Source organism: Roseobacter sp. HKCCD6576-2, from assembly GCF_013179285.1.
Lineage (GTDB): Bacteria > Pseudomonadota > Alphaproteobacteria > Rhodobacterales > Rhodobacteraceae > Rhodophyticola > Rhodophyticola oceani.
In genome coordinates, this window is sequence record NZ_WVNW01000003.1 from 279,998 (window position 1) to 335,372 (window position 55,375).

At 60.9% G+C, this 55,375-nt stretch carries 55 protein-coding genes and 1 tRNA gene (2 of these 56 cut by a window edge); 30 read left to right on the forward strand and 26 right to left on the reverse strand.

Annotated features, from left to right (window positions below; genetic code table 11):
- From GTF44_RS13925 to GTF44_RS13940, 4 genes are all read left to right on the forward strand, one after another.
- Window positions 1–817, forward strand: partial view of a phosphopentomutase gene (locus GTF44_RS13925; RefSeq protein ID WP_171562134.1) — the 3' portion only. Its footprint begins 392 nt before the window's first position; only the last 817 of its 1,209 coding nucleotides appear in the window; the start codon falls outside the window, past its left edge; it ends in the stop codon at window positions 815–817.
- A complete protein-coding gene (locus GTF44_RS13930) occupies window positions 814–1,797 on the forward strand; it encodes an adenosine deaminase (protein WP_171562132.1) in 984 nt (327 codons plus the stop codon). Before GTF44_RS13925 ends, GTF44_RS13930 begins: the two co-directional genes overlap by 4 nt.
- A complete protein-coding gene (upp, locus tag GTF44_RS13935) occupies window positions 1,798–2,430 on the forward strand; it encodes a uracil phosphoribosyltransferase (protein ID WP_145216696.1) in 633 nt (210 codons plus the stop codon).
- A 67-nt stretch (window positions 2,431–2,497) separates the two neighbouring features.
- Window positions 2,498–3,802, forward strand: a complete 1,305-nt coding sequence (locus tag GTF44_RS13940) for an SPOR domain-containing protein (protein ID WP_171562130.1) — start codon at window positions 2,498–2,500, stop codon at window positions 3,800–3,802.
- Between the two features lie 8 nt (window positions 3,803–3,810).
- On the opposite strand, the gene GTF44_RS13945 is transcribed toward GTF44_RS13940, so the two are convergent.
- The 3 genes from GTF44_RS13945 to GTF44_RS13955 all read right to left on the reverse strand — a co-directional run bounded on the left by GTF44_RS13945 (window position 3,811) and on the right by GTF44_RS13955 (window position 8,218).
- Window positions 3,811–4,827, reverse strand: coding sequence for a hypothetical protein (locus tag GTF44_RS13945; protein ID WP_171562128.1), 1,017 nt, complete (start codon window positions 4,825–4,827; stop codon window positions 3,811–3,813).
- 60 nt (window positions 4,828–4,887) lie between these two features.
- Window positions 4,888–6,465, reverse strand: coding sequence for an ABC-F family ATP-binding cassette domain-containing protein (locus tag GTF44_RS13950; protein WP_171562126.1), 1,578 nt, complete (start codon window positions 6,463–6,465; stop codon window positions 4,888–4,890).
- A gap of 121 nt (window positions 6,466–6,586) precedes the next feature.
- Window positions 6,587–8,218 carry an AMP-binding protein gene (locus tag GTF44_RS13955; RefSeq protein WP_171562124.1) on the reverse strand — a complete coding sequence of 544 codons (1,632 nt, stop codon included), beginning with the start codon at window positions 8,216–8,218 and terminating at the stop codon, window positions 6,587–6,589.
- Window positions 8,219–8,319: 101 nt separating this feature from the next.
- Here GTF44_RS13955 and GTF44_RS13960 point away from each other — a divergent pair, with 101 nt between their 5' ends.
- Window positions 8,320–8,967, forward strand: a complete 648-nt coding sequence (locus GTF44_RS13960) for a sulfotransferase family 2 domain-containing protein (RefSeq protein ID WP_171562122.1) — start codon at window positions 8,320–8,322, stop codon at window positions 8,965–8,967.
- Between the two features lie 56 nt (window positions 8,968–9,023).
- Here the strand turns inward: GTF44_RS13960 and GTF44_RS13965 are convergent, their stop codons facing one another.
- Window positions 9,024–9,929 (reverse strand): LysR substrate-binding domain-containing protein, encoded by a 906-nt coding sequence (locus GTF44_RS13965; RefSeq protein WP_171562121.1) that lies wholly within the window; start codon window positions 9,927–9,929, stop codon window positions 9,024–9,026.
- Window positions 9,930–10,028: 99 nt separating this feature from the next.
- Between GTF44_RS13965 and GTF44_RS13970 the strand changes: the two genes are divergently transcribed.
- Entirely contained in the window at window positions 10,029–10,952 is a 924-nt protein-coding gene (locus tag GTF44_RS13970; protein ID WP_171562119.1) for a DMT family transporter, read from the forward strand.
- Window positions 10,942–11,565 carry a LysE family translocator gene (locus GTF44_RS13975; protein WP_171562116.1) on the forward strand — a complete coding sequence of 208 codons (624 nt, stop codon included), beginning with the start codon at window positions 10,942–10,944 and terminating at the stop codon, window positions 11,563–11,565. Before GTF44_RS13970 ends, GTF44_RS13975 begins: the two co-directional genes overlap by 11 nt.
- A gap of 86 nt (window positions 11,566–11,651) precedes the next feature.
- Here GTF44_RS13975 and GTF44_RS13980 read toward each other — a convergent pair whose 3' ends face one another.
- The 11 genes from GTF44_RS13980 to GTF44_RS14030 form a co-directional block, all read right to left on the reverse strand.
- Entirely contained in the window at window positions 11,652–13,853 is a 2,202-nt protein-coding gene (locus GTF44_RS13980; RefSeq protein ID WP_171562114.1) for a 3-hydroxyacyl-CoA dehydrogenase NAD-binding domain-containing protein, read from the reverse strand.
- On the reverse strand, window positions 13,850–14,827 hold the full coding sequence (locus GTF44_RS13985) for a hypothetical protein (RefSeq protein ID WP_171562112.1): 978 nt from the start codon (window positions 14,825–14,827) through the stop codon (window positions 13,850–13,852). Before GTF44_RS13985 ends, GTF44_RS13980 begins: the two co-directional genes overlap by 4 nt.
- A complete protein-coding gene (locus tag GTF44_RS13990; protein WP_171562110.1) occupies window positions 14,824–15,255 on the reverse strand; it encodes a hypothetical protein in 432 nt (143 codons plus the stop codon). Before GTF44_RS13990 ends, GTF44_RS13985 begins: the two co-directional genes overlap by 4 nt.
- A 27-nt stretch (window positions 15,256–15,282) precedes the next feature.
- Window positions 15,283–16,494, reverse strand: coding sequence for an acetyl-CoA C-acetyltransferase (locus GTF44_RS13995; RefSeq protein WP_171562108.1), 1,212 nt, complete (start codon window positions 16,492–16,494; stop codon window positions 15,283–15,285).
- A gap of 111 nt (window positions 16,495–16,605) precedes the next feature.
- On the reverse strand, window positions 16,606–17,163 hold the full coding sequence (yidD, locus tag GTF44_RS22550; RefSeq protein WP_171562106.1) for a membrane protein insertion efficiency factor YidD: 558 nt from the start codon (window positions 17,161–17,163) through the stop codon (window positions 16,606–16,608).
- 79 nt (window positions 17,164–17,242) lie between these two features.
- On the reverse strand, window positions 17,243–17,872 hold the full coding sequence (locus GTF44_RS14005) for a glutathione S-transferase family protein (RefSeq protein WP_171562104.1): 630 nt from the start codon (window positions 17,870–17,872) through the stop codon (window positions 17,243–17,245).
- 61 nt (window positions 17,873–17,933) lie between these two features.
- Window positions 17,934–18,146 carry a hypothetical protein gene (locus tag GTF44_RS14010; protein ID WP_171562102.1) on the reverse strand — a complete coding sequence of 71 codons (213 nt, stop codon included), beginning with the start codon at window positions 18,144–18,146 and terminating at the stop codon, window positions 17,934–17,936.
- A 23-nt stretch (window positions 18,147–18,169) separates the two neighbouring features.
- Window positions 18,170–19,948: an acyl-CoA dehydrogenase C-terminal domain-containing protein gene (locus GTF44_RS14015; RefSeq protein ID WP_171562101.1), complete on the reverse strand. Its 1,779-nt coding sequence runs from the start codon at window positions 19,946–19,948 to the stop codon at window positions 18,170–18,172.
- Between the two features lie 37 nt (window positions 19,949–19,985).
- Complete coding sequence (locus GTF44_RS14020) at window positions 19,986–20,387, reverse strand: MerR family DNA-binding transcriptional regulator (RefSeq protein ID WP_145217629.1); 402 nt, start codon at window positions 20,385–20,387, stop codon at window positions 19,986–19,988.
- 203 nt (window positions 20,388–20,590) lie between these two features.
- Complete coding sequence (locus GTF44_RS14025) at window positions 20,591–21,097, reverse strand: hypothetical protein (RefSeq protein WP_171562099.1); 507 nt, start codon at window positions 21,095–21,097, stop codon at window positions 20,591–20,593.
- Window positions 21,094–21,465 (reverse strand): MerR family DNA-binding transcriptional regulator, encoded by a 372-nt coding sequence (locus GTF44_RS14030; RefSeq protein WP_145216737.1) that lies wholly within the window; start codon window positions 21,463–21,465, stop codon window positions 21,094–21,096. The genes GTF44_RS14025 and GTF44_RS14030 overlap by 4 nt, the downstream gene beginning before the upstream one ends.
- 149 nt (window positions 21,466–21,614) lie before the next feature.
- On the opposite strand from GTF44_RS14030, the gene GTF44_RS14035 reads away from it, so the two are divergent.
- From GTF44_RS14035 to GTF44_RS14045, 3 genes are read left to right on the forward strand one after another with little or no spacing between them, the layout of a single operon-like run.
- Window positions 21,615–22,061, forward strand: coding sequence for a PaaI family thioesterase (locus GTF44_RS14035; RefSeq protein WP_171562097.1), 447 nt, complete (start codon window positions 21,615–21,617; stop codon window positions 22,059–22,061).
- A complete protein-coding gene (locus GTF44_RS14040) occupies window positions 22,058–22,567 on the forward strand; it encodes a PaaI family thioesterase (RefSeq protein ID WP_171562095.1) in 510 nt (169 codons plus the stop codon). The genes GTF44_RS14035 and GTF44_RS14040 overlap by 4 nt, the downstream gene beginning before the upstream one ends.
- Window position 22,568: 1 nt before the next feature.
- The gene (locus GTF44_RS14045) at window positions 22,569–23,894 is read left to right on the forward strand and encodes an MATE family efflux transporter (protein ID WP_171562093.1); all 1,326 of its coding nucleotides are present in this window, start codon (window positions 22,569–22,571) and stop codon (window positions 23,892–23,894) included.
- A 59-nt stretch (window positions 23,895–23,953) separates the two neighbouring features.
- On the opposite strand, the gene GTF44_RS14050 is transcribed toward GTF44_RS14045, so the two are convergent.
- Both GTF44_RS14050 and GTF44_RS14055 read right to left on the reverse strand, forming a co-directional pair.
- A complete protein-coding gene (locus GTF44_RS14050; protein ID WP_171562091.1) occupies window positions 23,954–25,006 on the reverse strand; it encodes a quinone-dependent dihydroorotate dehydrogenase in 1,053 nt (350 codons plus the stop codon).
- Window positions 25,006–25,344 carry a DUF952 domain-containing protein gene (locus tag GTF44_RS14055; protein ID WP_171562194.1) on the reverse strand — a complete coding sequence of 113 codons (339 nt, stop codon included), beginning with the start codon at window positions 25,342–25,344 and terminating at the stop codon, window positions 25,006–25,008. The genes GTF44_RS14050 and GTF44_RS14055 overlap by 1 nt, the downstream gene beginning before the upstream one ends.
- Window positions 25,345–25,468: 124 nt before the next feature.
- On the opposite strand from GTF44_RS14055, the gene GTF44_RS14060 reads away from it, so the two are divergent.
- The 5 genes from GTF44_RS14060 to GTF44_RS14080 all read left to right on the forward strand — a co-directional run bounded on the left by GTF44_RS14060 (window position 25,469) and on the right by GTF44_RS14080 (window position 30,476).
- Window positions 25,469–27,079, forward strand: a complete 1,611-nt coding sequence (locus tag GTF44_RS14060) for a bifunctional UDP-sugar hydrolase/5'-nucleotidase (protein WP_171562089.1) — start codon at window positions 25,469–25,471, stop codon at window positions 27,077–27,079.
- Between the two features lie 180 nt (window positions 27,080–27,259).
- Window positions 27,260–27,424, forward strand: coding sequence for a hypothetical protein (locus GTF44_RS14065; RefSeq protein WP_171562088.1), 165 nt, complete (start codon window positions 27,260–27,262; stop codon window positions 27,422–27,424).
- Between the two features lie 41 nt (window positions 27,425–27,465).
- A complete protein-coding gene (locus tag GTF44_RS14070) occupies window positions 27,466–28,131 on the forward strand; it encodes an SOS response-associated peptidase (RefSeq protein ID WP_171562084.1) in 666 nt (221 codons plus the stop codon).
- Between the two features lie 266 nt (window positions 28,132–28,397).
- Window positions 28,398–28,471 (forward strand) — tRNA-Gly (locus GTF44_RS14075).
- 79 nt (window positions 28,472–28,550) lie between these two features.
- Window positions 28,551–30,476 (forward strand): cation:proton antiporter, encoded by a 1,926-nt coding sequence (locus GTF44_RS14080; protein ID WP_171562082.1) that lies wholly within the window; start codon window positions 28,551–28,553, stop codon window positions 30,474–30,476.
- Here GTF44_RS14080 and GTF44_RS14085 read toward each other — a convergent pair.
- The 3 genes from GTF44_RS14085 to GTF44_RS14095 are packed head-to-tail and all read right to left on the reverse strand — an operon-like array spanning window position 30,473 to window position 32,381.
- Window positions 30,473–31,210, reverse strand: coding sequence for a type 1 glutamine amidotransferase domain-containing protein (locus GTF44_RS14085; protein ID WP_171562080.1), 738 nt, complete (start codon window positions 31,208–31,210; stop codon window positions 30,473–30,475). The genes GTF44_RS14080 and GTF44_RS14085 overlap by 4 nt on opposite strands.
- A gap of 23 nt (window positions 31,211–31,233) precedes the next feature.
- Window positions 31,234–31,776, reverse strand: coding sequence for an antibiotic biosynthesis monooxygenase (locus GTF44_RS14090; protein ID WP_171562078.1), 543 nt, complete (start codon window positions 31,774–31,776; stop codon window positions 31,234–31,236).
- Window positions 31,773–32,381 (reverse strand): NADPH-dependent F420 reductase, encoded by a 609-nt coding sequence (locus GTF44_RS14095; RefSeq protein WP_171562076.1) that lies wholly within the window; start codon window positions 32,379–32,381, stop codon window positions 31,773–31,775. Before GTF44_RS14095 ends, GTF44_RS14090 begins: the two co-directional genes overlap by 4 nt.
- 73 nt (window positions 32,382–32,454) lie before the next feature.
- On the opposite strand from GTF44_RS14095, the gene GTF44_RS14100 reads away from it, so the two are divergent.
- The 11 genes from GTF44_RS14100 to GTF44_RS14145 all read left to right on the forward strand — a co-directional run bounded on the left by GTF44_RS14100 (window position 32,455) and on the right by GTF44_RS14145 (window position 44,763).
- Window positions 32,455–33,366: a LysR family transcriptional regulator gene (locus tag GTF44_RS14100; RefSeq protein WP_171562074.1), complete on the forward strand. Its 912-nt coding sequence runs from the start codon at window positions 32,455–32,457 to the stop codon at window positions 33,364–33,366.
- 219 nt (window positions 33,367–33,585) lie between these two features.
- Window positions 33,586–35,388 carry an ABC transporter transmembrane domain-containing protein gene (locus GTF44_RS14105; protein ID WP_171562072.1) on the forward strand — a complete coding sequence of 601 codons (1,803 nt, stop codon included), beginning with the start codon at window positions 33,586–33,588 and terminating at the stop codon, window positions 35,386–35,388.
- 118 nt (window positions 35,389–35,506) lie between these two features.
- The gene (locus tag GTF44_RS14110; protein WP_171562070.1) at window positions 35,507–37,414 is read left to right on the forward strand and encodes an acyl-CoA synthetase; all 1,908 of its coding nucleotides are present in this window, start codon (window positions 35,507–35,509) and stop codon (window positions 37,412–37,414) included.
- Window positions 37,415–37,580: 166 nt separating this feature from the next.
- Complete coding sequence (locus GTF44_RS14115) at window positions 37,581–38,351, forward strand: OB-fold-containig protein (RefSeq protein WP_171562068.1); 771 nt, start codon at window positions 37,581–37,583, stop codon at window positions 38,349–38,351.
- Between the two features lie 51 nt (window positions 38,352–38,402).
- Window positions 38,403–40,100 carry a flotillin family protein gene (locus GTF44_RS14120; RefSeq protein ID WP_171562066.1) on the forward strand — a complete coding sequence of 566 codons (1,698 nt, stop codon included), beginning with the start codon at window positions 38,403–38,405 and terminating at the stop codon, window positions 40,098–40,100.
- 79 nt (window positions 40,101–40,179) lie between these two features.
- Window positions 40,180–40,620 carry a thiol-disulfide oxidoreductase DCC family protein gene (locus tag GTF44_RS14125; protein WP_171562064.1) on the forward strand — a complete coding sequence of 147 codons (441 nt, stop codon included), beginning with the start codon at window positions 40,180–40,182 and terminating at the stop codon, window positions 40,618–40,620.
- Entirely contained in the window at window positions 40,617–40,820 is a 204-nt protein-coding gene (locus GTF44_RS22140) for an NAD(P)-binding domain-containing protein (RefSeq protein ID WP_253261334.1), read from the forward strand. The genes GTF44_RS14125 and GTF44_RS22140 overlap by 4 nt, the downstream gene beginning before the upstream one ends.
- Entirely contained in the window at window positions 40,817–42,214 is a 1,398-nt protein-coding gene (locus GTF44_RS22555; protein ID WP_367383411.1) for a DUF4166 domain-containing protein, read from the forward strand. Before GTF44_RS22140 ends, GTF44_RS22555 begins: the two co-directional genes overlap by 4 nt.
- 37 nt (window positions 42,215–42,251) lie before the next feature.
- Entirely contained in the window at window positions 42,252–42,542 is a 291-nt protein-coding gene (locus GTF44_RS14135) for a UBP-type zinc finger domain-containing protein (protein WP_171562062.1), read from the forward strand.
- Window positions 42,543–42,544: 2 nt separating this feature from the next.
- Complete coding sequence (locus tag GTF44_RS14140; RefSeq protein WP_171562060.1) at window positions 42,545–43,750, forward strand: winged helix-turn-helix domain-containing protein; 1,206 nt, start codon at window positions 42,545–42,547, stop codon at window positions 43,748–43,750.
- Window positions 43,751–43,815: 65 nt separating this feature from the next.
- Window positions 43,816–44,763 carry a 1-phosphofructokinase family hexose kinase gene (locus tag GTF44_RS14145; protein ID WP_171562058.1) on the forward strand — a complete coding sequence of 316 codons (948 nt, stop codon included), beginning with the start codon at window positions 43,816–43,818 and terminating at the stop codon, window positions 44,761–44,763.
- A 6-nt stretch (window positions 44,764–44,769) separates the two neighbouring features.
- Here the strand turns inward: GTF44_RS14145 and GTF44_RS14150 are convergent, their stop codons facing one another.
- The 3 genes from GTF44_RS14150 to GTF44_RS14160 all read right to left on the reverse strand — a co-directional run bounded on the left by GTF44_RS14150 (window position 44,770) and on the right by GTF44_RS14160 (window position 47,712).
- Window positions 44,770–45,558: an ATP-binding cassette domain-containing protein gene (locus GTF44_RS14150; RefSeq protein ID WP_145216789.1), complete on the reverse strand. Its 789-nt coding sequence runs from the start codon at window positions 45,556–45,558 to the stop codon at window positions 44,770–44,772.
- Between the two features lies 1 nt (window position 45,559).
- Window positions 45,560–46,672 carry an ABC transporter permease gene (locus GTF44_RS14155; RefSeq protein ID WP_145216792.1) on the reverse strand — a complete coding sequence of 371 codons (1,113 nt, stop codon included), beginning with the start codon at window positions 46,670–46,672 and terminating at the stop codon, window positions 45,560–45,562.
- 89 nt (window positions 46,673–46,761) lie between these two features.
- Window positions 46,762–47,712, reverse strand: a complete 951-nt coding sequence (locus GTF44_RS14160) for a sugar ABC transporter substrate-binding protein (RefSeq protein WP_145216795.1) — start codon at window positions 47,710–47,712, stop codon at window positions 46,762–46,764.
- 190 nt (window positions 47,713–47,902) lie between these two features.
- Between GTF44_RS14160 and GTF44_RS14165 the strand changes: the two genes are divergently transcribed.
- Window positions 47,903–48,901 (forward strand): LacI family DNA-binding transcriptional regulator, encoded by a 999-nt coding sequence (locus GTF44_RS14165; protein WP_171562056.1) that lies wholly within the window; start codon window positions 47,903–47,905, stop codon window positions 48,899–48,901.
- An 8-nt stretch (window positions 48,902–48,909) separates the two neighbouring features.
- Here GTF44_RS14165 and GTF44_RS14170 read toward each other — a convergent pair whose 3' ends face one another.
- The 3 genes from GTF44_RS14170 to GTF44_RS14180 are packed head-to-tail and all read right to left on the reverse strand — an operon-like array spanning window position 48,910 to window position 52,102.
- Window positions 48,910–50,067 (reverse strand): Gfo/Idh/MocA family protein, encoded by a 1,158-nt coding sequence (locus GTF44_RS14170; RefSeq protein ID WP_171562054.1) that lies wholly within the window; start codon window positions 50,065–50,067, stop codon window positions 48,910–48,912.
- A 16-nt stretch (window positions 50,068–50,083) separates the two neighbouring features.
- Complete coding sequence (locus tag GTF44_RS14175; protein WP_171562052.1) at window positions 50,084–50,974, reverse strand: sugar phosphate isomerase/epimerase; 891 nt, start codon at window positions 50,972–50,974, stop codon at window positions 50,084–50,086.
- Between the two features lie 12 nt (window positions 50,975–50,986).
- Window positions 50,987–52,102, reverse strand: coding sequence for a Gfo/Idh/MocA family protein (locus GTF44_RS14180; RefSeq protein WP_171562051.1), 1,116 nt, complete (start codon window positions 52,100–52,102; stop codon window positions 50,987–50,989).
- A 128-nt stretch (window positions 52,103–52,230) separates the two neighbouring features.
- On the opposite strand from GTF44_RS14180, the gene iolD reads away from it, so the two are divergent.
- The 3 genes in view from iolD to iolC are tightly spaced (at most 4 nt apart) and all read left to right on the forward strand, a layout consistent with a single transcriptional unit that may run on beyond the window.
- Complete coding sequence (gene iolD, locus GTF44_RS14185) at window positions 52,231–54,102, forward strand: 3D-(3,5/4)-trihydroxycyclohexane-1,2-dione acylhydrolase (decyclizing) (RefSeq protein WP_171562050.1); 1,872 nt, start codon at window positions 52,231–52,233, stop codon at window positions 54,100–54,102.
- A 4-nt stretch (window positions 54,103–54,106) separates the two neighbouring features.
- Complete coding sequence (locus GTF44_RS14190; protein ID WP_171562049.1) at window positions 54,107–54,946, forward strand: phytanoyl-CoA dioxygenase family protein; 840 nt, start codon at window positions 54,107–54,109, stop codon at window positions 54,944–54,946.
- Window positions 54,946–55,375 carry the beginning of a 5-dehydro-2-deoxygluconokinase gene (iolC, locus tag GTF44_RS14195; RefSeq protein WP_171562048.1) on the forward strand. Its footprint extends 539 nt past the window's final position, so the window shows 430 of its 969 coding nt (coding positions 1–430); its start codon is at window positions 54,946–54,948; its stop codon lies beyond the right edge, outside the window. The genes GTF44_RS14190 and iolC overlap by 1 nt, the downstream gene beginning before the upstream one ends.

Here is a 55,375-nt window from a genome sequence, read left to right on the forward strand (position 1 = left end):
GATTGAGGAAGTGAAGCAGATTGCCGGGGTTGAGGCCGCACTCGGCAACCGCCATGCCTCAGGCACGGTGATCATCGCCGAAGAGGGGCCGCGGCATCAGGAGACCGGCTGGCCGATCTGCTATACCTCCGCCGACAGCGTGTTTCAGATCGCAGCGCATGAAGAGAGTTTCGGCCTGGACCGGCTGTTAGACCTCTGCGAGCGATTGGCGCCATCCTTGCACAAAATGAAGGTCGGTCGGGTGATTGCGCGGCCTTTCATCGGTGAGCCGGGGGCCTATACCCGGACCACAAACCGGCGCGACTATGCGATCACACCGCCTGGCCCGACACTCTGCGATTGGGTGCAAGAGGCGGGCGGCAAGGTCCATGCTATTGGAAAGATTAAAGACATTTTCGCGCGGCGTGGAATCGACGATGTGGTGAAGGGTGAGGATCGGGCCTTGATGGGGCATCTGGCCGAGGCCGTGAACACCGCAGAAGACGGCAGCCTGACCTTCGCCAACTTCGTCGAATTCGACAGCCTCTATGGCCACCGCCGCGACATTTCGGGCTATGCGCGGCATCTGGAATGGTTTGACGCCAGCTTGCCGCCGATCCTGGCAGCCCTCCGGCCCGATGATCTGATGCTGTTCACGGCTGATCATGGCAATGACCCGTCCTGGCCCGGCACCGATCACACGCGTGAACGTGTGCCGGTGGTTGCAGCCGGGCCATATTCGGGGCAGATCGGGCAGGTGGCCTTCGCCGATGTGGGGGCATCGGTCGCAGCCCATTTGGGGGTTGCGGCCCAAGGACCGGGAAAGTCGTTTTTATGAACCTCGCGAAACTGCCGAAGATCGAGTTGCACCTGCATTTGGAGGGCGCCGCGCCGCCAGCGTTTATCCGTGGCTTGGCTGCGGAAAAAGGCACCGATCTTAGCCAGATTTTCACGGAGGATGGCAGCTATGCCTATCGGGATTTCACCCATTTCCTGAGCGTCTATGAGGCTGCGACCAGTGTTCTAACCGGCCCGAAAGAATTCGCACGGCTCACGACAGCCGTGCTGGAAGAAAGCGCGGCGCATGGTGTGGTCTATACCGAGGCCTTCCTTAGCCCCGATTTCTGCGGCGGCGGCGATTTGGGGGCGTGGCGGGAGTATCTGGCGGCGATCCAAGAGGCGTCGGCCCAGGCTGAGGCGCAAAACGGTATCACGATGCGCGGGATCGTCACGCCGATCCGCCATTTCGGACCGGAGCGCGCCAAGCCGGTCGCGCATTGCGCCGCTGAGACGGTCGGCGATTTCATCACGGGCTTCGGGATTGGCGGCGATGAGATGGCCGGCAAATTGAAAGACTTCGCTTGGAGCTTCGATATGGCGCGGGAGGCTGGTTTACAGATCACCGCCCATGCCGGTGAGTGGGGTGGCGCGGCCTCAGTTTGGGATGCGGTGAATGACCTGAAGGTTGAGCGGGTCGGACATGGCGTGCAAGCCATCGAAGACCCGGCGCTGGTTGATCATCTGGCAGAGACGGGCGTGGTCCTCGAATGCTGCCCAGGCTCGAATGTGGTGCTGGGGGTTTTCCCGACATGGGAGAGCCATCCGATTGAAAAGCTGCGCGAAAAGGGCGTGAAGGTCACGATCTCAACCGATGATCCGCCGTTCTTCCACACCACGATGTCCCATGAATACGAGCGCCTGGCCGATACCTTCGGTTGGGACGAAGAGATTTTTGCGCACGTGACGCAGATTGCGCTGGAGGCGGCGTTTTGCGATGCGGAGACGCGCGCGACCGTGGCCAAGAGATTGGAGAGATAGATGCTTGATCACCTGACCGTCGTTGATCACCCTTTGGTGCAGCACAAACTGTCGCTGATGCGGGAAAAGGGGACCTCAACCGCCGTGTTTCGACAGCTCTTGCGCGAGATCAGCCAGCTTTTGGCCTATGAGGTGACGCGCGAATTGCCGATGACAACGAAGCCGATTGAGACGCCGCTACAGGAGATGGACGCGCCGGTTCTGGCGGGCAAGAAAATGGCTCTGGTCTCAATCTTGCGCGCGGGGAACGGGCTGTTGGACGGCATCCTGGAACTGATCCCGCTGGCACGGGTTGGATTCGTCGGGCTCTATCGGGACGAAGAGACGCTGAAGCCGGTGCAGTACTATTTCAAAGTGCCGACCGAGTTGGACGATCGCTTGGTGATCGCCGTCGACCCGATGCTGGCCACCGGCAACTCCTCGGCTGCCGCGATCGACCTTTTGAAGGAGGCGGGGGCCACAAATATCCGGTTCTTGTGCCTGCTTGCGGCGCCCGAAGGGGTTGCCCGGATGAAGGAGGCGCACCCGGATGTGCCCATCGTCACGGCCTCCCTCGACAGCCATCTGAATGAGCTCGGATACATCGTTCCGGGGCTAGGGGATGCGGGTGATCGCATGTTTGGCACAAAATAAGCTACTTCTGTCCTTTACTTGAAAACAATCCTCCTGCACAGTTTCCACAAAACTGTTGGGGGGTCCGATGCGGTTTTCGGTGTTTTTTGTGCAAGCCTGTGTTGCGGCGGCACTTGGATTTGGAGCGGCACCGTCGGCAACGGCGCAAACTGTGAGCGATATTGGCGGACCGGCAGAGGTGCCGCCCGCGAGTTATTCGGCAAACCAATATGTCGACAGCCGCGGCTGCGTCTTTATCCGCGCGGGATTTGGTGGCCAGACCAACTGGGTGCCGCGTGTCAGCCGCTCCCGTGAGGTGCTGTGCGGTTATCAGCCCTCGCTTCCGGTCCAAACGGCAGCACCGCCCGCGCCGCAGACGCGCCCTGCCGCACAGGCCCCCGCGCGGACGGCAACGGTCGCCCCGCGCCCGAGCACGGTCGCGCCCAGACCCCAGACTGCGGCGGCAGCGCCTCAGCCTAGCGCAACCAGCGGGCAGGTCTTTCGCCCCGCCGGTGCCGCCAACACCGCCGGGTCGTCCCGGCCCCAACCATCTCGCAGTGTAACGACGATCCGGCAGGAACCAGCTGCGCCGACGCGTGTGGCGACAGGCCGCGTCGCGTCGAACGCGGCCACGTCATGCCCAAATGCGCCCGCGTCCGCTCAACCCTATCTGCGGGGCGACGGCCTGCGATGTGGCCCGCAACCGCAACACCCGGGGGATCTCGCGCGGAACATCTCCGGTCAGGCGATTGGCGGCGGCGCGCGGTCGTCGCGGCCCGGTCCGAGGATTTCTGCGGCGGACGCGGTTATTCCGGTCCAACCTCACATCCCCGATGGGTATCGCATGGCCTGGGACGATGGCCGCTTGAACCCCAATCGCGGGCCGCGCACGGCATATGGGGATCAGCAAATGGCGATGATTTGGACCGACGGTCTACCGCGTCAGCAGGTGCAGTGGGTCCGGGCGGCAGATGCCAATGGGCAGCCGGTTTACGTTAGCCGAATGAGTCAGAACACCGCCGGCGTGAGCGGCAGCATCGCGCCCGCGCCCGTTGTGTCGACGCGGAACCCCGCCGCAGCGTCGGTTCCCGGTACGCGGACCCGGACCGTGATCGGCCCTCGCCTCGACGCCCCGAGCAGTCGCGCGACGCCAGAGAGCGCCGAAGGACATCGGTTCGTCTTGGTCGGTCGGTATGGCAGCCAGGCCGATGCACGGATCGCGCGGGATCGGCTGGCCGCGGGTGGCTTGGGCGCGAGTATTGGCCAATCCGAGCGCGGCGGTCGCACGAATTTCGTGGTCTTGGCCGGGCCGTATGGCGATGCGGCCTCCTTGAGCAATGCGTTGCAGACGGCGCGTGGTGCTGGATTTAGCGGCGCGATGACGCGTCGCTAAGACCTCGGTCAGCTGCCGCAGATTTGCTGCAACGCGACCCAGCTTTCATCGGGGAGGAGCGGCGCGCGCAGGCGCGCCCGCATCGGATCGCCTTCGATCAGCGGCAGGGTGGTTTCGCCGGAGAGATCCAAGGCAAAGGCATAGGGGGCCGAGGATATCTCAACTGCGGCAAAACGGGCCAAAAGCGGTTCGGCATCCAGCGGCAGCGGCGTGCGCGTCAACAGGGTAACGGCGTGATCATGGAGATAGCTCTGGTCGATCTGGCCTGTTGTGAGCATCCGGAACGCGGCGATTAGACCCGCCTCTTCAAAGAGGCGCTCAGCGGGGTCCTGCATCGCGCGGCGCTCATCTTCGGCAACAAGGAACCCGGCGAGGACTTCGGGCGTCTCATAGTCTTCGACCAGCGAGCGGTTCAGGACCATGATATTGCCCGGCAAATGCGCGGACCCCGGCACCGAAGACGGCAGCACGACCAAGCGGGGTGGATCGGTGCCAAGGGTGCTGCGCGCCAGCCGCGCCAGGGCCGTGACCCCAGCTGGATCGCCGCAGGGTCGCCCCGCGAGTTCGGCCATTTCGGCGAGAATTTGGCGACCGAGCTCTGCCCGTTTGGCCTCAGGAAGGACACTCGCTGTCTGCCGGAGCACGGCACCTGGGAGCCAGAAAACCACCACGGCGAGGACCAGAATGCTGAGCCCGGCGCCCAGAATGAGCCGCAAGCGGCCCGGATGCGGCCGTGACCGTTCGATGACACCGCGGACCTTTTCGATTGCAGCGATCATCTCTGGTTCACTGATTTCGAGGAGTTCGTCGGCCTCCACATCTGGCGCATAGAGCGCTGGCATTTTACCTGGATTGAGGCGGTGCACGGCAGGCAGAGACCAATGCGATAGCGCGGTTTCGCTGAGCGTCGAGATCATCAGCGTGGCATCACCAAGAGACACCAAGACCTCGCGGCGCTGGCTGTCTTCGGTCTCGCGCCAGAGGCCGGTGGCCTCAAGCCGCTGATATTCACTGAGCGCGGTCATGCCTGTGTGTGCTGCCCTTGTTTTGCCGACAGGATAGCCGAAGGCGAAAACCCGCTCAACTTAAAGCTCGAGACGGCGGGTGATGCCGATATTGCGCAGGAAGGTCTCATCATGGCTGACCACCAGAAGCGCCCCGTCATAGGCGTTGAGCCCCGCCTCAATCGCCGCAATCGCGTCGAGATCGAGATGGTTGGTCGGTTCGTCCAAGATCAGGAGCCTGGGCGGACGTTTGCCGCCAAGCGTACAGGCGAGGCCCGCGCGCAGCATTTGGCCACCGCTCAGCGTGCCCGCCATTTGCAGCGCGGCATCGGCGCGGAACAGAAACCGCGCAAGCGCGGCGCGGCAGGTATTTTCATCGGCCTCGGGATTTAGGGCGCGGAAATTGTCGCGCAGGGTTAGGCTAGGGTCGAGCAGGCGGACATGTTGGTCCAGCATCGCGTGATCCGGCAGGATCGTGACGGTGCCGGACGCAGAGGAGAGATTGCCGGTGAGCAGGTTAAGCAGGGTCGATTTGCCGATCCCGTTCGGGCCGGTGATCGCGACGCGTTCGGCGCCGGTCATCTGGATCGAAACGTCGCGGATGATGGGGCGCTCCGCATTGCCGCCGCCGGTCAACTCTTGCGCCTTCAGCACGGTTTGACCACTGGCGAGCCCCGTCGGTGCGAGATCAAGTTTCAGGGGCGTCAGACGTTCGACCCGCGCGGCAGCCTCCGTCACCGCGCTTTGCGTCTCATCCACCTGTTTCTCAGCGAGGCGTGACATGGCCCCACCGGTCGCTTCGCTTCGGGCTTTGGCCTTATCGGCGGCGATTTTGGGCATGTCGCCCCGAGCGCGTTTCGCCCGGCCGGTGCGGTCTTTGCGCGCCTTGCGTTCCAGAGCTGTCTGCCGCTTGCGGGCGATCTCGGTCGCATGGCGTTCTGCGGTATTGAGATCATGGGCGGCGGCGGCAAGTTCCAAAGATTTCTGCGCCTGATAGAAGCTGTAATTGCCGCCATAATGGGTCGCACCCAGGGAGGTCAGTTCGGTGATTGAGTCCATGATTTCAAGGAGATCACGGTCATGGCTCACGATGATCGCGCCGCCTTTCCAGCTTTGTAACAGGTCAAACACCGCATCCCGACCTGCGCGATCGAGATTGTTGGTCGGCTCATCGAGCAGGAGAAAGTCGGGCTCGGCAAAGATCAAGGCGGCGAGGCGGGCACGAGTTTGTTGGCCGCCAGAGAGATGATCGAGCGGCACCTCAGGGGCGGTATCGAGACCGACGCGGGAGAGAGCCGCCTGGATGCGAGCCTCAAGCGTCCAGTCGGCCGCTGCAAGATCCTCGGCGCTGGCCGCGCCCGCTTCGGCGCGAGACAGGATTGCGAGAGCCTCGCGTGCCCCAAACAGATCGGCGATGGTCTGGCCCGCGGGCGGCTGCGCCTGCTGCTGGAGCAGGGCGGTGGTGCCGTCGCAAGTGATCTGTCCTGCTTGCGGGATTAGACTGCGATGAATCAGATGCAAGAGCGTCGTCTTGCCGACGCCATTTCGCCCGACCAGACCGATCAGGCCGGGGCCGAATTGTAGGGTGAGATCAGTGAAAAGCGGGTTCTGGTCAGGTGTGGACCAGGAGAGGTTCGAAAGCTGGATCGTGCAAGGCATGAGCGGTAATTTCCACAAGGACAGGGGCGCGCGAGGCGGGTGTCGGGTGGAAATTGCTCATGTCAGGGAACTCCAATTGCTCTGCTGTTGAGATAGGCACGCGCCAGGTGGCGATCAAGGTTCAGAGGCTCTTGGCCTGCTGCCTCAGCTCGAATTTCTGAATCTTGCCGGTAGAGGTTTTCGGCAGTTCGGTGAAGATCACATGTTTCGGCGTTTTGAACCCGGCGAGGCGTTGGCGGGTGAAGGCAATCAGCTCCGCCTCGGTCGCCGTCGCGCCCTCTTTCAACTCAACAAAGGCGCAGGGCACCTCGCCCCATTTCTCATCCGGCTTGGCGACGATGGCGCAGAGCGAGACCGACGGGTGATGCATCAGCGCGCCCTCGACCTCCACCGAGCTGACGTTTTCGCCGCCGGAGATGATGATATCCTTCGCGCGGTCGGCAATTTGCACATAAGAATCAGGGTGTTGGAGAGCGATGTCCCCGGTGTGGAAATAGCCCCCTTGGAAGGCCTCCGCCGTTGCGCGCGGGTTCTTGTAATAGCCTTTCATGACCGCATTGCCGCGCATCATGATCTCCCCCAGGGCCGCGCCATCCATCGGAATCTGCGCCATGGTCTCAGGCGCCATCACCGTCACATGGTCCATATTTGGGAAGGCCACGCCTTGGCGCGCCTTGATCCCGGCGCGCTCTTCAGGTGGCAGATCATCCCAGAGCCCATCTTGCCAGGTGCATTCTGTGGCTGGGCCATAGACCTCGGTCAGGCCATAGACTTGGGTCACGTGGAAGCCCATGGTTTCAATGGCGGCGAGCGTCGCGGCGGCGGGCGGTGCACCGGCGGTAAAGACCTCGACGGTATGGTCAAAGGCCCGGCGCTCTTCGTCTTTGGCGTTGACGATCATGTTCAGGACAATCGGTGCGCCGCCAAAATGGGTCACGCCCTCATCGGCAATGGCGTTATAGATGTTTTCCGCAGTGATCTCGCGGCAGCAGACGGTTGTACCGCCAAGCGCGGGCATGCCCCAGACATGGCACCAATTGTTGCAATGGAAGAGCGGGACAATGGTCAAATAACGTGGGTAGAGCGTCATCCGCCAAGAGATCGGCGTGCCCATGGTGATCAGATAAGCGCCGCGGTGGTGATAGACCACGCCTTTGGGCCGGCCCGTGGTGCCCGAGGTATAGTTGAGCGCAATCGACTCCCATTCATCCTCCGGCATGATCCAAGGCGCATCCGGGTCGCCCTCGGCCAAGAGCGCGTCATAGGTCAGATGGCGGCCGGAGGCGTGATACCCCGCTTGCTCATCCGGCACTTCGACGATCAGCGGCGGTTCACCCTCCATCGCGCCGATGGCGGCCTCCAGCACGGTGAGGAACTGGGTGTCGGCCAGCACGATTTTCGCCTCGCCATGGTCGAGGATATAGCTGATCGTGCCGGGGTCGAGACGGATGTTGATGCTGTTGAGCACGGCACCCGCCGCGGGCACGCCAAAATGCGCCTCCACATGGGCCGGGAGGTTGGGCAAGAGGGCCGCCACCACATCGCCCGGCGCGACGCCGCGTTTTGTCAGCGCCGAGGCAAGGCGCGAGACGCGGGCGTGGTATTCAACATAATTGGTACGGAAACGGCCATAGATCAGCGCCTCGCGCGTTGGAAAGACGGTCGCCGCGCGTGCGAGATGGGAGAGGGGCGTCAGCGGCACGTAATTCGCCGGACGCTTCTCAAGGCCCGTTTCGTCTTTCATCCAGCCCATGCCAGTCCCCCGTTTCGACGCTCGTTCACGCGAGTATGGGGCGGGGCGGGAGGCTTGAAAAGGGGCTGATCCGCGATCGGGAAGTGGATAGGCTGCGGCTTATGATCATCTCACCTGGGCGGCGCTATATCTTCGTGCATATCCCGAAAACCGGCGGGACCTCGATGGCCTTGGCGCTGGAGGCGCGGGCCAAAGCCGATGACATCCTAATCGGCGATACACCAAAGGCGCAGCGTCGGAAGCGGCGGCTCAAAGATGTGCGTACAGTGGGGCGGCTTTGGAAACACTCAACCTTGGCCGATGTGGAGGGGCTGATCACCGAAAAGGAGATGGCCGAGTTCTTTGTTTTCACCTTGGTTCGGAACCCGTGGGATCGGATCGTTAGCCTCTATCATTGGCTGCAGACTCAAAACTTCGATCACCCGATGGTGCCCTTGGCGCACGGTTTGGACTTTGAACGCTTCGTAACCCATGCCGACGTGGCGCAGAGGGTCCGCGCGCAGCCATACCGGATGTTTACACGCGGCCCGTCCGGGGTGGATCATGCGGATGCTTATCTGCGTCTGGAACATCTGGAAGAGGATTTGACACCGCTGGAGGCGCATCTGGATTTCCGGCTCCAAATACCAGTTGAGAATGCCTCTGATCGTCGGGCGGATTATCGGAGCTATTATAGCGACAGGGCGCAAGAGGCCGTGGCACAGGCTTGCGCCGAGGATATCGCACGGTTCGGATATGCGTTTGGGTGAATGTGTGGCCGTTTTGAGCCCAAACTGAAGGACGCTGCTTGCTGCAACAATGTCTGCTATCCGGCCAACTCCTTGGCTAACCATGCAAGAAGCTGTTCCGCCTTAGGGTGTAGATTTCGGCCCGCACCGCGAAACACTGATATCTCTGTCGGTCGCTCCAGGACTTGCTCACATGGCCTGATCAGTTTGCCCTCAGCGATCAAGCCTTCGGTTGTGCGCTTCCATCCAAGCGCAACACCCTGGCCTGCGACGGCGGCCTGCAATGCTAGGGGATAGCTGTCGAACGGCACAAGGCGAGAACGTCTTGGAAGCCGCTCACCGATACCTTCGAACCAGTGTTGCCATTCCATCCAGTCCTGCGGAACGACAGAGTGTGACAGGAGAGGGAACGCCGGCAGATCATCTGGCTTAAGCGGAAGAACCTGATCGGATACGAGCGTTGGCGCGCAAACCGGGAAAATGTCGTCCGCTGCCGTAAAAGCCAGCCGTGCCGAACCGGACGCACGGCCTGAAGTTTGTATGGCCAGATCGAAGCCCTCTGGTGTTTCCGTCAACGGCTTGAGGGAACTCACCACGCGCAGTTCAACTCCGGGGTTCTGTTCGTGGAAGCGAGCCAGGCGCGGCATGAGCCAATAGAACGCCTCGCAAAGCTGGCAGTGAAGCACTAACTCGCTCGATCGCTTTTCGCCTTGAAGCAGCGCAATCTCAGCCGCCACGTCCGAGAGCGCGTCCGCAACGGCTCGTCCCAGTCGTCTGCCCGCGTCCGTCAGGAACACCGCTCTGTTCCGGCGTTCAAACAGGAGTATTCCCATTTCCTTTTCCAGAAGCTGGATCTGCTTGCTTATCGCCGTCTGTGTCAGACCAAGCTCGATGGCGGCCAGAGAAAAGCTCTCATGACGCGCCGCAGCTTCAAATGGCTTCAAACGAGACAGCGGTGGCAACTTGCGGTTTGTATCATCCATGAAAAAAACTCATGCAAATTCTCGGGAAACTCCTTTTTTATTTTGGATGATACATGATTTTCATGGGGTATCGAAGCATGTCGCATAGGTGTGACGAAAATGGCGAGCCCGGCTCAAAAGCACCAGACGCAACGCGCGATATTGGCGATTGTTGCCTCCGTCGCCGCTTTGTCGCTCGGGGATGCTGTCATAAAGGCAACGGGCCTCTCATTGCCGCTCTGGCAGATGTACATTTTGCGCTCCGCCCTGGTCTTGCCTGCCTTGTGGTGGCTGGCACGCCGGCAGGGATTGATCGCCCTGCATGCGCCGTTTTGGATCATGATCCGCGGCGTGCTTCTGGTCGTCATGTGGCTGAGTTACTATGCTTCTTTGCCGCTTATGCCGCTGTCTTTAGCGGCGGCGGCCTACTACACCGGGCCGCTGTTTATCGTCGCGCTATCTGCCGTGACCGCGCGCCGCTGGCCAACAGGTCGCGCGATCTTTGCCATTTTCTGTGGTTTTCTCGGGGTGTTGATGATTATCAGGCCCGACACATCAGGCTTCGAGATCGCGACCTTGCTGCCTGTCATCGCCGCCTTTCTTTACGCCTGCGCGATGGTGCTGACGTCTGCAAAGTGCCAAGTAGAAAGTCCTTTCGTATTGGCCCTGGCTCTGAATATGACCTTCATTGTCGCTGGCGCAGCCCTCGGTGTTTTTTCTGGACGTGAAGGATCGGTCGTCCTTGGTCCGTGGCAACCCGTTGATCTGACACTGTTCGCAACCGTCGCTGCACTTGCCGCCCTGATCCTGATCGGAAGTGTGGGTGCAGCCTATGCCTATCAGAACGGGCCACCAACCACGGTCGCCGCGTTCGATTACAGCTATCTGGTGTTCAGCCTGCTCTGGGGGGCGCTATTCTTCAGCGAGTTACCGGGCACCATCGCTTTGATTGGGATATTCGTTATTCTCGGGGCGGGTATTTTCGCCATGCCATCTGGTATGGGCGGGCGACGACGGCGGAGTGGAGCTAAGAATGAGCATTGAAACCTGGCTGGCTTACATCGCTGCCTATACGATTATCTCACTTATCCCTGGCCCGAGCGTTTTCATGGTACTGGGTCAGTCCCTTTCGCGTGGTTTGGGTGCGGCAACATTCTGTATACTGGGAGATGTGTTTGGTGGCATAGTCGTCATGACGGTCTCCTATGTCGGTCTCGGCGTCCTTCTGGCAGCATCGAGCGAAGCTTTCTTTCTGCTCAAATGGGCGGGCGTGGCCTATATGGCATGGCTGGGATACGGGCAGATCAAAGTTGCACGTCGACTTCGTGAAGAGGATTTGGCCCTGCAATCGTTCACCGGATTTCGCTCCGCCAGCATGAGGGCAGGCTTTCTAACCGGGGTCCTCAACCCGAAGGCCATCATGTTTTACATTGCGTTCCTGGCTCAGTTCATGAACCCGGCCCTGCCCATGACGCCTCAATTCCTAATCCTGATGCTGACGTCTAGCGTCGTCGTGTTTGTCGTTCTGATAGGGTACGCTCTCTTGGCGATGCAGGCCCGACGCAAGCTGACAAGTCTACGCGCCCGAAAGTCGATGGGATACGCCGGAGGTTCCTTCCTTTTGGGCGGCAGCGTCTGGATGGCGGCGACGCGATAAACCAGCGATTCACCGACCGCCTCCGAAGGGGAGCAGAGTCCGCAAAGCGGACTAGCGGGCGCTCTGGTGGAGCGCCCGCCGATAGCTCACGCCGCTGACTTTGCTTCCGGGCCGAACCGCCCATAGAAGCTCTGGCCTTTATCGGCCATCTCGCGGAGTAGGCCAGGCGTCGTGAACCGGTCGCCATAGGCCTCCGTCAACTGGTCGCAACGGTCGGCGGCATAGGGGGTGCCGAGGATGTCGAGCCAGGAGAACGGGCCGCCCGACCATGGCGCGAAACCCCACCCCAGGATCGCGCCTACATCGCCTTCACGGATGTCTTCGAGGACGCCTTCCTCCAAGGCACGCACGGCTTCCAGAACCTGGGCAAAGAGCAAGCGATGCTGGACTTCGACCAGTTCAGGCTGCGTCTCGGCGACCGGGAATTTCTCGCCGAGACCTTCCCAAAGGCCGAGACGTTTGCCTTTGTCATCATAGGCGTAGAAGCCGGAATTGGACTTGCGGCCCAAGCGCCCTTCGTCGGCCATCCAGAAGATCACCTCGTCAGACGCATCGTCATAGGCGTCACCCATCGCGGCCTTGGTCGCCTTGGCGATTTTCACGCCAAGATCGATCGAGGTCTCATCGGTGAGTTGCAGCGGCCCAAGCGGCATACCGACCAGTTTCGCGGCATTCTCGATCAAAGCTGGCGCGACACCCTCTTTGACCATGCGGATGCCCTCGTTGATGTAAGGGATGATGCAGCGATTGGCGTAGAAGAACCGCGCGTCATTGACCACGATTGGCGTCTTGCGGATCTGGCGCACGAAATCGAGCGCCTTGGCCACGGCCACATCACCAGTCTCCTTACCCTTGATGATCTCCACCAGCATCATCTTGTCGACAGGCGAGAAGAAGTGGATACCGATGAACTGCTCCGGTCGCTCCGAGGCTTTGGCCAGTTCGGTGATCGGCAAGGTGGAGGTGTTGGTGGCGAAGATCGCGGTTTCGGGGATCACGGCCTCGGTTTTCTTTGTTACCTCGGCTTTGACGCCCATATCCTCGAACACCGCCTCCACGATCAGGTCGCAACCGTCGAGCAGCGCGTAATCGGTGGTGGGTGTGATGCGGCCCAACACCTGATCTTTCTTCTCTTGAGTGACCTTCTTACGGGCCATGCCTTTGTCGAGGATACTTTCCGAGTACGATTTGCCCTTCTCGGCGGCCTCTTGCGCATTGTCGATCAGCACGACCTCGATCCCCGCATTGGCCGAGACATAGGCAATGCCCGCGCCCATCATACCGGCGCCGAGGATGCCGACTTTCTTCACACGTTGGTCCTCAACCGCCGGGCGGTTCGCGCCTTTCTCCAACGCTTCTTTGTTGATGAAGAGGCTGCGGATCATGGCGGAGGAAGAGGGGTTCATCAAGACAGAGGTGAACCAGCGTGCCTCGATCTGGAGCGCGGTATCGAAGGGCACCAGGGCGCCCTCATAAACTGCGGAAAGGAGCGCCTTCGCCGCCGGATAAACGCCTTTGGTCTTGCCGTTGATCATGGCCGAGGCGCCAACAAAGGTCATGAAGCCCGCCGGGTGGTAGGGCGCGCCGCCGGGCATTTTCCAGCCCTTCTGATCCCAGGGTTTGACGATATCCGCATCGCCTGCCGAAAGTACCCATTCCTTTGCTTTTTCAAGCAGTTGATCGGCAGGCACGACCTCATCGATCAGTTGCGCCGATTTCGCTTTGGCCGGGTCGAGGGTCCGGCCTTCCAAGAGGACCGGTGCGGCCGCCATGGCCCCGACCATCCGCGAATAGCGGGTGGTGCCGCCGCCGCCGGGGAAGATGCCGACCAGGATTTCCGGCAGGCCGATTTTGGCCTTCGGATTGTCGGCCATGAAACGACGATGACAGGCCAGCGCGATTTCTGTCCCGATCCCCATGCAGGTGCCGGTGATGGCGCAGGCGACGGGTTTGCCGCCCTTGTTGGTCTTCGGGTCCATCCCGGCGCGCTCGAGACGGCGCAGGATGCGATGGCCGTTCATCGTAAAGTCGAACAGCCCTTTGGCGGGGGCGTCGCCGGATTCCTCTCGGATCTTGGCGAGCGTGTTCAGATCCATGCCGCCCGCAAAGGTTTCCTTGCCGGAGGTGATAACCACGCCTTTCACCGCGTCATCTGCCAGCGCTTGATCAATCAGGCCCTCGACAGCTTCAAATGCCTCACGGGTGAGGACGTTCATGGATTTCTCCTTCACGTCCCAGGTGATGACGGCGACGCCGTCGGGGCCGGTCTCCATCGTGAAATCGGTCATTTCTTCATCCTTTCCTGAATTTCGCGCATTGTCGGAAGGGCGCCAGAGGGCTGAAACTCAGGCCCCGGAAAACCCTTATTCGACAAGGAATTGGTGACTTCACTGCATTTCCAGCGGCCGTCGGCCAGACAGAGGATCATGCGGCTCTTAACGGGGCCAAAGACGGGATCACCGTCTTTGGTCATCGTGGTTTGGTGGTAGCCATAGATGCGATCGCCCGAGATGAACTCGGCATAATCGGCGCGTCGTGTCAGGCGGTCGGCGCCGTAGCAGAGCATTTTTTTGCAGAGCAGATCGAAGAACGGTCGAACATCCTCGGGTGTGTTCACCAGATGATCGACCGAGTCGTAGTGCACATTATGCGGTATCGTGAAATAGCTGCACCAGCGGTCGAAATCCTGATCGTGGACCGTCTCACTGAGAGCATCTAGGAACGCTTGGTAGACTGGTTCGGCCCGGGCCTGCGTAGCACGTATGTCAGACATCGGCTCCGCCCATTTGTCCTGAAACGCGCCAGGCGCCGAGCGGACAACATCCACCGGGAATCTCCGGTTGCTCAATTCATGTTCCGCCTCAGCGAGATACCAGGCATTATCTTCCAGACGCAGGATCATCCGGCTGCCATAGGGCGGCACGACCGCAATTGCGTCCCGCAGCATATATGTTGTATGCCACCCCTCAATCACCAAGTGATTGATATAGCGTGCTTTATTTACCAGGCGGATGTAATGGGTGACCTGTTGGTTCTTTAGGTTTTGGGTCACGGTGATCATGTCGCCGATCAAGTCTTCGCGGGTTTCGAACACGGTTTCATCCGCGGTTGTACGCATCACGAATGGCAGCGCGACCTGATCGACGAAACGCTCGGTTTCGCCGTCTAGGAGCAGCGCCGAGGTTTCGTCGAGCCACACTTGGTAGATTTTCGACGGGTCCTGCATCTGCCCGCTGCGGGGAGGTGTCGTCGGCGTGGTCATGAGACATCACCCCGCGGTAGGATATCTGGCCAGGAGACATAAGCCGTGAAATGCCGGGTTTTGGTGGAGCCCCAGATGCCACCGCGCCGTTCAAGTGCGGTCTCATTGGAGAATCTGGGCACGACCAGTTTGCCACGGGACGTCAAGAAGCTGTCATGCGTCCCGTGCAGATGGGTGGCATCGTCAAACTGAGCCTCCCGCCCGATGCGGACATACGCATCGACATCCTGACTGGCTAGCGCGTTGGCAAAGCCGAAGAAATGATGGCGGATCGTTTCATCATCTTCCATGTGGAAGGTCTGCGTCTCTGTGATCAACAGATGCGGCAGGAAGATACGGGCGAGGAAGGTGTCCGCATCGCGCGCCAGGAGTGCCTCGCCCGTGAGGTCGAGATACTCCTGATAGATATCGAGCGCGGATGCGGGCATCGGTTGGGGTTTCCCTCGCCAGCCGGTTTATACGCGTTCGATGATCGTGGCGGCCCCCATGCCGGACGCGACGCAAAGCGTTGCCAGACCGGTGCCTTTGCCGCTGCGCTCCAGCTCATCAAGCAGCGTGCCGATGATCATCGCGCCCGTGGCACCAAGCGGGTGACCCATGGCGATCGCACCGCCATTCACGTTCACCTTCTCATGATCGACGTCAAACGCCTGCATGAAACGCAGCACAACCGAGGAGAACGCCTCGTTCACCTCGAAGAGGTCGATATCCGAGATCGACATGCCGCTATCTTCGAGAATCTTCTGCGTCGCGGGCACGGGGCCCGTCAGCATGATCGTCGGGTCGGTGCCGATTTTGCAGGTGGCGCGGATGCGCGCGCGGGGTTTCAGGCCATTGGCCTCGCCAAAGGCTTTGTTGCCGATCAAAAGCGCGGCGGAGCCATCGACAATGCCCGAGGAGTTGCCCGCGTGGTGGATGTGGTTGATCGCCTCCAGATGAGGGTATTTCATCAGCGCGACTGCATCGAAGCCGGGCATGGTTTCGCCCATTTCCTTGAAGGCCGGTTTCAACCCGCCGAGGGTTTGCATATCGGTGCCAGGGCGCATGTATTCATCGTTGTCGAGGATGGTCAGCCCATTGCGATCCGTCACCGGCACGATGGATTTGGCAAAACGATTGTCGTCCCAGGCGGCTTTGGCACGGGCCTGAGAATGCATCGCCAGCTCATCCGCGTCGTCGCGGGAGAACCCGTATTCGGTGGCGATGATATCGGCAGATATGCCTTGCGGCACGAAATAGGTGTCCATGGCGATAGAGGGGTCGACGGCGATGGCGGCCCCATCAGACCCCATAGCGACACGGCCCATCATCTCGACGCCACCGGCGATATAGGCGTCCCCGCCGCCGCCACGCACCTGATTGGCGGCCAGGTTGACCGCTTCCAGACCCGAGGCGCAGAACCGGTTGATCGCAAGGCCGGGGATACGTTCATCCAGGTCCGATGCCAGAACTGCCGTGCGGGCCAAGCATCCGCCTTGTTCGCCGACTTGGGTGACATTGCCCCAGATCACATCTTCGACCGCATGCCCATCAAGCCCGTTGCGCTCTTTCAAGGCGTTCAGCGTATGGGCCGAAAGCCGCGCGGCAGTCACTTCGTGCAGGGCTCCATCCTTGCGGCCTTTGCCACGGGGGGTGCGGATCGCGTCGTAGATATAGGCATCGGTCATGAGATTACTCCAGTGAACTTGGCCCGCCGAGTGCGGTAGGCGGAAGGCGAGAAAAAGAAAACGGGCGCGCAAGATGCGCGGCCCGTCAGCAAAACCGGATTGTGCCGGGAATCAGTCGAAGCAGGGCAGGCAGCCGCATCCGAAATCGCAGCCCTCGACATTGATCCTGCTGCATGAGCAGGCACCGCAGGCCTCGTCTGCGGTAGCACACGCGCTATCGGCGTCGTTCGGATTGTCGTTTGTGCCAGACGTTGCCTCTGTGTCGGAGCTGGCCGCTGTCTGTCCGTTTGCAAATCCGGGGGCGCAAAAGCTCGGCAAGGCGCAGCAACCGACGCCGCATCTATCGGTACAGGCCCCTTCGGGCGCAACCTCATCCCCGTTGCGACGGAGCCGTTGCCTGCGCTGTCGCGGCGTTTCTTCACCATTTGGCGCGCTGGAATGCGCAGGGCATGCCGCCCGCAATGTGAGCGAGGCCTCTTTGCAATCGCGGAACCGTTGCAGGATATACGGGATCGCAAGCCAGACCCCGTGATCACGGATGGCGTATTTTGCAAAGCCCGAACAACCCGTTCCGCCATGCAGAACCGAATGCGCACATCGGAAGCCTTTGTGCGGCGAGAGAAACCGTTGATATCCCCAGATTGCACCGAGCGCGAGCTGACTGACCATAAGAGTGCCTCTTGTCTTTGTTTGTCAGAGGCTTGGCACAAGTCGGAGCCGACCGCCAATGGGGGATTTCCTCTAGTTGTCATGGTGTATAGGCCCGCTGCATGAGGTCATAAGGATGTTGCCAGCCGGGTGTGGCGGCGATGTTGGTCAGCCAGCGGTCGATATTCGGGTAACTGGCCCGCTCGAAGGTAAAGGCTTCGGGGTAGAAGAGATATCCGACGCAGGAGATGTCGGCGATGGTCAGACCGTCGCCGACAAGCCAGTTGCGGTTGTCGAGGGCGGCGTTGAGCACTTTCAGAGCCGAGGCCAGCCGCATCGCCAGAAAGCCGTTGACATCGGCATTGCGCTTTTCCTCGGGGAGGAAATTCATGTTGAACCGGAGTGTGCCTGCCACGCCGGACAGTTTGTGGTTGTCGAAAAACATCCACCGCAAGATATCGCGCCGCTCTTGTGCGTTGCTGCCGCCCAGTTTGCCGGTCTTGGAGCTGATATAGTCCAAGATCACACCCGATTGGCTCAAGGTTGTGCCCTCAGCATCAAGCACCGGCACTTCGCCCATAGGGTTGAGCGCGCGGAACTCGGGCGTGCGCGTCTCGCCTTTGAAGAAATCAACGAAAACCGGCTCCCATTCGAGGCCTGAAAGTTCCAGCGCGAGCGCGGCCTTATAGGCGTTTCCACTTTCGGCGAAGCAGTAGAGTTTATGTGTCATATCCGTGCGCCTCCCCGCGCCGGGCCATCTTATGTTTGACCCGGTAAAACCGGGGATGCTGTCACCGTTTTCGCTCTTCCAACTCCGAGTTAAAAAGGCGAAGCCGTGCGGTCAGGTTCTCTTCAGTGATCACACTGTTCCAGTTTTCGAACAGGAAGGACAGGAACTCACCCTCATCCAATCCCGCCTCGGTCGAGAGTGCCCGCAGCTTGCGAAACCCATCCTCGCTCATCGCGAGATTGGGGCGGCGGGTCAGGCGGAGTCGTTTGGGCATGTGCTGTCCTTCCGGTCGAGACCTCAGAAATTGGCGGCGTCCAGCGCCATGACCGTCTCACCGCCGGTTTGAATCCGGGCCAGGTGGGTTGCGGTCATCGGCAATTGGCGCGCCATGTAGAAGCGCCCTGTGGCCAGTTTCGTCTCATAGAAATCTGGGTCCGAGGTGCCGGTTTCAAGAGCTTCCAGCGAGGCCTTGGCCATCCGGGCCCACATCAGGCCCAAGCAGACATGGCCAAAGAGATGCATGAAATCATAAGAACCGGAGAGCGCGTTGTTGGGGTTCTTCATGCCTTCTTGCATGAAATACATCCCCGCGGCCTGCAGGTCTTTCGACGCGGCCTTGAGTGGCCCGAGGAAATCCGCATTCAGCGCTTCATTGCCTTCATTCTCTTTGATGAAGGTCTTGACCAGCTCGAAGAAGGCCATGACGTGTTTGCCGCCATCTTGCGCCAGTTTCCGACCGACCAGATCCAGCGCTTGGACGCCATTGGCACCTTCGTAGATCATCGCGATCCGGGCATCGCGCGTGAACTGCGACATGCCCCATTCTTCGATATAGCCGTGACCGCCATAGACCTGCTGTGCCTGCACGGTCATGTCATAACCCTTGTCGGTCAGGAACCCTTTGATCACCGGCGTCATCAGCGAGATCAACCCATCCGCATCAGCGTCTTTTGCACGATGCGCCTGATCGATCAGGGTGGAGCCCCAAAGCAGGAAGGCGCGGCCAGCCTCGGTGAAGCTTTTCTGCTCCATCAGGTTGCGGCGGATATCGGGATGCACGATCAGCGGGTCGGCTGGGCCATCGGGGTTTTTCGGCCCCGTTACATCGCGGCCCTGCAACCGGTCTTTGGCGTAGAAGAGCGCATTTTGGTAGGCCGCTTCGGCTTGTGCCAGACCTTGCATGCCAACACCCAAACGCGCTTCGTTCATCATGGTGAACATCGCCCGCATCCCTTTGTGCTCGTCGCCCAAGAGATAGCCGGTCGCCTCGTCATAGTTCATCACACAGGTGGAGTTGCCGTGGATGCCCATTTTCTCTTCGATCTTGCCGCAGGCGACACCATTGCGCGTGCCCAGGCTGCCATCTTCATTCACCAGGAACTTCGGGACGATGAAGAGGGAGACGCCTTTGATCCCTTCGGGTCCACCGACAATCTTGCCCAGCACCAGATGGATGATGTTGTCGGCCATGTCATGTTCGCCCGACGAGATGAAAATCTTCTGCCCGGTGATCTTGTAGCTGCTATCGTCCTGCGGCTCGGCTTTGGTCCGCATCAGGCCCAGATCGGTGCCGCAATGCGGCTCCGTCAGGTTCATCGTGCCGGTCCAGTCGCAGGCCACCATTTTCGGCAGATAGGTGTCTTTCTGCTGCTCCGTGCCATGGGCCAGGATTGCGCTCGCCGCGCCATGGGTCAGGCCCTGATACATGGTGAACGCCTGGTTCGCGGCCGAGAACATCTCGCCCACGGCGGTGCCGATCACATAAGGCATGTTCTGCCCGCCATATTGCTCGGGCATGTCGAGCCCGGGCCAGCCGCCCTCTTTCATCTGCTCAAAGGCCTCTTTGAAGCCAGTCGGGGTGCGCACCACGCCGTTTTCCATGGTGCAGCCCTCGGTATCGCCCACTACGTTCAGCGGGGTCAGGACCTCGCTGGCGATTTTGCCCGCCTCGTCGAGGACAGCCTGCGTGAAGTCGCGTTCCATCTCGTCATAGCCCGGCACATCCTGGCCGGAGACATCCAACACCTCATGCAGGATGAATTGCATGTCTTTCGTGGGGGCAGTGTAGCTTGGCATCGTAAGGGCTCCTCCCGAGCGGTCCTGTCGTCGCGGCTTATTCGGCGGCGTCTTTTGTGGTCGTCACATTGGTCAGCATGTCTTGGACAAGGCCGATCTGCGATTTCAGATCGTCGATGGCGAGGTCCAACTCGGCGCGTTGGCGTTCCATATCGGCCAGGCGGTCACCGGCCACATCCAGCGTGCGGCTCAACTGCGTGGCTTGCTGATCACCGGCATAGTAGAGGTCGAGAAGCTGGCGGATTTCTTCCAGAGAGAAGCCAAAACGCTTGCCTCGCAGGATCAGTTTCAGCCGCGCCCGGTCGCGCCGGGTGAAGAGGCGTTTTTGCCCCTCGCGGATCGGAAACAGCAGTTCTTTGGATTCGTAAAACCGCAAGGTGCGCGGCGTCACCTCGAAGGTGTCGCACATCTCGCGGATGGTCATGGTTTCATTTGTCATCATGTCACTCACAGCGTCAAACATCGATTCTGCCTCAGATGTGCCGGTCTGAAGGTCGTTCTACAAGAATGGCTTACGTTGACGTAAATGAAACGTTGCGTCACTTTAGTGTTGACGAAAGGTCAGGAAAGATAACGTGGGGTCAGGAGTAATATTTGCAAAGTCAACCACCTCTGCAAAATCCCTTATAGGTAAGGGATTCCTTACCTTCCCGCCCCCGCGCGGCGCAGGCGGAGCGGATCGGGTGTGAGAAACCAGAACTGTCCATCGGGCGTCAAAAAGCGCCATCCAGTGCCCTCCCACTGGTACCCGGCGATCCAAAGATAGTGCGATGTGGTCGGCTGCAAGTCGTCTGGATTCATCAGGCTGTCCAACGGCACGGTGCCGATCAACTCACCGGGTGCGGCCCAAATCTCGATCACAGTGATGTCTGGATCACCGGAGTAGGAGAGCAGGTTCAAACCTGGATTGCCGATCAGCACATAGCGCCCATCGCCCGACGGGTGCACATTCCGGCGCCAGCCGGGGATTTCCCATCGATCATCAATGCCGCTGGTGGGTTCAATCATCACCACGTCGCGGTTCAGGTTGCCGGTGACATGCACCCGGCTGTCGGTGATGAAGAAATAGGGTTCCGGTGGGGGCAGGGGGGCATCTGCCCAGGCTGCGGGGCCAGCGATGAGCGCAAGCAAGAGCGCCCAGGCCCTCACGTTCCGCTCGCCGCCGTCGTATCGCGCAGTGCTTGCAATTCGACGATGATCTCATCGAGTTCCTGGCGGCGTTGCGCCAGCTCGTCCAATTGCCGATCGGCCATGGCAAGCCAGGCATCACGTTGCAACACGCCTTCGGGGTCGGCGTCATAGAGTTCCAGCCACTGTCGGATTTCTTCAAGACTGAAGCCAAAGCGGCGGCCGCGAAGAATCAGCGTCATCCGGGCCACTTCGCGCGCGCCATAGAACCGCGCGCGGCCTTCGCGTTCGGGCGCCAGAAGTTCGATATATTCGTAATGGCGCAAGGTGCGCGGGGTCACATCGAACCGCGCACACATCTGTTTGAAATCCAATCTTTCCGCTGTCATGGCTCTTCCCTGGCTTGTCGGGACGTAACGTCACTTTTGCATGAGGCGCGGGGCGAATGCAAAGCGATGTTGCCCCTTGCGCGCGATGGCGTGGATCGGGATGGTGGTGCGGCTGGCGTGCCGCTGGCCAAGGACGAAGAGGGTGGGACATGACGCCGAACGATAAGGCGCGGATTGCGCGGCAATTCATCGAAGCGATCCCGTTTTCGAAAGCGCTGCAGATGCATCTGGACACAATCGGCGACGGGATCGCAGTGATCTCGATGCCCTATTCTGAGGCGCTGGTGGGCGACCCGAAAACCGGCGTGATCCATGGCGGGGCGGTTTCGGCCTTGATGGATACCTGCGGTGGTGCCGCGGTAATGAGCCATTCGGACGCGCCGGTTGGCACGGCGACGATTGATCTGAGAATCGACTATATGCGGCCCGCCACCCCGGGGCAGCGGATTTTGGCGCGGGCGGAATGCTATCATGTGACCCGATCCGTAGCGTTTGTGCGGGCCCAGGCGTTTGATGAGGATGAGACGCGGCCAGTCGCCTCGGCGACGGGGGCATTCACCATTGAACAGGGCAAAGGCGCGGAGGTTAGCCCATGAGCCGCCGCCGCCCGGAACCCGTGCATTTGATCAAACAGCGGCGTGATGCGGCGCTCTCCGCCTTGGTTGATGGGGTGCCCTATATCCGCAGCATGGGGATCACATTCGACCGGCGCGGCGATGAGCTGACGGCGGTGCTGAATTACGATGACAAGCTGATCGGCAATCCATTTTTGCCCGCGCTGCATGGTGGCGCCACCGCCTCGTTCCTCGAAACGGCGGCGATTATCGAGTTGAGCTTCCAGATGCTTTGGGACGAGATCGAAAATGGCCGCTTGGAAGCAGAAGATTTGCGCCCCGAGACCCTGCCGCGCCTGCCGAAGACCATTGATTTCACGGTGGATTATCTCCGCTCCGGCCTGCCGCGCGATGCGTATGCACGCGCCCGAGTGAACCGCAGTGGGCGACGCTATGCGTCGGTCCATGTCGAGGCTTGGCAGGACAATCGCAGTCGGCTTTTTGCCCAAGCCACCGGGCATTTCCTGATGCCTGCACGCCCGGGATAGGATGGAGGCGACGCAGGACTCGGCCCAGCCCCTTAGCCATCGCCGAGTTCTGAAAATCGCGCTGCCTGTTGTCTTGTCCAACGCCACCGTGCCGATCCTCGGCGCGGTCGACACCGGCGTTGTGGGGCAGATGGGCCAAGCCGCGCCGATTGGTGCGGTGGGGATCGGCGCGATCATTCTGAGCAGCGTTTATCTGGTATTCGGTTTCCTGCGCATGGGGACGGTCGGTTTGACGAGCCAAGCCATCGGTGCGCGGGATCAGGCGGAGGTCTCGGCGCTGTTGAGCCGGGTCCTGATCATCGCGTGCGTGGCGGGGCTGACACTGATCATAGTCCAGGCGGCGGTGTTCTGGGCCGCGTTTCAGATCGCCCCGGCCAGCGACGAAGTGGAGGGTTTGGCGCGCGACTATATGGCGATCCGGATCTTCTCCGCGCCGGCGGCAATTGCGATTTACGGGCTGACCGGATGGTTGATCGCGCAAGAGCGCACGACGGGCATGTTGGTTCTGCAATTGGGCATGAACCTCCTGAATATCGGGCTTAGCGTTTTCTTTGTTCTGGGCCTTGGATGGGGCGTCCAGGGCGTGGCGCTTGGCACCTTCCTGTCCGAATGGGCTGGGTTCGCGCTTGGGATATGGCTCTGCCGGGGTGGCTTCAAGGGCGCGGCTTGGCGCGATTGGGCGCGGGTGTTTGATAAGGCCCGGCTCTGGCATATGGCGGCGGTCAATACCGATATCCTGATCCGCTCGGTGATCCTAATGGCCGGGTTCACCTCGTTCCTGTTCATCGGGTCAGATTTTGGCGATGTGCCTCTGGCCGCCAATCAGATCCTGATGCAGTTCATGTATATTACGGCCTATGCGATGGACGGGTTCGCTTTCGCCGCCGAGGCGTTGGTTGGGCAGGCGATGGGCGCCAAGGCGCGCGGCGCCCTTCGGCGGAGCGCGCTGATGACCAGCCAATGGGGCTTGGGGATTTGTATCGCGATGGCGATTGGTTTCGCGCTGATCGGCGGCTGGATCATCGATGTGATGACGACCGCGGAGGATGTGCGGGCCGAGGCGCGGATCTATCTGCCTTGGATGGTGGCTGCGCCCCTGATCGGTTGCGCGTCCTGGATGCTGGACGGGATATTCATCGGCGCCACACGGAGCCAGGATATGCGCAATATGATGATCCTGTCGGGGCTGATCTATCTGGCCGCTCTCTGGCTCTTGATCCCGCCCTTTGGCAATCACGGGCTCTGGGCGGCGCTCTTGGTGTTTTTCGCTGCTCGGGGGATCACGCTGGGCGCGCGTTACCCCGCTCTGGAGCGGGCGGTCGATTGAGAGCGGGCGGAATTATTGCGAAAATTCCGGTCCGTTTTCTGTCCAGAAAACGGCTCCCGCTAGAGCCAGGGCGTGCGATCCGTGCCGATGGCGTCTGCGATCTTCTCATGACCGTCTTGCGCCAAGAGATGATCCAGGTCGCGGGCGATTTGGGAGACGAGGCTCAGCCCGCCATAGACCAGCGCCGTATAAAGTTGCACCGCTGAGGCTCCGGCCTTGATCTTGGCATAGGCCTGTTCTGCACTTGCCACGCCGCCGACCCCGATCAGGGGCAATTCGCCCTGGGTGAGCTCTGAGAGTTTGGCAAGGACACGGGTCGAGCGCTCGAAAAGCGGTTGTCCAGAGAGGCCGCCTGCCTCGCCCGCATGAGTGCTCTTGAGGCCGGTCCGGTCGAGCGTCGTATTGGTCGCGATGATCCCCGCCAATCTGGCCTTGGTTGCAACCTCGGCCACGTCCGCCAGGTCGGCGTCATTCAGATCCGGGGCGATTTTCAGGAAGATCGGGCGCGGCGTCTCCAACACGGCATTGGCCTGCCTGACGCCGTCCAGGAGCGCTGCGAGCGCCTCTTTGCCCTGCAAATCGCGGAGCTTTTCGGTGTTGGGCGAGGAAACATTCACCGTCGCGAAGTCGATATGTGGGCCACAATGGCTGAGCACCGTGGCAAAATCGGCGGCCCGATCGACGCTGTCTTTGTTTGCCCCGAGATTGAGGCCAACGGGAACCGTATGCGGGCGGGTGGCGAGACGCGCCGAGATCGCCTGCATCCCGTCATTGTTGAAACCAAACCGATTGATCGCGGCCCGATCTTCGCTCAGCCGGAACAGGCGTGGCTTCGGATTGCCGGGTTGCGCGCGCGGCGTGGCGGCGCCCACTTCCAGAAAACCGAACCCAGATTTAGACAGAGGGCCAAGGGCCTCGGCATTTTTGTCGAATCCGGCGGCCAGGCCGATTGGATTGGGGAGCGCCAGACCCGCAAACTCCGTGCGCAGGCGCGGCGAGGTCACGAGGCCTGGATGCGGAGCCAAGCCGGTCCGTAGTGCGCTCAGCGCAAGACCATGAGCACGCTCAGGGTCCATGCAATGCATCAGAGCGAGGCCCACGCGTTCCAGCATCAGATCATGCTTTCCGGGAAGATGTGGACCCCATCCTCAAGCGGCAATGGCGCGTGCCAGAGCATGTCGACCTTGCGGAGCGGTGCATAGAGATGTGGGAATTGGGCGCCACCGCGCGACACCTCCCATTTAATCGCCGGGCCAAGTGTGTCGGTGTCATAGGCCAACAGCACCAACCCGTCCTCACCTGCGAAATGCTTCGCTGCGGTCTCGGCGGCTTGGCTGGCAGTTGAGAAATGGATGTATCCATCGGCCACATCAACCGGCGCGCCCGATGTCTCACCCGCGGCGGTCAGCGCGGCCCATTCTTCGGCGCGCAATATCTTGTAAATCTGCATGGGGTCGGAGATGGCCGGTTCGCGCCGTGGCGTCAAGTGTCGTCACCGCGTCACGCAAATGGCTTTACTTGCCCGCGCCCGCCCGCCAATCTGGACGGATCAACACCACCTGGGAGTATACACCATGATTGCGAAAATTCTTCGCTCTACCGCGATGCTGGCCGCTTTGGGCGTGGCCGCACCTGCCGCGGCGGAGACGACCTTGCATATCCTGCATATCAACGACCTGCACAGCCGGATTCAGCCGATCAACCGCTTTGACAGCACCTGCAACGCCGAAGATGACGCGGCGGGCGAATGCTTCGGCGGTGTGGCCCGCGTGGCCACCGCGATCAACACGCTGCGCGACGAGCTGACGGCGGCGGGCGAGAATGTCGTTGTTCTGGATGCGGGGGACCAATTCCAGGGCAGCCTGATGTACACGACCTATAAGGGCGAAGTTGAGGCCGAAATGATGATGGCCATCGGCTTTGACGCCATGGCGGTGGGCAACCATGAGTTTGATGATGGTCCGCAGGGTCTGTCTGATTTTCTCGATCTCGTGGACTTCCCAGTCATCTCGGGCAACCTGGATTTGAGCCAGTCGAATCTGCTGAACGACCGCGTGGGCGACTACGTGATCCTGGACGTGAACGGCATGCAGGTGGGTGTGGTCTCTGCACTGGCGACCGACACGGTGGAAACCTCCAGCCCCGGGCCAAACGTTATCTTCCAAAACGAGGTGGATGCGCTACAGGCCGATGTGGACGAACTGACCGAGCAGGGCGTGAACATGATCATCGCGCTGACCCATGTGGGTCTGCCGGTGGATATCGCCATTGCCGAGGCGGTCTCTGGCATCGATGTGATCGTGGGCGGGCATTCGCACACCTATCTCTCGGCCAGCGACGAAGACCGTGCCGGGCCTTACCCGACCTTCGCAACGAACCCCGACGGTACGCTGGTGCCGATCGTGCAGGCCTATGCCTATTCGAAGTATCTCGGCCATCTCGAAGTGACCTTCGATGATGACGGCAATGTCGTCTATGCAGGCGGCGATACGATGGTGCTGGATGCCAGCGTTGAACCCGATGCCGAGATTGCTGCCCGCGTCGCCGAACTGGCCGGACCCATCGAAGAGGCGATGAGTGATGTCGTCTCGGTCGCGTCCGAACCGATTGAAGGCTCGCGCGAGGTCTGCCGTGCCGGGGAATGCGCCATGGGGAACCTGGTGGCCGATGCGATGCTTGAGCGCGTGCGTGACCAAGGTATTCAGATCGCGATCCAGAATGGTGGCGGGTTGCGCGCGTCGATCGATGGCGGCGACATCACCATGGGTGAGGTCTTCACCGTTCTGCCATTCCAGAACACACTGGCGACCTTCCAGCTCAGCGGTGCAGATGTTGTCGCGGCGCTCGAAAACGGGGTCAGCCGGGTTGAGGACGGCGCGGGCCGGTTCCCGCAAGTCTCTGGCATGCGCTATGTCTGGGACGCGGCCGCCGAGCCGGGCAGCCGGATCGTATCCGCCGAGCTCGAAATCGATGGCGGTTGGGAGACGATTGACCCCGAGGCGATCTATGGCGTTGTGTCCAACAACTACATGCGCGGTGGCGGCGATGGGTATTCCATGTTCGCAACCAATGGCATGAATGCCTATGATTTCGGCCCTGGCCTGGAGCAGGTTGTGGCCGACTATCTGGGCGAAAACACGCCTTACATGCCGTTCACGGATGGCCGAATTTCCGCGGCGGAATAAACGGTCTATCTTCGATTTTGGGGGCCGGCGCAGGATGTCTTGCGCCGGCCCTTTCTCGTTCCAAATGCTGCTATGCAGAAATCGCATTGCGGCCATCGAAAACTGTCAATTGTGGTTCTCGTTAGCGCTATCATATTGGGGTCATCGAACACGAACACACAGCCAAGAAAGGACTGCACAATGACTTCGATAATTGCACGCCTGCGTACCGCCGCCGCAAAACGTGCGGCCTACAACCGGACCGTCTCCGAGATCGCTCGGATGCCGCTGGATGTCGCGCTGGACTTGAACATCTACCGCGGTGACGCCGAAAAGATCGCTTACAAAGCCGTCTACGGCGCTTAATCCGCTTTTAACCGTTTCGCGCCCGCACTAGGCTCTGCCCCATGTGCGGGCGTTTTGTTTTGAGTGAGGCGGCGGATGCGATGGCGCGGTTGTTTGAGGCCGTGCCGTCAAACGACATTCCCGATGGCGATCGCTTCAATATCTGCCCGACGCAAGATGTGGCCGTCGTGACCTCCGAAGAGGGCACGCGGCGCTATCGCCCGATGCGATGGGGGTTCCTGCCGCATTGGTATAAATCGCCCACCGATGGCCCGCTCCTGATTAACGCGCGTTCAGAAACAATAGCGGAGAAACCGGCCTTTCGCATGGCATGCCGAGAGCGCCGCTGCCTTATTCCCGCAACCGGGTTTTATGAATGGACCAAGGATGCCGATGGCAAGCGGCTGCCGTGGTATATCCGACCTGATAACGCGCAACCGATTGTTTTTGCAGGCGTTTGGCAAAGTTGGGCGAAGGGGGATGATCGGTTTACGACCTGCGCGATTGTCACTTGCGCCGCCGGTCCTACGATGTCGAAAATCCATCACCGAGAGCCTGTGACGCTTGCGCCGGAGCATTGGGCGCTTTGGTTGGGCGAAGCTGGCAAAGGGGCCGCGCCGCTGATGCGCGCCGCGCCCGATGGGCGTCTGCAGGCCCACCGCGTTGATCCGAAAGTGAATTCCAACAAGGTGGATGGGCCCGAGTTGATCTTGCCACTGGTCGCCTGAGGGCGCGCAAGAAAATGGGCCGCAAGAAACGCGCGGCCCGATCCAGTCCAGGGAGGATTATTTTCTGCAGCCTGCTCGTTATGTTTGTTATTGTTGCTGCCTGAGGGACAATACCTCCGAAAAAGGGCGGAAATAAGGCGGCCTATCTGATCGCGCCGCATAGGTATGCCGTGTCAGATCATGGTGCGCCCATCAGATGCGTGAAGGCGCGGCATGACATCATGCTTGACCCCGAAATACCCATGAAATATCCAACAAGCCGCCAAGCGGGCGTTGTGTAATGGTAAGACCTCAGCCTTCCAAGCTGATGATACGGGTTCGATTCCCGTCGCCCGCTCCAAATCTTCAAAATTGACATGATACGGCAGACTGTCAGTATGAGCCTTTGACCCGACGGCACGCGGGCATGGGGGGCATTGATGACGGATTTCCTGCTACTGGCATTCATTTTTCTGATTGCGGGCGTGATCGCCGTGCCGATTGCGTCGCGGCTCGGGCTGGGTTCGGTCTTGGGCTATCTGATCGCAGGGATCGTGATCAGCCCGATCTTGGTTGTTCTTGGCGTCGATGTGATCTCTATCCAGCATTTCGCTGAGTTTGGCGTCGTGATGATGCTGTTCCTGGTGGGGCTGGAACTGGAACCCAAGCTCCTTTGGGACATGCGCGCGCGATTATTGGGGCTTGGTGGCGGGCAGGTGGTGCTGACCACGGTTCTGGTGACCGGGGTCGCGATGATGTTTGGGCAGCCTTGGACCATTGCTTTGGCAATTGGCCTGGTCCTCGCGCTTTCTTCGACGGCGATTGTTCTGCAAACCCTTGGTGAGAAGGGTCTTTTGAAGTCGGACGGCGGCCAATCGAGCTTCTCGGTTTTGCTGTTCCAAGACATCGCCGTGATCCCAATGTTGGCCTTCATCCCGCTTCTCGCCATGCCGGAGCTGATGGATCTGGGCGCGGAGGTTGCCGGTCATGGCGCCGAGGCGGCGCATGGTGCGGAGGATCACGGCGAGGGTGATCATGGGTCCGGTATGAGCCTCGTCTCGGGCCTCAATGGCTGGCAAACCGCGCTGGTGACGGTTGGCGCGATCGCGGCGGTTGGGTTCGGCGGCACCTATCTCACCCGGCCGATTTTCCGCTTTATCGCGGTGGCGCAACTCCGCGAACTCTTTACAGCGACCGCTTTGATGATGGTGATCGGCATTGCGCTGTTGATGTCCCTGGTGGGGCTTTCGCCCGCGCTTGGCACCTTCCTCGCGGGCGTGGTGCTGGCCAATAGCGAATACCGGCATGAACTCGAATCCGATATCGATCCGTTCCGGGGGCTGCTCCTCGGCCTGTTTTTCATGACCGTCGGCGCGGGCATCAACTTTGCGCTGCTGTTTGAAAACTTGGGCCTGATCCTAGGGCTGACCCTTGGCCTAATGGTCATCAAAGCCGGCGTCTTGCTGGCGCTTGCTCCGATCTTCGGTATTCGTGGATCGGATCGGTGGTTGTTTGCGCTTGGCTTGGCGCAGGCGGGCGAATTTGGCTTTGTTTTGCTGTCCTTCACAGTCGCCAATTCGGTCCTACCGACCAGCATCGCGGACCAATTGCTCCTGGTCGTGGCGCTGTCGATGCTGCTCACGCCAGCGCTCTTCATCCTTTTCGATCGCGTGATCGCGCCGAAATTCTCTGGCGAGCAGGACCGGGAAGCGGACGAGATCGGCGAGACGGGACAGATCATTATCGCAGGACGTGGCCGCGTCGGCGGGTTGGTTGAGCGCATGCTCAGTGCAGCGGGTTTTTCCTCCACGGTGATCGATTTCAGCTCAAAGCAGATCGACAATCTGCGTGCCTTCGGGATCAAGACCTATTTCGGCGACGCAACCCGACCCGACATGTTGCATGCCGCCGGCATTGGCGAGGCGAAACTGCTGGTCGTGGCCATCGACGACAAGGATCAGATCACCGAACTGGTGCGCTATGCGGTCGACAACTTCCCCGATTTGCACGTCATCGCCCGCGCGGTGGACCGCGATCATGTGTATCATCTGTGGGCGGTTGGCTGCCGCGATATCATCCGCGAAACCTATGACAGCTCAGTTCGGATGGGCCGGTCGGCCTATGAGGCGATGGGTATATCGAAAGACCATGCCGAAGCCATGGCCGGCGTGTTCAATCGCACAGATCGCCGAGCAATGATTGAGGTGGCGGATGCGTATGACATCAATATCCCACCGACTGAGAACCCGGCCTATATCGCGCGGGTAAGAGAGATGATTGAGATCCGGCAGCCTGAAATGGCCAGGGAAATGGCCGAGATCAGGGCGGCCGAGGGCGGCGCGCCGCCCGCAACCAAAAGCGATTAGCGCCCAAGCGTTTCGACGACCAACGCGGCCGCCGCAGCGCCGGAGAATTGCTGCTGCCCGGTGATCAGATTGCCGTCGCGGATCGCGAAGGGTTTGAACATCGAGTTGACCACGAAATTGGTGCCATCCAGTTTGCGGGCTTCTTCTTCGATCCAGAACGGCTGAATCTTCTGACCGACGAAGGCATCCGCAAAGGCTTCTTCGGCATCGGCAAATCCGGTCCAGGTCTTGCCGTTGACCAGAAGCTCGCCGGTCGAGAGCCGGGTTTTCAAGAGGATGCAGGTGCCGTGACAGACGATGCTGACGAGCTTGCCCGCCTCATACGCGCGGGCGACAAATTCGTGCAGTTTGGTGTCGTCGATCATCGTCACCATTGGGGATTGTCCACCCGCGAGGAAGATCGCATCGTATGTGTCGAGATTGACCTCTGCGATGGATTTGGTGCCGTGCAGCAGCCCCGCATGCGTGGGTGACTTTTTGAACCCCAGGGAGAGAATGTCATGGGCGGAATACTGGCTCTCATCCTCGGGGTCGGAGAAGCCATCGGCCATCAGATCGCCGCCCTTGGGTGAGACAATCTCGACCTCATATCCCGCTTCGGTAAAGGTCCAGTAGGGGTGTGTGACTTCGGCCCACCAGAAGCCGACGGGCCAACCGGTCGTGGGCGAAGTGCCTGGGTTGGCGACGATCATCAGGATGCGTTTGGTGCCGTGTGTATCGATGGATGCAGACATGAAGAGAGTTCCTTTTCAGTGAGTTAGGAGGTCGTGTAGATCCAGGCGCCGAGCGCTTTGGTCACGCGGGGCATGATCACGTAGGTCATGAGAAAAACCTGCAGGATCACGGTGATGAGGAGGCGCGGCGCAAGGGGCCAGCCGCCGATCAGCGGGCTGAGGGCGATGTTGAGGGCGAGGACCAAGAGGAAGACCACGGCGACGAGGATCAGCGCCATTCGAAACGCGTTCGGCTTTGGCAGTGGCGTGGCTCTCGGAGCCTCGAACCAGACCTCTAGCCCAGTCAGCCGATCCCAAACCGCGTCGCCCTCTACATGGGGCGCGATCTCCGCCAAGAAGCGGGCGCGCAGGTCAGATTGTTCGAAGGCGGCGAGATGATCCAGCGTGTCAAAACGAAAGACGCTGATGTAAGGCGCGCCGGTGGCGGTTGGTCGATGAAACTCCGCACCAAGATAGCCAGGTAGGGCGGTGGCCGCGTCGGTCAGCCGGGTTAGCCAGTCTTCATAGGTCGCTTCAGCCCCGGGTTTCACGACACGGCGGGCGACGATGGTGACGGGGTCACTCATTGTCCGGCTCGCGACATGGCGCCAAAGGCCCAATCGCGCCCCTTGCCCCGCATCAGCGCCTGGTTGATCCAGGTGAGCGCAAAGGGTTCCAGAAGCCTGGCTTTGGTCAAATCGCCCGCGTCGAGCGGGTCAAACCCGAGATCGGTGAGGAGCGCGGCGACCACCTGTTTTGCCTTATCGTCATTGCCCGCCATGAACTGCACCGGCGGCACTGGAAACCCGGATGTGTCGGCCATGATCTCGGCCCCAACCTGGTTCAGCGTCTTCACGACCCGGGCCTCAGGCAGCCAGCTCTGCACCTGTTCGCCGCCAGAGGTGTTGTGTCCGAGGGCCAACCCGATCCCTTCCGGCATACGGGCAATCGGGTTCATGCAATCGATGACAATCTTGCCGCTGAGCGATCCAAGACCGGCCAACACAGCCTCTGCCGCGCTCCAGGGCAGGGCCAAAACCACGACCGTGCCCCAAGCGGCGGCCTCGCTTGGGGTCAGATGATCCGGCGCGGCAGGCGCGCGGGTCCCATAGCGGACATCATGGCCTGCCTTGGCCCATCCTTGGCCGAGGGCGCTCCCCACATGTCCGGCCCCAATAATCGCGAGCTTCATTTGCATCTCCCTTGGCGATTGCCTTGGGAGCGTGCTAGCAAGCGGTTATCTTAAATAAAAATGCATACGCCTAATGTTAGATATTGATGAAATTGCACTAAGGCGGCTCGATCTGACGGTCCTGTTGGTTTTTCTCGGGCTGATGCGGCATCACAAAGCGGTCGACGTCGCTGCGCATATGGGGCTGACCCAATCGGCAATCAGTCATTCGATCAAACGCCTCCGCGATATCTTTGACGATCCGCTGTTCCTGCGTCGCCCGGCTGGCATGGAGCCGACGGCGGTTGCCATCGCCTTGGAGCCAAAGATCCGGCGGGCGGTAGAAACACTGTCGGAGGCGCTGACGACCGAGACGCAGTTCGACCCCAAAGCCGAGGCCGGCGTGATCCAGATCGGGGCTTATGACAATGAAATGGCGACGCTGGTGCCGGGGCTGTTGCAACGGGTCCGTGCGGCGGCACCTGGTCTGCGCTTTGCGATCCGTTCATTGGGGCGGCAGGCGGCGCTTGCCGCTTTGGAGGCGGGTGAGCTGGATTTGGCCCTTGGGTTCATCTGGGATTTGCCGGACCGGTTTCAGGCCGATCCGATCCATGAAGAGGGCTACGCCGTGGTGATGCGGGCCGATCACCCGCTGACCAACGCGAATTGGGGGCTGGAAGCCTTCTGCACCGCCGATCACCTGGTCGTGTCGCCCGCCGGAGATTTGACGGGTGTTGTGGATCAGGCGCTGGAGCGGATCGGCCGGGCGCGTCGGGTTGCCGCTTCGGTTCCGCTTTTCTTTCCGGCTTTGGCTACGGTCGCTAGCAGTGACATGATCGCCACCTTGCCGGGGCGTCTCGTCGCCGCTCATGCCGCCAGATTTGGCCTCGTGACCCGGCAACCGCCATTGACCATACGGCCGTTCACGGTTGCGGCGATCCGGCATCAGCGGAATGCTAAGAGCGCCAAGCATGATTGGCTCCTAGCGATGCTAGCGGCGGCGTAACCCCTTGGCTGATTTACCAAGATCGCGCACGCACGCGGCCCAGATAGCCGCATGGCCGACGTTTATGTCGCATGTCGCGCTCATCAGATGAGCCGCCACACAGACCGGTTTGGTGCCATACGGGGGCCGGGTTGTCGATTGTCACTGACAAGCAGGGCTTGTGTGCAGTCACGCAGCGATTTATCCCAGCCACGACCAACAGAACAGACTGAGACACTCATGGCAGGGCAACCCACCGGCCCCACCCAATCTGCGGAAGAGCGCGAAGGATCGAAACGGATCGGCAGTTTGCGGGCGTTGGGGCCGTTTCTGTTGCCCTATCGCGGCATGCTGGCCGGCGCGATCAGCGCGCTGATCCTGACCGCGATTGTCTCGCTGACCTTGCCTTTGGCCGTCCGCCGAGTCGTGGACGGGTTTGAGACCGAGACAACCGAGCTTCTTGATCAGTATTTCCTGGCCGCCTTTGCCATCGCGGCCCTTTTGGCCTTTGGCACGGGCCTGCGTTATTACTTGGTCACCCGGTTGGGGGAACGGGTCGTGGCCGATATCCGCAAGGCGGTGTTCGACCGGATGATCGGCATGAGCCCGGCTTTCTACGAGAAAATCATGACCGGCGAGGTGTTGAGCCGGATCACCACCGATACCACGCTGCTTCTGAGTGTGATTTCTTCATCGGTTTCCATTGCGCTCAGGAATCTTTTGATCCTGATGGGCGGCTTGGTTTTGATGACGGTGACGTCACCGAAATTGGCCGGGCTGGTCCTGCTGATCGTCCCAGCGATTATCATTCCGATTGTGGTCTTGGGTCGTCGCCTTCGGGTGTTGAGCAAAGAAAACCAAGATTGGATCGCGGAAAGTTCCGGCAATGCTTCGGAAGCGCTTTTGTCTGTCCAGACGGTTCAGGCCTTTACACATGAGCGCCCCTCGGCAGAGACTTTCGACAAAGTGACGGAGCGAAGTTTCGACAGCGCCAAGAAGCGGATTGCTACGCGGGCCGTGATGACGGTGATCGTGATCGCCTTAGTCTTTGCCGGTGTCGTGAGCGTCCTTTGGATCGGGGCGCGCGATGTGCGCAGCGATGCAATGTCGATCGGCGAACTGATCCAATTCCTGATCTATGCGATTATGGTTGCGGGCTCCGTCGGTGCGCTCAGCGAGATCTGGGGTGAGCTGCAACGCGCGGCAGGGGCCACGGAACGTTTGGTCGAGTTGCTGCATATCACAGACAATGTCGGCGACCCTGTGGCCGGTGTCGCACTCCCGCAAGGCGGGCAGGGCGCGATCCGGTTTGAGGACGTGCGGTTCCACTATCCGACACGGCCCGACACGGCGGCGCTTGATGGCATCACCCTGACAGTGCAGCCGGGAGAGACGGTGGCGCTGGTCGGGCCCTCCGGCGCCGGGAAATCGACGATTTTTCAAATGCTTCTGCGGTTCTATGACCCTGAAAGCGGGCGTGTGACGCTTGATGGGGTGGATCTGCGCGATATGGATCGCACCACCTTCCGGTCCGCTATGGCGTTGGTGCCGCAAGACCCGGTGATCTTTGCCAGCTCGGCGCGGGAGAACATCCGCTTTGGCCGCCCTGAGGCCAGTGACGCGGAGGTGGAGGCCGCCGCGAAAGCCGCCGCAGCACATGAGTTCCTGACCGCGTTGCCGGAGGGGTATGACACCTATGTCGGCGAGCGCGGCATCATGCTTTCAGGCGGGCAGAAGCAGCGCATCGCGATTGCGCGCGCCATCCTGCGAGACGCGCCGATCCTGTTGCTGGACGAGGCGACCAGTGCATTGGACGCGGAAAGCGAGCGGGCCGTGCAAGAGGCCGTGGTCGAGATGAGCGCGGACCGCACCACGCTGATCATCGCCCATCGGCTGGCCACGGTGAAACAAGCGGATCGGATCGTGGTGTTCGAGGACGGGCAGATCGTTGCCGAAGGCAGCCATGATGCTCTGGTCGCTCAAGGCGGGCTTTATGCGCGCCTCGCCCGGCTGCAATTCACCGAAGGTCTGGCCGCCGAATAACGGCTTTGCGCAGCGTTACACTTGCGTCACAATCCGGTTCTGCACATGCTGTGGCAGATTTCGGCCGCCCCATAACACATAATTGGCGGTCAAAACCGCCAATAGGGGAGGAAGGCATATGGTGCAATTTGCCACGGTCGAGGATGTCAAAACCATTGAGCAAGAAAAGCCATGGCCAGCCAGCCAGCCGGCGGCGACGCTTTATGAGTTGCTGAGTAACACCAAAGATAAATTCGGCGATCTGAACGCGATCTCGTTTCAATTGTTTTCCGGGCCAAAAGATAAGGCCGAAACGCTGACATGGAATGGATTTCATGGGCGCGTGACCCAGGCCGCCAACCTCTTCCGCAGCCTTGGGATCGGCGAGACCGACACGGTCGCGTATATCCTGCCCAATTGTAATGAAACCGCCGTGACCTTGATTGGCGGTGCGGTCGCGGGCATTGCCAACCCGATCAACCCGCTTTTGGATGCCGAGCAAATCGGCTCGATCCTGCGGGAAACCAATGCGAAGGTCGTGGTCACGCTGAAAGCCTTCCCCAAGACCGATGTGGCGCAGAAAGTCTCAGAGGCCGTCGAGCTTGCGCCGAGTGTGAAAACCGTGCTGGAGGTTGATCTCCTGCGCTACATGACCGGCTTGAAGAAGCTGATCGTGCCGTTTTTGCGTCCGAAATTCGAGGTGCAGCACAAAGCGCGCATCTTGGATTTCAATGCCGAGCTGGACCGTCAGCGAAGCGACCATCTGGATTTCGCCGACAGCACCGGAGACCGTGTGGCGGCCTATTTCCACACCGGTGGCACAACGGGCATGCCCAAGGTGGCGCAGCATAAGTATTCCGGCATGATCTATAACGGGTGGATCGGGCATACGCTGCTCTTCACCGAGCAAGACAACATCATCTGCCCGCTGCCGCTGTTCCATGTCTTTGCCTGCCACGTGATCTTGATGGCGGCCTTGGCCTCCGGCGCGCATGTGGTTTTCCCGACGCCGCAAGGCTATCGCGGCGATGGCGTGTTCGACAATTTCTGGAAGCTGGTCGAGCGCTGGCAGATCAGCTTCATCATCACCGTGCCGACCGCGATTGCCGCGATGATGCAGCGCCCGGTGGATGCGGATGTCTCTTCGGTGAAGACCGCGTTTTCCGGCTCCTCGCCGCTGCCGGTCGAGCTGTTCAAGCGGTTTGAGAAAGCCACGGGCGTGACGCTGATCGAGGGCTATGGCCTGACGGAAGCGACCTGTCTGGTGAGTTGTAATCCGGTCGATGGGGACAAGAAAATTGGCTCCGTCGGGGTGCCATTCCCTCATACGGAGGTCCGGATTTTGAAGCATGGCGCTGATGGCGTTACGGTTTGCGACACTGACGAAGTGGGCGAGATTTGCATCGACAATCCCGGCGTGTTCGAGGGTTCGACTTACACGGAAGACGACAAAAACGTCGACCTCTTCGCCTATGATATCTATCTGCGCACGGGTGATTTGGGCCGGATCGACGCGGATGGCTATCTCTGGATCACAGGCCGCGCCAAAGACTTGATCATCCGTGGTGGGCACAATATCGACCCTGCCGAGATCGAAGAAGCGCTGGCCGGACACCCGGCGGTGGCCTTTGCCGGCGCGATTGGGCAGCCGGATGCGTTCGCGGGTGAATTGCCATGTGTTTATGTCGAATTGGTCGAAGGAGCGGATATCACCATCGACGCGCTGATGGATCACTGCAAAGAGCATGTTCATGAGCGCGCGGCGGTCCCGAAACACCTGGAAATCCTGCCCGAACTGCCGAAAACTGCCGTTGGCAAAGTGTTCAAACCCGACCTGCGCAAACGGGCAATCACGCGGGTTTATAACGCCGCATTGGATAAGGCCGAGATCACCGCGCAGGTTGTCGAAGTGCGCGAGGATAAAAAGCGTGGTCTGGTGGCCCATCTGGAACGCACCGGCGAGGTCGACGAAGCTGAATTGTCGCGGGTTTTGGGCGAATTTACCCGACCTTGGGTCTGGGCCGAGACGGTCGAAAGCGCGGCTTAGGGGATTCTCAAAAACGAAGTAGGATCAGGGCGTTATGATTCATTCATAATGCCCTTTTTCACTATGGCCTCTGCGCCACATCTGTCACAAATCAGATGGAATACACTGGTAACAGATACGTGACGGTCCCATGTGAATTGGGTCTTACACGAATGTTGAGAGGTTTATGGCCGGGTCTTTTTTATCTCCCGAAATGGTGGCGTTTACGCTGTCTTTGGCCCTTTTGGGCGGGCTCCTGATTTTGGAGCTGATTTTTGCATTATTGGGCGCCACGCTTTTGGGTGCGGGCGGCGAAGCGGATTTCGATGCGGAGGTCGGGGATATTGGCCTCGACGGCCTTGATGCGGCCGACGGGTTCGACATCAGCGAGCTGGGTGTGGATATCGACGGACTCGACGTCGATCTGGGCGAGTATGAACTGCCCGAGCTCGACGCAGATGGCACCGCGGCCGATACAGCGGTTGATGCCCCCGCAGGACCCCTGGCTTGGTTGGGCCTTGGCAAAGCGCCGCTTGTGCTCTGGATGGCGGCGCTCTTCTTAGGGTTCGGACTCAGCGGATTAATCTTGCAAAACATCATGCTGAGTATCTTCGGTTGGATGCTGCCGGCGCTGATTGCCGTACCCCTGGCGGCGGTCCCTGGGTTGGCGTTTACGCGACGCTTCGCGGGTGTATTTGCCCGCCTCCTGCCGAAAACGGAGACTACGGCGGTCTCGCGCACGCGGCTCGCGCGCCGTATGGGCGTGGTGACGCAAGGCACCGCAGCACGGGGGCGTCCGGCGGAAGTCAAAGTGACCGATTTCCATGGCAACACGCACTATATCCGCGCGGAACCGCTGCAAGACGATCAGCAGATCGACCGGGGCACCGAAGTTTTGATCATGCGTCATCGACCCACGGGTGGATTTCGTCTGATCCCTTTGAACGCCATCACCTGATCAACCGACACATAAGCTGACTTTACGCGTAACAGATAGAGGAGTTTTCTCATGGACCTTGTAGGTATTGGCATTGTCGTCGCCGCCTTTCTTGTCTTCCTGATTTTGATCGGCCTGGTGGTCGGGCGGCTATATCGCCGCACCACGCGTGAAGTTGGGCTGGTCCGAACCGGCTCCGGCGGCAAGAAGGTGATTATGGATGGCGGCGTGCTGGTGATCCCGCTGCTTCATGAAATCAGCCCGGTGAACATGAAGACCTTGCGTCTTGAGGTGCAGCGGACGGGAGAGGGTGCCTTGATCACCCGGGATCGGATGCGGGTTGATGTCGGTGTGGAATTCTACGTCTCGGTCAATGCCACCGATGATGGGATCAGCCGTGCGGCGCAAACCCTTGGCGACCGGACCTTCTATGTCGATCAACTGCGCGAGATGATTGAAGGTAAACTGGTCGACGGTCTGCGTGCGGTGGCGGCTCAGATGACGATGGATGAGTTGCACGAGAATCGCTCGGAATTCGTGCAAGAGGTGCAGAACACCGTCTCGGAAGACCTTCTGAAAAACGGGTTGGAACTGGAATCCGTTTCGCTGACCGCGCTCGATCAGACCCCGTTTGAGGCGCTGGATGAGAACAACGCCTTCAACGCGGTCGGTATGCGGAAACTGGCTGAGGTTATCGCGACCTCGAAAAAGGAGCGCGCTGAGATCGAGGCAGAGGCCAACGTGGCGGTGCGTCGGGCCGGTATGGAGGCCGAACGGAAGCGACTCGAGATTGAGCGCGATGAGCAAGAAGCGGCGATCTCGCAGGCCGAGCAAATCGCCACGCTGCGCGCGGCACAAGAGGCCGAGATTGCCCGTCGCGAGGAAGACGCGGAGAAAGAGAAGGAAGGCGCCCGGATTTCGCGGGAGCAGGCCATTCGTGCGGCGGATATTGCGCGAGAGCGGGCCATTCGTGAGGCGGAGATCGATCGCGACCGAGAACTGGAAGTGGCCGATCAGGAACGCCAGATCATCATCGCGCAGAAATCCGAAGAGGAAAGCCGGGCGCGCGCGTCTGCCGATACGGCACGGGCCGAAGCCACCAAAGCGTCTGAGGCGATTGAAACCGCGCGCTCCGTGGCCACGGCAGAGCGTCAGAAGCAGATTGCGTTGATTGAGGCCGAGCGTGAGGCGGAGCGGGAAGCGACCAAAATCCGCCTGGCAGCCCAAGCCGAGAAAGACGCCGCGCAGGACCGGGCCGCGGCCCGCCGGGAAGAGGCGCAAGCCGATGCCGATGCGATCACCATTCGGGCCGAGGCGAAGAAAGCCGACCTTCTGGCCGAGGCGGAGGGTAACCGCGCGATTGTCGAATCCGAGAACGTGATCGACCCGGAGATTGTGGCGATGAAGGTCGATTTGGCGCGGCTTGAAGCGCTGCCTAAGGTTGTGGCCGAGATGGTCAAACCAGCGGAGAAGATCGACTCGATCAAAATCCATCAGGTCACCGGCATGGGCGGAGCCGCCGGCACCGGCGGCGGCGACGCGGGCAAACCGGCGGTGAACCAGGCTCTCGACTCGATCCTCGGCATGGCGGTGCAATTGCCCGCGCTGAAGAAGCTGGGCGAGGAACTCGGCGTGTCGCTGGAAAGCGGCTTGAGCGAGGTTGGGGGCACAACCCTTGGCAATGTCGCCAATGACGCGCCAACCCCTGAGGCGGAGGAGGGGGGCGAGGTGCTTCCTCCCGCCGATGTTGAAAAGCGACCCGCGGAATAGGCCACATCGCGACCCGGTGTCGCGCATCTCTTTCTCTTGCCTCTCAATCCTTTAGGTTGTGACGCGAAGGAGATGCGCGATGCCGACCCCTTTTGTCCATGGCTGCCCGCCCGCGCTTGACGGGATCGGGCCTGTTGCGATCATGGATGCGGATTGCGCGCTCTGTTCCTTTGGGGCGCGGATGATCCATCGGCTTGATCGATCCGGTACGATCCGTATCTGCCCAATTCAGACGGCGCGCGGCCAAGCGGCCCTTCAGTATTTCGGGATGGACCCGAGCGACCCAGACAGTTGGCTGTTTTTGGCGGATGGTGCGGCCTGGTCCGATTTTGACGCAATGGTTGAGGTCGGGCGACGTTGTGGGGGATGGGGGCGGCTTCTTGCGGCGCTGATGATCCTTCCCGGACCAATCCGGGCCTGGCTCTATGCGCGGATTGCTAGGAACCGCTATGCGATCTTTGGCCGGGGCGATATCTGCGGCCTGCCGGATCCCGGCCTGCGCGCCCGGTTGCTTTTATGACCATCGTGATCCTTGGCGGCACGGGCGTGTTCGGCTCGCGTTTGGCGCGGCTTCTGTGCCGCGATGGACACCGCGTTGTGATCGCGGTGCGGGGCGTGGCCGACGCGGAGGGCCTGGCGGCAGAGATTGGTGCGGAGGTTCTGCAGGTTGATGGGCCGGAGATCTGGCTCCCCTTTTCCAAACAGGCGCCGATTGGGTGATCGACGCGGCAGGACCATTCCATGCCTATGGCAAGGATCCCTACCGGTTGCCGCGGGGCTGCATCCGGGCAGGCGTCAGCTATATGGACCTCTCTGACAACACCGAATTCTGCCTCGGGATCAGCGTGTTGGACGCCGAAGCACATGCGGCTGGTGTTACAATTCTGTCGGGTGTATCAAGTGTGCCCGCGCTCTCCTCGGCAGCTGTGGCGGCACTGTCCGATGGGATGGAGCGGATTGAAATGATCGACAGCGCGATTTTGCCGGGCAATCGCGCGCCGCGCGGTCGATCGGTGATCCGGTCGATCCTCGACCAAGTGGGTCGCCCGGTGCCGATTACCTTGGCAGGCCGGACAGAGGCGGCGCGGGGGTGGTCTGACGCGCGGGCTTATGACTTGCCCGATGGCGTGCGGCGTCGGGGGTGGATGATCGGCGTGCCTGATCTGGCCGTCTTCCCGGGCCGCTTTGGCGCAAAAACGGTTTCGTTTCGTGCCGGATTGGAGCTTTCGGTGATGAATCGCGGCCTGGCGGCGCTCTCGTGGATCAGGGCTCGAATGCCGTTGCCCGTACCGATGGGCGTGGTCAGGTTCTGCGCGTGCTTGCTGGCACCCTTTGGCAGCGATAGAGGCGGCATGGCGGTCGAGGTGACTGGCCCCAAAGACGGTGCTTGGATCAGATGGCGCTGGCGTCTCCTGGCCGAGGCCGGGGACGGGCCATTTGTTCCGGCGATCCCTGCGCGTGCGGTGTTGCGCAATGCAGCGCCGTCGCCGGGCGCGCGGATTACGGTTGCGGAGATCGGTTTGGCCGAGATGGAAGCCGCAATGCAGGATCTCTCCATTCGGTTCGAGCGGGAGGAGACCGTCTTGAAGCCGATTTTCCAGACGCAACTCGGCGAACCGTTCCAGACGCTGCCAAAGGCCGTGCGCGACAGTCATCAAACCTATGCCGTGTCGCGGCTTGAGGGTCGCGCGAAGGTGACGCGTGGCGCCGGGCTGTGGCCGCGGTTGCTCGGGTGGATTTTTAGGTTTCCACCCGCAGTCGAAGATGGCCCCGTCACTGTTCTGAAAACCCGGCGTGAAAAGACGGAGATCTGGGAGCGGCGCTTTGGCCCGCGACGGTTCCGCTCGACACTCAAAATCAAGGATGGACGGATGACCGAACGGTTTGGACCCATCACCTTCTTGCTTGACCTACATGTGAAGGACGGCGCGTTGCATTTCCCGGTCCGCGCTGCGCGGATTGGGCCGATCCCGCTGCCAGCCTGGAGCTTACCCATCAGCGAGGCGACGGAGACCGAAAGGAATGGGCGGTTCCGGTTCGATGTCACGCTTCGCGCGCCGCTGACCGGACAGTTGATCGTGCGCTATCAGGGATGGCTGGTGCCGACGGTTTGAGATTGCGTTTCTGGGTGGCGGCTTCATGATGGAGTTCATGACGTGCAACCATCTTGATCAGATTACATGGGCCTTGCCCGACGAGGCCGCCAAAGCGGGGGCCGTCTGCGAGGACTGCGCCAAGATTGGCGGCACTTGGGTCCATCTCAGGATGTGCCGATCTTGCGGCCATATCGGCTGCTGTGACAGCTCACCCCATCGCCATGCGCGGGCGCATTGGGGCGCAAGCGGCCATCCGATCCTGTGTTCCTATGAGCCGGGGGAGCGGTGGTCTTGGTGTTTCGAGGATGAGGAAATCGTCGACAAACGCGGCAAGCTCGGCGGGTAGATATGGCACGTCCGGTTATCGACAACGCCACCGCAAGGCGGCTGTTCTTGCACCGCCATGGGTTGGGGGACGCCCCGTCCGGCCCCGCCACGGGTGCGGGCTTGGCGCAGGTGATAGGCGATTTGGGCTTCGTGCAAGTCGATAGCGTCAACACGGTGGCGCGGGCCCATGACATGATCCTCTGGTCCCGGCGGCAAGCCTATAAGCCCACTAGCCTGCGTTGGTTGAACGACCGCAAACGCGCGACATTCGAGCATTGGACCCATGATGCGTCGATCCTACCCATGGCGCTGTTCCCGCATTGGCGGTTGAAATTCGCCCGTGACGCGGCGCGGATGAAGCAACGTTGGACCCAATGGCAAGGCGGCGGGTTCCACGCAGAGATCGATCGGGTCTTGACGCATATCTCCGATCATGGCCCGGTCGGCAGTGGCGATCTGGCCGAGCAGAGGCCGGAGAAATCAACCGGCTGGTGGGACTGGCACCCGTCAAAAACCGCGTTGGAGTATCTTTGGCGCGCGGGTGAGTTGTCGGTCAGCCGCCGCGAAGGGTTCCGGAAAATCTATGATTTGACCGAGCGGGTGATCCCGCCAGAAGCGCTTAACGCATGTTTTGACGAAGCGGAGACGGTCGATTGGGCCTGCGCGGCGGCGCTGGATCGATTGGGTTTTGCCACATCCGGCGAATTGGCGGCGTTTTGGGATTTGGTCCGCCCGGCTGAGGCGAAGGCCTGGGTTGCCGATGCGGTGGAGACCGGGCGCGCGATCGAGGTTGAGATCGCGCTGGCGCAGGGCGGCACGCGCTCTGTGGTGATGTGGCCCGAAACGCTTGAGACGCTGACGCAGTTGTCACCGATCCCGCCCCGGCTCCGCATACTGAGTCCATTTGACCCGGCCTTGCGGGATCGAAATCGCGCCGAGCGCCTTTTCGGGTTCCACTACCGGATCGAGATTTTCGTGCCGGAGGCGAAGCGGCGCTATGGCTATTATGTCTTCCCGGTGATGGAGGGCGACCGAATGATCGGTCGCATCGATATGAAATGCGACCGGTCTCGTGGCGGTTTGGACGTGACGGGGTTCTGGCCCGAACCGGGCGTGAGAATGGGCAAAGGCCGACACGTGCGGCTGATGACGGAACTGGAGCGGGTGACGCGGCTGACCGGGTGCCCAGACCTTCGGCTATCGCCGGGCTGGCTGCGGCACAGTTAGGGCTTGCGCCCGGGATCGTGGCATAGGACCACTACCGCGCAATGTGAGCGCTATCGGAGAGCCTGATGCGGGACGTTCTGACCCTGACCCTCAACCCGGCCTTGGATGTCTCGGCGGTGGTGCCGCAAGTGGTGGCCGGGCCGAAACTCCGCTGCTCCGATGCCCGGATCGATCCGGGCGGCGGCGGGGTGAATGTCTCGCGTGCTATTCGGCTTTTGGGGGGGAACTCGCGCGCAATCGTTGCCTCCGGCGGGGTTACCGGGGCGCTTTTATGTGACCTTCTTGAGGGCGAGGGGGTCGACGTCACTCGATTGCCGGTGTCCGGCCTGACCCGACAGTCTTTTGCGGTCACCGATGCCGAGGCGGGCGGGCAATATCGCTTTGTCATGCCCGGCCCGGACTGGAGCGGGGCGGATTTGGACGCGCTTTGGGCGGCTCTGGATGCCGCCATGGGGCCGGGCGCGTTGCTGGTTGTTTCGGGCAGCTTGCCGCCGGGTCTGACGCCCGATCTCCTGTCGCAGATCAACAGCCGCGCCCGGGCGGCGGGCGCGCGGATGCTGCTAGATACATCTGGGGATGCGCTGGTCCAAGCGGTTGAACAGACCGCGCATCCGTTTCACGTGCTGCGCGTTGATGGTGCAGAGGCGGACGAACTCGCGGGTCGTCCGCTCAGAACCCCGGAAGACACGGCCGCCTTCGGCCGGAGCCTGATTGCCGCGGGCCGTTGTGAGCATGCGGTGATGGCGCTTGGCGCGCAGGGCACTTTGGGCATCTCGGCTGAGGCTTGTTTCTTTTGCCGCCCGCCCCTGATCGAAACGGTGAGCGCGGTTGGCGCGGGTGATAGCCTAGTGGGCGCCATGGCGCTGGCCTTGGCGCGCGGAAAGGAGTTCGATGCGGCGGTGCGCTTTGGCACGGCGGCGGCAGGGGCGGCGGTAAAAACCCCGGCCACAGCGCTTTGTGACCGGGGTGAGGCCGAAGCCCTTGTGTCGCAGATCAGTGTCGAAGCGATCTGAGCCGGGTTAGACCGTCCCGCCGAGCGACCCCTCCAACGCGACAAGCTCTTGCCCGCCGGCCATGAGATCTTGCAGCTCTTCGGGCGTGATCTGGCCACGCTGTGCGGTGCCCAAGGTCTTGCCGCGATTGAGCACGGTAAACCGATCACCGACGGCCAGCGCGTGGCGCACATTATGGGTGATGAACACCACCGCGATGCCCTGTTTCCGCACCTTGTCGATGGTCGCCAGAACATTGGCCGTCTGCCGCACACCAAGCGCCGAGGTCGGCTCGTCCAGGATCAACACTTTGGCACCGAAATGCACGGCGCGGGCAATGGCCACTGTCTGTCGCTCCCCGCCAGAGAGCGTTCCGACGGCTTGATCCGGTCCGCGCAGGTTGATGCCCATCTTCTTCATCTCGGCCATGGTCACGTCATTGGCGTGCTCATGGTCGAACATCTTGATCGGCCCGATTTTCTTGATCGGCTCGTTGCCCATGAAGAAATTCCGGCTGACCGACATCAGAGGGATCATTGCAAGGTCTTGATAAACCGTGGCGATCCCCGCCGAGATCGCATCGCGCGGATCGTCGAATTTCAGCGGTTGGCCTTCGAAGAAGATCTCACCTTTGGTCGGCTTGTGAACGCCGGACATGGTCTTGATAAAGGTCGATTTTCCGGCACCATTATCACCCAGAAGGCAATGGCATTCGCCTGGATAGACCTCCACAGTCACCCCGGCCAGTGCGATGACACTGCCGAAATGCTTCTCGATATTCTTCATCTCGACGATGGGGGCATGTTCGGGATTCATCTCAACGCTCCCCCGTGATGATGCGGCGAATATAGGTGTTCAGGATCACCGCGAAGAGCAGGATGACGCCCAGGAAGACCCGGAAAAGCGAGCTTTCGACGCCCGCGAAGAAGAGGCCCTGTTGCACGACCCCGAAGATCAGCGCGCCAAGCGCGGCGCCTACGACCGATCCATATCCCCCGGTCAGAAGCGCGCCACCGATCACGACTGCGATAATCGCTTCAAACTCTTTCAGCACGCCCCGGTCGGCGCCCGCAGAGCCAAACTCCATCACCTGACATGTGGCGAAGACGGCAGCGCAGAACGCGGTGAACATAAACATCTGGATTTTCACCCGGTTCACGGGAACGCCGACATAGCGGGCGGCTTGCGCATCGCCACCTGCGGCAAAGACCCAGTTGCCAAATCGTGTGCGGGTCATCACGAAATGCCCAAAAATCACCAGGCCGATGGCCCAGACAATCAACATCGGCAAGCCATCGATCACCGGCTCGCCTGCCCGGTTGCCGCGCTCAAATGTGTCGATGAGGCCGATATCGGCCAGCCAGACGAAGATTGGCCCACCGATCTCGCCGCCAAAGAGAGACGCCAGCCAGTCACCTTCAGCTGCGTCGTCAATGCCGCCGATGATGGTGCGACGTTCGATGGTTTGGGGAAAGAAGATGGTGAAGCCGCGCAGGATGAAGAGTGCGGCAAGGGTGACGATGAAGCTTGGCAAGCCAGTCTTGATCACGATGTAGCCGTTCAGCGCCCCAATCGAGATACAGATCGCGAAGGTGATCAAGATCGCCATCCACACGGGCCAACTCAGCGTGACTGAGAAGATCGCGATGGACATGCCGGCAAAACCGATCATCGAGCCGACCGAGAGATCAAACTCGCCCGCGATCATCAGCATACAGGCGCCAACCGCGATAATCATGAACTGCGCCGAAACGGTGGACCAGTTCATGATGCCCTGGGCGTTGAACATGCCACTATCGGACGCGAATAGGATGAAGAAGGTGAAGACGGCGATGGTGCCGACGATCCCGCCCAATTCGGGCCGGATCAGCGCCCGGCGAATGCCTGACATTTCCTTAATGCGTTCGTCTTGCGTTGCCGCCTCAGACATATCTCTCCCTCCCAAGAAATCCCGATGGCCGGGAACAAAAAGGGCGCGGCAGCGCCTGACTGGCCGCCGCGCCCGGTCTTAACTAGCGCTCAGCGGAACTCGCCGGCGTATTCTTCGACCAATTCCAGCCCATCAGCGGTGATGAAACCGGGGCCCGAGTTGATGTTATTGCCCGGCAGCACGCCATAGCGGTGGTAGTTGGTCAGCACGACAACCGGCAGATAAGCCTGCAAGAAGGGCTGCTGATCGATGCCCCACTCGATGACGCCATCACGAATGCCTTGAACGATGTTGTCGCCCAGATCGAAGGTGCCGAAATAGATGTCCCCGGCCATACCGTTGGATTCCAGCGCCAGGATGGTCGGGTCGGCCGAGGTCGGCCCGAGGGTCAGGATGGCGTCGGTGTCCGGGTTGCTGTTCAGATAGGCCAGAACCCGGTTCTGGATCTCCGACGGGTCGGTGCCGCTGTCGATCATCGAGTCGCCCAGATCGACGCCCAAACCATCGGCAAAGCCCTGGCAACGCTCGGCCACAACCGGGTTCGAGATCACATGGTTCACGCAGAGGAACGAGGTGACGCCGTCACGCGCCGCGCGCTGACCTGCGGCCAGGCCCGCGTCATATTCCGGCTGACCGACATACATTAGCGCGCCGACTTCCGCGGCCTGCTCCGGAGTGCCGGAGTTCATGATGATCACGTCAATGCCCGCATCCACGGCAGCCTGGATCGGCTCGCGCAGCACGTCGAAATCGGCAAGCGTGGTGATGATCCCGTCGGGGCCGGAGGCGGTGGCCTGTTCAATGATCCGCGCCATATCGGCAATGTCGCCACTGGTTGGGTTGCGATACTCAACCTCGACACCCATTTGATCGCCCGCCAGCGCCAGAGCGTTGCGGATCGTATTCCACCAGCTGTCGCTATCGGGGGCGTGGCTGACCAACACATAGCGTTCGCCCTCAGCGGCGGCCTGACCGGCCACCAAGACCGGCGCGGCGGCGACCAAAGCGGTCAGCGCGACGGTTTTCAAAAATGATTTCATGATTTCCTCCCAATTTATCCCGCCGGCGGACACGGGTTTTGCGGTCTCTCTCCGCCTTGGGCAAATCGTAACCACGAATCGAGTCAATTTGCAACCGGTTGCAAAAATCTTTGACCTAAGCCATGTTGATTTTGCAGGTTTCGCCTGAAATGAGGCGCGGAACCGCATTGCAAACGGATCGCGATCAAGGATGGCTGTCACCCTCAAAGATGTTGCTGAACGCGCCGGTGTGTCCCGCTCTGCGGTCTCGCGCACCTTTACAGAAGGGGCGTCCGTCTCGGAGAAGACGCGCCGGAAGGTGGAAAAGGCCGCTGACGAGTTGGGCTACAGCCCCAATGCGCTCGCCTCCAGTTTGACGACCGGGCGGACCAAGCTGATCGGGCTGGTCTCCAACAACTTCCACAATCCGATTTTCTTGGAAGTCTTCGATCTCTTCACGCGGGGGTTGCAAGAGCGGGGTTTGAGGCCGCTCTTGGTCAATCTGAGCGATGAGATCGACCCGGCCAATTCGGTCCGGATGCTGCGGCAGTATTCGGTGGATGGGGTGATCGTCGCGTCCTCAACACTACCGCCTAGCTTTTCCAAGGCGTTCCGCGACGCTGGCGTGCCGGTGGTGCATTCCTTTGGCCGCCGGTCGAGCACGCCAGAGGTGCATGTGGTGGGCATCGACAACCAGGAATGCGGGCGGATGGCAGGGCGAACCCTGGTCGATCGCGGCTATACCCGCGTCGCGTTTCTGGGCGGGCCGGAGCGCGCCACGTCGACCCAAGACCGATTTGCCGGGTTCATGGATGTGATGCGCGCGCATCCCGAAATTGAGGTGAGCCACAGTTTCGCGTCGGACTATTCCTTCGATGCGGGCCGTGTGGAGATGACGAAACAGCTGATGACTGACCCGGCGCAGGCTTACTTCTGCGGCGACGATGTTTTGTCGATTGGGGCGTTGAGCGCCGTTGAGGATGCTGGCCTGTCGGTTCCGGGCGATGTCGGGCTAATCGGATTGAACGATATGGAGATGGCGCGGTGGGAGAATATCGATCTCACCACCATCCGGCAGCCGATCCCCGAGATCATCAATTCCTCGATTGATCTGGTGGTGGCGACCGTGGACAAGCCCGATCGCACACCGGAGGCGCGGCTGTTCCCGTGCGAGATCGTTGAGCGCGGGACGCTGCGGCCCCTGACCTAACGGCTTTGCTACCGAAACATGGGCGGGCGCGCATCGACCCATGCACCCTCTGCCTTGCCGCTTTCGGCCACTGCGAAGACCGCGGCCATGGAGCGCAATCCGTCGGCGGCGCGCGGATAAAGATCTGCGGCCGGGTCCATCGGCCGCCCTTCTTTTTCCGCACGAATGGCTTCCGCCAAGTCTTTGTAGATATTGGCAAATGCCAAAGGCATCCCTTCCGCATGGCCAATGGTGACGCGGGTTGTGCGATCAGCCTCGGGGCTCAAGCCCGCTTCGCCGCGTTCGATGATCTGAAGACGCTCGCCCAGTGGCATATAGTAAAGCTGGTTCGGCTGTTCCTGCGACCATCTCAGCCCGCCAGTTTCGCCGAAGACTTGGATGCCGAGTCCGTGCTGCCGCCCTATCGCAACCGAGGAGGTCCAGAGCCGCCCAACCGCACCGCCGGACATGCGGAAATTCACCATCGCGTCGTCTTCCAACACACGGCTTTCAATGGCTGACACCGTGTCAGCACTGAGCCGGTCGACCTCTTGGCCGGTGACGAAGCTGGCCATATGCATCGCATGGATACCGCAATCGGCAAACTGAGCCGAGACCCCGGCCTGCGCCGGATCATAGCGCCAACGAACGCGGGGGTTGTCGGCATCAGCGGCATCCGCGTGATGGCCATGAGCGAACTCGGCGACGACCAGGCGGATCTTGCCCAGATCGCCGCGCGCAATCATCGCTTTCATATGGCGCACGAGGGAATAGCCAGAATACCCGTAATTCACCGCGCAGATTTTGCCGGTCGATTGAGAGAGGCGCACAATCTCTTCGCCTTCCTCGACCGTCATCGTCATCGGTTTTTCGCAGAGGACGTGGAAACCGCCCTCCAAGAAGGCTTTGGTGATCTCGAAATGGGTCGCGTTTGGCGTCGCGACCGTCACCAGATCGACCGGATCGGGCCGTGCCATTTCGCCCGCCAGCATCTCGCGCCAATCGCCGTAAGACCGATCCGCGGCCAGCTCAAGCGTTTGCCCATAAGCGCGGCCAGCATCGGGCCGATGGTCCAAAGCGCCTGCCGTGAACGCGAACTCGCCATCCAGCCCCGCGCCCAAGCGATGCGCAGGTCCGATTTGGCTGCCTTCGCCGCCGCCGATCATGCCCCAGGTGAGTTTTGCCATGGTCGGTATCCTTTGATCAAAAGCCGATGGAGGAGAGGTATTCCCGATTGGCGCGCGCATCGCCAATCGGATCGGGGTCGAGCAGCGGGTCGCAATCCTGCTCCACCGTGCACCAGCCCTCAAACCCGGCGTCGAGCAGAACTTGCCGGACGGCAGGGAAATCCACATCACCCTGGCCCAGATTGCAGAAAATGCCTTGGCCGCAGGCGTCGTAAAACCCAGTGCGCTTGGCGATAACGTCGGCTTTCACAACCGGGTCTATATCTTTGAAATGCATATAGGAAATCCGATCCATGTGGCGTTTCATAAAGGCCACGGGATCAAAGCCGGCATAAGAATGATGCCCGGTGTCGAAGCAGATTCTCAGAATGCTCTCATCCACTTCATCCAGGAGGCGCTCCAGTTCCGGCTCGAAATCCATGAAGCCTGCCGCATGAGCATGGATGCCAACTGTCAAACCATAGTCTTCGGTCCCCATTTTCGCGATGGTGGCGATGCGGTCGCGATAAGCGGCCCATTCGGCGGTGCCCATCTGCTCGGCCTCGTCAGCCCGACCCGCTGTGGGCGCGCGGCGTGGCGAGATCGAGTCGATTAGCACCAGATGTTCCGCGCCATGCGCAGTGAGTGCTTTGCAGGTGCGCACCGCGCCATCCATCACATCCTCCCAAGCGTCGGGATCATGGAACGCCCGGAACACCACGCCGCCGATCAACTCAAGATCATGTTCGGCCAGCGCCTCGGCCAAAATCGCGGGGTCCTCGGGCATGAAACCCACCGGGCCCAGTTCGATGCCTTTATAGCCCGCGGCGGCGCAGTCTTTCAGAACCGATTGCCAGGTAGGGTTGCGCGGGTCATCCGCGAATTCCACACCCCAGGAACAGGGCGCATTGCCAATGCGTATCGTCATGTCCGTACCTTTTCAGACAGAGGAGAGAGGGAGCCAGCGTCTCGCCTCGGAAGAGGCAATGGCGGCGGTCACGATGCGGTTGACCTCCATCCCGTCGCGGAATGTTGGCCAGACCGGTTGGCCGGTCTCAATGGCGGTCAAGAAATCCTTCGCCTCGATGATGATCTGGTCTTGATAGCCGGTGCCATGGCCCGGACCCTGACAGAACGGCAGATAGTCGGGATGGGCCGGGCCAGTCAGAATCTTGGTGAAGCCGCGTGTGGCCTCAGGGCCTTCGGCGCGATAGAGCCAGAGCGCATTCTGGTCCTCTTGATCGAAGCGGATCGCGCCTTTTGTGCCCGTGATTTCATAAGCATAGCCCATCTTCCGCCCTGTCGCGATGCGGCTGAAATACATGTGCCCCATGACGCCACTTTCAAACCGGCACATGAGCTGCGCATGGTCATCATTGGTCACTTCTGCAGGGCCGCCCGCACCGCGCCGCGTCTTATGCACCGTTTCGACCTCGCCCATGACCTCGGCAATCGGGCCGATCAGAGCCAGCGCGGCGTTGATCATATGCGGGGCCAGATCGCCCATCGTGCCGTTCGCCATCCCAGAGGTGCGCCAATTGGCTGGCAGATCGGGGTCGGCCAGGAAATCTTCGGTATGCTCGCCACGGAACCAGGTCAGATCGCCAAGCGCGCCCTCGGCGATCAGTTGCCGGGCGAATTGCGTGGCGGGCGTGCGGACATAGTTGAAGCCCACCATATTGGTGATACCCGCAGCTTCGGCAGCGGCCACCATGGCGCGGCTATCATCAAGAGAGGCGCCCAGAGGTTTTTCGCAAAGCACCGGTTTGCCCAGAGCAAATGCAGCTTCCGCGATCTGCCGATGCATGGATTGCGGCGCGGCGATCACGATGGCCTCAACCGTTGGATCGTTGACCAAGACCGGCCAATTATCGGTGGCCCGGGCAAAACCATAGGCCTGTCGGTACCTTTCGGCGCTTTCCTGCGAGGTCGCGCAGACCATCTCCAGCCGGGGCCGAAGGGCGGTGTTGAAGACCGCCCCGACAGAGGCCATCGCCACAGCATGGGCCTTGCCCATATAGCCGCCGCCGACAATTCCGATCCCAATTTCCGTCATGGGCCATGCCTTTTTTGAAATACGGTTTGCAACCGGTTGCAAAACTAGTATCTTCAGATTCGACGCGACGCAATGGCCAAAAGACAGGGCCGCTCGTCGGACCCCTATGATGACACCCGGGAGGAGAGATGAGCGCCAGCCCCAAAACGGTCCGTTTGACCATGGCTCAGGCTATTGTGCGGTATTTGTCAGCACAGTTCATCGAGATTGATGGGGTGAAGACCCGGATCTGTGGCGGTGGTTTCGGCATTTTCGGCCATGGCAACGTGCCATGCCTGGGGGAGGCGCTCTATGGGGTGCAGGATATTCTGCCGCTTTACCGGGGGCAGAATGAGCAGAGCATGGGGTTCGCGGCGGCGGCCTATGCGAAGTATCACCTGCGGCGGCGGTTCATGTTTTGCACCGCAAGCGCCGGGCCGGGCACGGCGAACTTGTTGACCGCGGCGGCGCTGGCCCATGCCAACCGTTTGCCGATGCTGATGCTCTGCGGCGATACGTTTATCACCCGTTTGCCAGACCCGGTGCTGCAGCAGTTGGAGCATTTTGGCAACCCGACGCTTGGGGTGAATGATGCGTTCAAAGCGGTCAGCCGGTATTGGGATCGGATCACCCATCCGGCGCAGATCATCCAGTCGTTGCCGGCGGCTCTTGCCATGATGCTGGATCCCGCCGATTGCGGCCCGGCCTTCCTTGGGCTGCCGCAGGATGTGCAAGGCTGGGCCTATGACTACCCCGAGGATTTCTTTGCCGAAAGAACACACCGTATTCGCCGCGTTGCGCCCGATGCCGGTGAGGTGGCGGAGGCCGCGGCGGTATTGAAGGCCGCCAAACGTCCGATGATCATCGCAGGCGGCGGGGTGCAGTATTCCGGCGCGGTGGCGGAACTGACCGCGTTTGCCGAGACGCATCAGATCCCGGTGGTCGAAAGCATCGCGGGGCGGGCGAATATGCTGGCCACCCATGATCTGAACATCGGCCCGATTGGCGTGACGGGCTCCGACAGCGCCAATACGATTGCCGAGCAGGCGGATGTGATCCTCTCGGTCGGGTGCCGGATGCAGGACTTCACGACGGGATCCTGGACCGCCTTTGCCCATGACGCGAAACTGGTGTCGCTGAATGTCGGGCGGCATGACGCGGGCAAGCATATGTCCTTGCCGATGGTCGGGGACGCAAAACTCGGGCTTCTGACGCTTGGCGTAGCGATGCACGGCTATACCGCGCCCGAAAACTGGACCGCCAGCGCCCGCGCAGAGCGGGCCAAATGGGATGCCTATGTGGCGGAGAATGTCACACCTGGAAACCGGCCCAACTCTTACGCCCAAGCGATAGGCGTAGTGAACGATCTCTGCGATCCGCGCGACCGTATTGTGGCGGCGGCAGGTGGGTTGCCTGCCGAGGTGACCGCCAATTGGCGCACCCTGGATATCGGGACGGTCGATGTGGAATTCGGTTTTTCTTGCATGGGTTATGAGATCGCAGGCGGGTGGGGCGCGCGGATTGCCCAATCGAAGGCGGAGCCTGAGCAAGACACCATCGTTTTCACCGGTGACGGCTCTTATCTCCTAATGAACTCCGACATCTATTCTTCGGTTCTGACAGGGAAAAAATTGATCATCCTCGTCCTCGACAACGGCGGCTTCGCGGTGATCAACAAGTTGCAGAACAACACCGGCAACGAGAGTTTCAACAACCTGATTGCCGATTGCCCAACGGTGCCCGAGCCATTCGCGGTGGATTTCGAAGCCCATGCGGCAGCGATGGGCGCCCATGCCGAAACGGTCGCCAATCCTGCCGAGTTGGCGGAGGCCTTCAAACGTGCCAAGGCGGCAGAGAAGACCTTCGTCATCGTCATGAAGGTCGATGCCTATGACGGCTGGACCACGGAGGGCCATGCGTGGTGGGAAGTGGGTACGCCGGAAGTATCAGACAGCGCCAAGGTGCGGGCGGCCCATGAAGATTGGGAATCGAACCGGCCCAAACAGCGCAAAGGGATCTAAGCCCATGTTGAGTGTCACCGCAGAGACCGCTGATCCGGCCACGATTGTGGCGGAGTTGCTCCATGGTGATGGCGCGGTGCGGATTACCGGGCTGTTCTCCGACGCGCAGATTACCGAAGCCCGCGCGATCATTATGGCGGAATCCGAAGTCGACACGCAGAAAGTTACGCATTTCCAAGGGGCTGCGGAGGAAAGCGGCCAATTGAACTTGCAGCGGCGCGTCTGGAACCTTCTGGCCAAGGGCGAGGTGTTTTCGCAGATGGCGGCGCATCCGGTGCTGATGGCCGTGTTACGCCAGTTTCTGGGCAGCGAATTCATCATGGGCTCCATCGCCGCAAACCGGATCTTGCCGGGCGGGCCGGGGCAGGAGCCGCATGTGGATTACCCATATTGGGATTTTCATACGCCGGAGACGCATCCCATTGGCCTGAATGCCAGCTTTCCGATGAACGCGCAGGTGTCGATCCTCCTCGACCCGTTCACAGAGGAAAGCGGTGCAACCGCCTATCTGCCGGGCAGTCAGCGGGAGCTGCGCTATCCGGCCGAGGCGGACGGGTTCTTTGATCGCTGCGAGCGGATGCTGGGCGACCCGGGCGATGTGGTGATTTTCTATGGAGCGGTCTGGCATTGCGCGATGCCAAACACCGCCGATCATGATCGCTCCGCGGTTCTGACCCAATACCTGCCCAAATGGGTGAAGCCGATGGAAGACATGCCCGCAGCCTTGCCCGCAGAGTTTGTGGCGGCGGCCAGCCCAGATCTGCGGCAGCTTCTTGGGCTCAATTACCCCTATCCCGAAGTGCTGGACGCGGCCAAGGCGGGTAATACCGAGGGGCGGGTGTGATGGACCTTTCCGGTAATAGCTTTGTGATCATCGGTCGCGCGGGGATGGATTTCTATCCCGACCCGCCAGGCACCAAAACCGAAGAGGCCGCGCGCTTTGTGTCCTGTCTTGGCGGGTCGTCGGCGAATATTGGGGTGGCCATCACCAAACAAGGCGGCAAGGCGGCGCTAGTCACGCGGGTGTCCGACGACGCGATTGGTCGCTTCGCGGTCAATGAGTTGGAGAAATATGGGATTGATCATGCCCATGTGCGCCCGGTGGGAGGCGAGGCGCGCACCTCTCTGGCCGTGGTCGAAACCCGGATCGAGGACCACCAATCGGTCATCTACCGCAACGGCGCTGCCGATTTCGAGATGACGACGAGCGACGTCGACGCGGTTGATTATGCAGCCTATTCGGCGCTGATCACCACCGGAACCGTGTTTGCCG

Excerpts from the sequence above, each read along its gene's own strand:
- GTF44_RS13930 (WP_171562132.1), top strand. The coding sequence starts at position 814 with ATGAACCTCGCGAAACTGCCGAAGATCGAGTTGCACCTGCATTTGGAG.
- upp (WP_145216696.1), top strand. The coding sequence starts at position 1,798 with ATGCTTGATCACCTGACCGTCGTTGATCACCCTTTGGTGCAGCACAAA.
- GTF44_RS13940 (WP_171562130.1), top strand. The coding sequence starts at position 2,498 with ATGCGGTTTTCGGTGTTTTTTGTGCAAGCCTGTGTTGCGGCGGCACTT.
- GTF44_RS13945 (WP_171562128.1), bottom strand. The coding sequence starts at position 4,827 with ATGACCGCGCTCAGTGAATATCAGCGGCTTGAGGCCACCGGCCTCTGG.
- GTF44_RS13950 (WP_171562126.1), bottom strand. The coding sequence starts at position 6,465 with ATGCCTTGCACGATCCAGCTTTCGAACCTCTCCTGGTCCACACCTGAC.
- GTF44_RS13955 (WP_171562124.1), bottom strand. The coding sequence starts at position 8,218 with ATGGGCTGGATGAAAGACGAAACGGGCCTTGAGAAGCGTCCGGCGAAT.
- GTF44_RS13960 (WP_171562122.1), top strand. The coding sequence starts at position 8,320 with ATGATCATCTCACCTGGGCGGCGCTATATCTTCGTGCATATCCCGAAA.
- GTF44_RS13965 (WP_171562121.1), bottom strand. The coding sequence starts at position 9,929 with ATGGATGATACAAACCGCAAGTTGCCACCGCTGTCTCGTTTGAAGCCA.
- GTF44_RS13970 (WP_171562119.1), top strand. The coding sequence starts at position 10,029 with ATGGCGAGCCCGGCTCAAAAGCACCAGACGCAACGCGCGATATTGGCG.
- GTF44_RS13975 (WP_171562116.1), top strand. The coding sequence starts at position 10,942 with ATGAGCATTGAAACCTGGCTGGCTTACATCGCTGCCTATACGATTATC.
- GTF44_RS13980 (WP_171562114.1), bottom strand. The coding sequence starts at position 13,853 with ATGACCGATTTCACGATGGAGACCGGCCCCGACGGCGTCGCCGTCATC.
- GTF44_RS13985 (WP_171562112.1), bottom strand. The coding sequence starts at position 14,827 with ATGACCACGCCGACGACACCTCCCCGCAGCGGGCAGATGCAGGACCCG.
- GTF44_RS13990 (WP_171562110.1), bottom strand. The coding sequence starts at position 15,255 with ATGCCCGCATCCGCGCTCGATATCTATCAGGAGTATCTCGACCTCACG.
- GTF44_RS13995 (WP_171562108.1), bottom strand. The coding sequence starts at position 16,494 with ATGACCGATGCCTATATCTACGACGCGATCCGCACCCCCCGTGGCAAA.
- yidD (WP_171562106.1), bottom strand. The coding sequence starts at position 17,163 with ATGGTCAGTCAGCTCGCGCTCGGTGCAATCTGGGGATATCAACGGTTT.
- GTF44_RS14005 (WP_171562104.1), bottom strand. The coding sequence starts at position 17,872 with ATGACACATAAACTCTACTGCTTCGCCGAAAGTGGAAACGCCTATAAG.
- GTF44_RS14010 (WP_171562102.1), bottom strand. The coding sequence starts at position 18,146 with ATGCCCAAACGACTCCGCCTGACCCGCCGCCCCAATCTCGCGATGAGC.
- GTF44_RS14015 (WP_171562101.1), bottom strand. The coding sequence starts at position 19,948 with ATGCCAAGCTACACTGCCCCCACGAAAGACATGCAATTCATCCTGCAT.
- GTF44_RS14020 (WP_145217629.1), bottom strand. The coding sequence starts at position 20,387 with ATGACAAATGAAACCATGACCATCCGCGAGATGTGCGACACCTTCGAG.
- GTF44_RS14030 (WP_145216737.1), bottom strand. The coding sequence starts at position 21,465 with ATGACAGCGGAAAGATTGGATTTCAAACAGATGTGTGCGCGGTTCGAT.
- GTF44_RS14035 (WP_171562097.1), top strand. The coding sequence starts at position 21,615 with ATGACGCCGAACGATAAGGCGCGGATTGCGCGGCAATTCATCGAAGCG.
- GTF44_RS14040 (WP_171562095.1), top strand. The coding sequence starts at position 22,058 with ATGAGCCGCCGCCGCCCGGAACCCGTGCATTTGATCAAACAGCGGCGT.
- GTF44_RS14045 (WP_171562093.1), top strand. The coding sequence starts at position 22,569 with ATGGAGGCGACGCAGGACTCGGCCCAGCCCCTTAGCCATCGCCGAGTT.
- GTF44_RS14050 (WP_171562091.1), bottom strand. The coding sequence starts at position 25,006 with ATGCTGGAACGCGTGGGCCTCGCTCTGATGCATTGCATGGACCCTGAG.
- GTF44_RS14055 (WP_171562194.1), bottom strand. The coding sequence starts at position 25,344 with ATGCAGATTTACAAGATATTGCGCGCCGAAGAATGGGCCGCGCTGACC.
- GTF44_RS14060 (WP_171562089.1), top strand. The coding sequence starts at position 25,469 with ATGATTGCGAAAATTCTTCGCTCTACCGCGATGCTGGCCGCTTTGGGC.
- GTF44_RS14065 (WP_171562088.1), top strand. The coding sequence starts at position 27,260 with ATGACTTCGATAATTGCACGCCTGCGTACCGCCGCCGCAAAACGTGCG.
- GTF44_RS14070 (WP_171562084.1), top strand. The coding sequence starts at position 27,466 with ATGTGCGGGCGTTTTGTTTTGAGTGAGGCGGCGGATGCGATGGCGCGG.
- GTF44_RS14080 (WP_171562082.1), top strand. The coding sequence starts at position 28,551 with ATGACGGATTTCCTGCTACTGGCATTCATTTTTCTGATTGCGGGCGTG.
- GTF44_RS14085 (WP_171562080.1), bottom strand. The coding sequence starts at position 31,210 with ATGTCTGCATCCATCGATACACACGGCACCAAACGCATCCTGATGATC.
- GTF44_RS14090 (WP_171562078.1), bottom strand. The coding sequence starts at position 31,776 with ATGAGTGACCCCGTCACCATCGTCGCCCGCCGTGTCGTGAAACCCGGG.
- GTF44_RS14095 (WP_171562076.1), bottom strand. The coding sequence starts at position 32,381 with ATGAAGCTCGCGATTATTGGGGCCGGACATGTGGGGAGCGCCCTCGGC.
- GTF44_RS14100 (WP_171562074.1), top strand. The coding sequence starts at position 32,455 with ATGTTAGATATTGATGAAATTGCACTAAGGCGGCTCGATCTGACGGTC.
- GTF44_RS14105 (WP_171562072.1), top strand. The coding sequence starts at position 33,586 with ATGGCAGGGCAACCCACCGGCCCCACCCAATCTGCGGAAGAGCGCGAA.
- GTF44_RS14110 (WP_171562070.1), top strand. The coding sequence starts at position 35,507 with ATGGTGCAATTTGCCACGGTCGAGGATGTCAAAACCATTGAGCAAGAA.
- GTF44_RS14115 (WP_171562068.1), top strand. The coding sequence starts at position 37,581 with ATGGCCGGGTCTTTTTTATCTCCCGAAATGGTGGCGTTTACGCTGTCT.
- GTF44_RS14120 (WP_171562066.1), top strand. The coding sequence starts at position 38,403 with ATGGACCTTGTAGGTATTGGCATTGTCGTCGCCGCCTTTCTTGTCTTC.
- GTF44_RS14125 (WP_171562064.1), top strand. The coding sequence starts at position 40,180 with ATGCCGACCCCTTTTGTCCATGGCTGCCCGCCCGCGCTTGACGGGATC.
- GTF44_RS22140 (WP_253261334.1), top strand. The coding sequence starts at position 40,617 with ATGACCATCGTGATCCTTGGCGGCACGGGCGTGTTCGGCTCGCGTTTG.
- GTF44_RS14135 (WP_171562062.1), top strand. The coding sequence starts at position 42,252 with ATGACGTGCAACCATCTTGATCAGATTACATGGGCCTTGCCCGACGAG.
- GTF44_RS14140 (WP_171562060.1), top strand. The coding sequence starts at position 42,545 with ATGGCACGTCCGGTTATCGACAACGCCACCGCAAGGCGGCTGTTCTTG.
- GTF44_RS14145 (WP_171562058.1), top strand. The coding sequence starts at position 43,816 with ATGCGGGACGTTCTGACCCTGACCCTCAACCCGGCCTTGGATGTCTCG.
- GTF44_RS14150 (WP_145216789.1), bottom strand. The coding sequence starts at position 45,558 with ATGAATCCCGAACATGCCCCCATCGTCGAGATGAAGAATATCGAGAAG.
- GTF44_RS14155 (WP_145216792.1), bottom strand. The coding sequence starts at position 46,672 with ATGTCTGAGGCGGCAACGCAAGACGAACGCATTAAGGAAATGTCAGGC.
- GTF44_RS14160 (WP_145216795.1), bottom strand. The coding sequence starts at position 47,712 with ATGAAATCATTTTTGAAAACCGTCGCGCTGACCGCTTTGGTCGCCGCC.
- GTF44_RS14165 (WP_171562056.1), top strand. The coding sequence starts at position 47,903 with ATGGCTGTCACCCTCAAAGATGTTGCTGAACGCGCCGGTGTGTCCCGC.
- GTF44_RS14170 (WP_171562054.1), bottom strand. The coding sequence starts at position 50,067 with ATGGCAAAACTCACCTGGGGCATGATCGGCGGCGGCGAAGGCAGCCAA.
- GTF44_RS14175 (WP_171562052.1), bottom strand. The coding sequence starts at position 50,974 with ATGACGATACGCATTGGCAATGCGCCCTGTTCCTGGGGTGTGGAATTC.
- GTF44_RS14180 (WP_171562051.1), bottom strand. The coding sequence starts at position 52,102 with ATGACGGAAATTGGGATCGGAATTGTCGGCGGCGGCTATATGGGCAAG.
- iolD (WP_171562050.1), top strand. The coding sequence starts at position 52,231 with ATGAGCGCCAGCCCCAAAACGGTCCGTTTGACCATGGCTCAGGCTATT.
- GTF44_RS14190 (WP_171562049.1), top strand. The coding sequence starts at position 54,107 with ATGTTGAGTGTCACCGCAGAGACCGCTGATCCGGCCACGATTGTGGCG.